We start from the raw sequence: 57671 nt of genomic DNA, 5'->3' as shown, positions 1-57671 counted from the left end.
GATAAAAAATAAACCTGCGTTTTAAGTACTTTTTTTACAATATCCATTCTCCTTATAAAAATTTTTAACCTCTAATTTCGGGAGGTTTTCAAAATTGTTTACTTGGAAGTTCAAGTATAGTTTCGCGTTAAAATACTATTAGTTCCCTTATGAAGGGTTTTTAGGGCAAAGTGCAATGAATTTATTAATTCGATGCAAATGCCATCAAAATAATCAGGCAGGACTTGGAGTTGTATTGGAAAAGTTAAATTCGATTAAGGTAACACATAGTTTAGAACAGACCTTTTTTGATCCAATTTTTATAAGATTCCTTTATTTGAACTAGATTAAAATATGCTAAGTTAGTTAGTAATTACGTTTTATTTTACGTAATTTTAGAAGCAAAAGTAAAATTACGGGTTTCAGGGTAGGGATTTACTAAAAAAATTAGAACATGCTGAGCACAAATTTAAAATATCTTCGCAAGCGTTTAGGCATTACCCAGGCGCAGATGGCGGAAAAAATAAGCATAAAACGTTCGTTAATAGGGGCTTATGAAGAAGGAAGGGCTGAACCAAAGTTGTCTACGCTGGTCAGTATTTCCCGACTTTTCGGCATTTCGCTCGATTCCCTGATCACGCAGGACCATAGCCAACTGGTACCTTCCTTAGATCAGGAAGAAGCAAATAAGCAGGAAGGAAAACTGCGGGTACTAGCCATTACGGTAGATCAGGATCATAACGAAAATATAGAGCTGGTACCACAACGCGCCAGTGCCGGTTACCTGAACGGGTATGCTGATCCAGAATTTATGGAAGATCTGCCAAAATTCAGATTGCCTATGCTTGCCGGAACCGGTACGTACCGGGCATTTGAAATTGCCGGTGATTCTATGCTGCCGCTGGTAAGCGGAACGGTGATTGTAGGCCGCTTTGTAGAAGACTGGAATTATATAAAAGATGGTACTCCGTGCATAATTGTGAGCCAGCGCGAAGGCGTGGTATTTAAGCGGTTATTTAATAAGGTGAAAACCGGGGCTTATATGGCGCTGCATTCCGATAACCCTGTATATCCGCCATACGAAGTACCGGTAAACGATATTCTGGAAATCTGGGAAGCTAAAGCTTATATCAGTAGTTCATTCCCGATGGCAGATCTTTCGCTCAGCAAATTATCTTCTATTGTGCTTGACCTGCAGCATGAAGTAATGAAGCTGAAAAAGGCAATCTGAGAGTAACTAAAAAGTATAAAATTAATGGAAAGGGTTAGCTAAATTTAGTTAACCCTTTTAACTTCCCGCAATATTTGCCGTACTAACCACAGTTTACCAAGGCATACGCTAACTCTGATACTTACATAAATAGAACTATGGTTCAACTGATAAAATCTGCTGAGCGCCACCACGCTTCTCATGGCTGGCTGAATTCTTATTTCCTGTTTTCTTTTGCTGATTATTACGACCCTTCGAATATGCAATTCGGGCCTTTACGGGTTTTTAATGACGATTATATAGCTCCAAAATCCGGATTTCCGATGCATCCGCATTCGGAAATGGAAATTATTACGATCGTACTGAAAGGCGAAATTTCGCATAAGGACAGCCTGGGCAATGAAAAAACCATTAAGGCCGGCGAAGTACAACGCATGACGGCCGGCACCGGCATTACGCACAGCGAGGAAAATAAAGCGGAAGAAGAATTGCACTTGTACCAACTGTGGTTTTTGCCTAACCGTAATGGTTTGCAGCCTTCTTACGAACAGAAAACCATTAATTTCCTGGAATCGGATAACGAGCTCATTCCCCTGGCAACCGGCCAGAAAGTACTCGACGATGTAATTTACATGAACACCAATTCTACGGTATATTACGCCAATCTGAAAGAAGACAAGGAAATAGACTACAAAACCTTCGAGATCCGGAAAGTGCTGATCTATGTGACTGAAGGGCACATGTTTGTAAACGGTATAGAATTAATGAGCAACGACCAGCTGCGGCTCGAAAAACAACAAATGGTTAAGATCAGCGCCTCTAAAAATTCTTCTTTTATCCTGATCGATCTGCCGGCAGTAGAAGCTAATTATTAAGTTATGTTTTTTCAGTTGAACCGCTTTTTTAACTTCTGACTTTTCAGGCCGGAACAGATAGCGTTTTTTCTGAATTCGATAAACTAAAAAGCCCCGGAATTATTCCGGGGCTTTTTTGATGTCTAGGTTTTTGAGTTTTTCAGGCTAAAACCATAGCGTTTTTACATGGTGTATTTCCGTCCTTTATTCTGTTTTTTAAGGTAATCCATAAGCGGTTCGAAATAAGCAACCATGGCGCGGGCACTCAGATCTTCGCCGGTTTTTTCTATGAGCATTTTACGCCAGTTGGCGCTTGCCCCCGGGTACATAATGCCTTTCAGAAATGCGCCTACTTCTCTGCTGCCGTAGTAATTAGTAGCGTGCGGATCCTGCTTCAGAATATTTTTGGCAATGTGGTCGTGCAACTGGAACAGGATCACGTACGAAAGCGCATAGTCGTAATATTGGGCCGGATCGTCGTTGATGTGGGTTTTGGTGGCTGCGTCGGTAAATTCCTCGCCGCGGGTATTGGGCGGCACAATTCCCTGGTAGTTTTTAACCAGTTCCCACCAGCGTTTGTTGAATTCATCGGTTGGCAGGTTCTGGGCGTAAAGATCATGCTCAAACTCGGTCATAACGCCGGAAGCAAACGGAATGAAAACCACGTAGTTCAGCGCTTCTTTCAGCAGTAATTGCATGTCGTCGGTTTTGGCTTTCGGATCGATCAGGTTCAGGCTGGCCAGGAACGGTTTCTGGCTGGCTGCCAGGCCCATTAAACTGCCGAGCGCTTCGTGGTAGGCCCGGTTGGCACCGGCCCGCAGCATAAGCGGCACATCCGGATTGGAATAGGTCATGTAATAGTAAATATGGCCGTACTCGTGATGCGTGGTTTCGTACCATTCAGCGTTCGGCTCAATACTCATCAGGCCGCGCACGTCTTTATCCAGATCCATGTGCCAGGCCGAAGCGTGGTTGTTTTTCTTATAATTAGCACCCTTCGGAAGCGGATATAGGTCCGATTTGGTCCAGAAGGTTTCCGGTAAAGCCGGGAAGCCCAGGCTCATGTAAAACTTTTCAGCTTGTTTGGCCTGCCATTCGACACTTTTCTTTTTAAGCTGGGCATCAAGGTTAAAGCCTTTTACGGTAACCATGCTGCTCCAGTCCTGGCCCCAACGGTTTGGTAACCAATGCGCCGGAATCTGGTCTGGAACCTGTTTTACGCCGTATTTTTTAGCCAGTTCGTAGCGGGCATAAGTGTGTAGTTCGCGGTAAAGCGGCAGCAATTCCTGGTTCAGTTTCCGGATCAGGTTCACCATTTCTTCGCGGGTCATACCGTATTCGGAAGCCTGGTAGCTGAAAAAATCTTCGTAGCCCAGGGCCTGCACGGTCTGGTTCCGAAGATCACGCAGATTCACAAGGCCATCTTTTAATTCCTTACCAACTTCTTTGCTCGTATTCCAGGCCTGCAAACGTTTGTTCAGGTTTTTCTCGTCTTTCAGAATATCGTCGAGCTGGTTAGTAGTAACCGATTTTCCGTTCAGTTTATAATCGTAGCCGTAAAGTTTTTCGGTTTGTTCGGTCTGGGCCTTTATGCGGGCATTTACCAGGTGCGGAACGATCTGGGGATTATTTGCGGCCTGAAACAAAATGGCTTCGAGCTGGAGGACCTGCAGATAGGTTAACTTATCTTTATGGGCCAGCAGTTCACGGGTTTTATTGATATTTGCCTCACTGCCGGTAAAACGCGCCATTTCTTCGTTGGCAGCCTGCGTACGTTTGGCATTGGTGCTATCGCCGGGAATTATTCTGGTGTTGGAGGCCCATTCTGCTTCCGAAGCTTTGTAGTAAAACTTCTGATAAGCCGCGGAATATTCCCTCAGGTATTTATCAGCTTCCCCCCGAAAATCGCGGGGAATGGCGGCTGGTTCGGGCGTTGGGGTTACAGCAGTTTCCGTTTTGGGAGTAGAAGGCACTTTAGACTGGCAGGAAAATAATAAGCCAGCGGCCAGGGCCGGTAAGATCAGTTTTTTCATAAGCAGTTTGGCAGGTTAAAAACCAAATATACAAATTCCGGCTTAGGAAATTAGACATTTGATTTCGCCTGAAATCGCTATGGGATTCAGCCTTAAAACTTAAATATTTTCCTGTTCGGAAAAAGAAATTAGTAAATCGCTATGGTTTGGAACCTGAAAAGTGGGCCTTAAAAAGGGTAGGGTTTTAAAGCAAAAAACCGGATAATTTGCTTATTCCGGTTTCATGGTTTTCAGTTCGGTATTATTTCATTATTTGTCTGCTCCGGCAAAGAGTTTCTTAGCAGATCCTGATCCAAGGTTTTGCTGGTTTTAGCGCCCAGTTTTTTCAGATTTTCAACGCGGCCGATCAGGTTTCCTTTTCCTTCCCAGAGTTTGTTCATGGCCAGGTTGTATTTCTGCTGACTGCGTTCCAGGTTTACGCCTACGTCTTTCAGATCTTCCATAAAGCCCACGAATTTATCGTAGAGTTTGCCGCTTTCCTGGGCAATTTGTAGCACGTTGCGTTTTTGGTTTTCCTGCTTCCAGACGCTGGCTACAGTTCTTAAAGTTGCCAGCAGGGTAGAGTTGGTTACAAAAACAATGTTGCGGTCCAGCGCTTCCACAAACATTTCGCGGTCGTGTTGCATGGCCAGGTTAAAGGCCGGCTCTATCGGAATGTACATGAGTACAAAATCGGGCGAATTAATGCCGTGCAGATGCTGGTAATTTTTGCGGCTTAGATCGGAATAATGCGTGCGCAACGAGTTTAAATGGCTCTTGAGTTGCAATTGCTGCAAGGCTTCGTCTTCGGCGCTGCAAAATGCTTCGTAAGCCACCAACGAGAGCTTGGAATCGATCACCAGGTGTTTGTCGTCAGGCAGTAAAATGATCACGTCGGGCCGGTAGATCTTTTGTTCATCGTTGCGCCGCACATCTTCGCGTTTATAATGAATACCGCGTTCCAGCCCCGATTTTTCGAGTAAACTTTCCAGCAGATATTCGCCCCAGTTGCCCTGCGTTTTGCGTTCGCCTTTTAATGCCTGGGTCAGGTTCAAGGCATCTTTGCTCATCTGTTGATTCAGGTTTACCAGCTGCGCGATCTGCTCTTTTAAGGTCGTATTCTCAATCAGGCTTTTTTCGTAGGTATTTTCTACCTTGGCTTCAAACTCTTTGATGCGCTCTTTCAGCGGTTCTAAAATGCGCTCAATATTTTCGGCGGAAGATTTTTTGAAATGCTCGGAATTGGTAACCAAAACCTGGTTGGAAACGGTATGGAATTGCTCTAAAAAAGTCTGACGCAGCGCTGCCAGTTCTTCGTGATTTTCAGAAAGTTTTTGCTTTAAATGGTAGAGGTCGGTTTCGGTTTTACTCAGTTCCGCGTGGAGCGTAATTACCTGGCGGTTTTCGTATTTAACCTGGTCCTGCAATTTTAAAATTTCCTGCTTTTTCTCTTCCACCTGCGTTTGCGCCATTTTCAAGGCCATTTCTGCAGCCTGCGTTTTTTGCGCCAACGCATTGATGTGGCTTTTCAGCAACAAATAAACCAGCCCACTGGCGGGCAAAGCACCGGCCGCTACAGATAACCATTCCATAATTTAAATTTACGCCAAAATCACCCCCGGAACAAGTACCGGAAATGATTAGTGCCGAACCCAATTCAATTAATATAAAAACGCTATGATTTAGACACAAAAAAGTCCGGCCTTGCCAAAGCAAAACCGGACTTTACTATTAGTAGTATTGGTAAATTATTATCGAGATTTAAATCATATCCAAATCTTAAGATCTGAAATTACTCTGCTTCCAGTTCCATGGTAGAACCATCCGGGGCTTTCAGATCTAATTCGTCATCATCTAACTTGGTAACTTCAAAAGACATGGAAGTGGTAGAGCCGTTTGGCGTTAACATCAAAGATCTGCCGGACTGGTCGTAGCGGTACGTGCCCGACATGGTTTGCAGATTAGAATTCATGGAGAAATTGCCGTTAGAGAAAAATTGCAAAACCGTATTTTCATCTTCGGAAGTTTGTTTTACTTTATCACCGCCCGCGTTTCGTTCTTTATCGGTAGTCCAGCGTTTGCTGTCGGAGCCGTATAAATTAGCAGTTCCGCCGGCTTCGTTTTTCTTGCTACAACCAACCGCAAAAATTAGCGCAAATACATAGAAGGCCAGGAAAAGGTGTTTCACTTTCATTTCTTTCATAGTTATATAGGTTTGGGTTTTCGTTCCGAACAACATTTTCTGCTGCCGGAAACTGGAATAGGATACGGAAGCGTAGTGGTTTGGTTCTGCCTTGGCTAAAGATTTGAAAGCAAGCCTGCCTGAAAAACAAAAAATGCAGCGGGGCGTATGCCAATAAAGTATACATGCATGAAAAAATACCGGTTTTACAGGCCTGATTTTTTCTCTAAACTAAAATAAAACTATGGGACTATTTGATTTTTTAAAAAAAGGCGAACAAAAGCCGGTTGAACAACCCAAAACCGGCGCAGCCAAAGATTCTACCGGTGGCTTTTTTAATCAGGGAGCAGCCGGCCAGCCGGCCGCAGGAGCTACCGCGGGTATGGATACCTACACCGTAAAATCCGGCGATTCGCTTTCTAAAATTGCCAAGAATTTCTACGGAGATGCACAGCAATGGAAAAAGATCCACGAAGCGAATAAAGACCAGATCTCCAATCCGGATCTGATCCAGCCAGGCTGGGTGTTAAAGATTCCGAAAGCGTAATTGAATTTACGATTTTTGATTTACGCGTATCGATTAAAAAAGACCTCCCAGTTTTTAAAACTTGGGAGGTCTTTTGTTTTCTAACGCGCACAAATTCCGCGGTAAGGACAATACTGGCAAACTTCAATATCGTGGGTTTTACGAATTGGCTCCTCTGGATCAAGCATTTGCTGGATGAATTTGTGCAGGTATTTCTCAGATTCCGCCAGGAACATTTCGGTGCTTTCAAAACCATCGTCCGTGAAATTCAGTTGCGCTTTCATTAAGCCTTTATCCAGATTCCGGAACGATAAAATGCTGGCTTCGATCTCAGTTTTTTCGGGTAATTCCATACCGTTTTCGGCAGCTAAAACCGGAATGTTCGCCAGGCTTTTTTCCATTAAATACCGATAAAGCCAAAGCTGCCGCACTTTCTCATATTTCTTATTCGAAAGAAAATGCGTTTCCAGATCTTCGGTTTTAAGCTTCAAATCTGTCGGGCTTACAAAGCCCGTTTTGTAATCGATCACGCGAATTTTATTCCCGGTTTTATCGATTCTATCGGCTTTACCAGCCAGCTTTACTTCTACCAATTCATCGCCAACCGGCACTTGCAAAATCGTTTCCAGAGATTGCTCCAACTTCAAAACTTTCAGCGGATACGCTCCGGATTTTATTTCCAGTTCCAGGTATTTTTGAAGAATTTTTAAAGCTACTTTGTAAAGCAAATAATTCATGCCCTGCTCCGGTAACGCTTCTAAGGTGCCGCGTTTAAATTCCTGTTTCACTTTTTCGGGCAATTTTCCTAGCATTTTTTCCAAGTCTGAAACCAGAACGGATTTACCTCCCAGCATAAACGGCTGGTAAAAATCTTCCAGCACTTTGTGCACGATATTACCGAACTGGTCGGTGCCGATCTGCTCATCCATTTCGTTCGTTTCGCGCAGGCCGGCAACTTTGGTGAAATAGTATTGCAGATTGCAACGCACCCACATATTCAAATGCGAAGGGAAAAGCCCTTTTTTCAGGTTCGCTTTCAGCTTGGTTAAAACCGCATCGTCCTTTTCTATTACAATGTCGTGGTTATACGTTTTTTTCTTTTCAGTCTGCACCACGATTCCGGTTTGTTCCGAGTATTTTATCTTCGGATTTAGTGGCGCCAGGTGGTTAGCTAATTGCAGAATGAAGCGGCTTTTTTCAGCGGCGCCAAAAGTATCTGAAGGCTGTACGTACAGCAGGCTTACGGTTTTAGCCCGCTGCAGCAAACGGTAAAAATGGTAGGCGGTAATACTTTCCTGTTCCGAATACGTGGGTAATCCGAATTCGCGGAGCACGTCGTAAGGCATCAGGGAAGAATGTTTTTTCGGAGCCGGCAGTGTATTTTCGTTTACCGAAAGAATGATCAGGTTTTCAAAATCCAGCGCGCGCGTTTCGAGCATACCCATTACCTGAATTTCGGAGATCGGTTCGCCTTCGAACGGTAAACGGGTCTGACTTATTTGCTCGTAGAGAAATTTCTTGAAACTGCGCACCGAGATCTTTTGCTGGCGGCAATCGAAGATGGAATCGAGGCGTTTTACGATCGTGAAAAGGTGGTACAGGTATTCGGTTTCTACCGGGTTGATGAGTTCATTCCGGTAAATGTTCTTTAACAAATCGATGATCTCGAAAATGGCAGCAATAATGTCGTCGCAGTTTTTCCAGGGGCGGAAAAGCGCCTGATAGATCGGATGTTCTTTGCCAAGTTCAATTAATTGCTGCGCCGAAAGTAAGATCCGGTTTTCAGTCAGGATTTTATCGATTACGGTTTGAACCAGGTTTTCGTGTTCCGGAAAATTCTCGTTTAAATAATGCTCGTAGCGGCGGATGAACGGGTGACTCAGCAATTTATTTACCGCGAGGTAATGGTAATGCTGCACCGCGTATCCCGTTTGCCCCGGCTGAATAATGCCCGTTAAATGCACATCAAAAAGCAGATCGACGAGGTTGAAAAGGGACGTGCCTTTGAGCGTAAGACCCATCGTAACGTTGTAATCGGAAACCTTTTCGCCAATGGAATGCAGCACCGGCAGCAACATATTTTCGTCGGGAAGCACAATGGCTACTTCGGCGTTGGGTTGTTTACTGCGGATCTCATCTAATAACTGACCCGCTACACGACCCTGCATACTGGCATTCGCCACGCCGATCACGTTTATTTCTTTTTCGGAAGTTAAGAGTTCGTTGCCGCTGAAATTCCATTCCGGCAGGCTCCATTTTTTGCGGTACTGGCGCAGGAAATGGCCGGCCCGGTTTGGCGAATCGGGCGACAGATAATATTCATCGGCATCGAAAAAAACGTCGGCTTTATCGAGTTGCAAAAGCGTGCGCACGATCTTTTCTTCTGACCGGCTCAACGCATTCAGACCAATAAAAATGTAGCGGTGGCAGTTAGTTTTTTCGGTGATCTCCTTAACGTTTTCGGCTACGTAGCGAAAAGCCATTCCGGGGTACGACTGCTTTTTCTTGCGTAAATTCTGCCGCAGTTTCTGGTAGGTTTTCTGCAGGTTTTCCCAGAGTTTGAAGTAGTTGGCAACGGTGGCAGAAATGGGCTGTCCCAGCGCCTCCGGGTCCCAGCGTTCCAGGGCTTTGGCTTCGGAAAGGTATTCGAAAAGCTTTTCGGTTTCTACCAGGTTCTGGTCGATGCGGTTGAAATCTTCGAGCAAAGTACCGGCCCAGCTCACGTACTGGTCGAAATCGAGTTTCTGGTCGAATTCCTGGATGATGTCGTAAAGCTCGAGCTGCAGGCTGATGGGCTCCACAATTTCGGTTTTAGCCAGGTTGCACACAAAATCCTCCATCGAAGAAACTTCCGGGCTCCACATTCCACCCGGCGCAAGTTTCGCCAACGCATTTTTGAAATATAAACCCGCCCGGCGTGTGGGAACGATCACGCAAAGCTGGCTGATATTGTCGGGGTATTTCTGAAGTAAAGCAGCAGCAGTTTGATGGAGGAAGGTTTGCATTAAATTTATAAATGTAATTAGTATTAAACTGCTGCTGCTTTACTAAATGAAATTTTTATTCTTCAATTCTAGGTCTGGACCAATTACAGAATCTATGTGTTAGCCTTGCATTTTCAGGTATTGTTTTACCTCCAGTCCAATACTGTTCTATATGGTCAACAGCTGCATCATCAATATTTTGGATTTTATTACTGCAAATTGCACAGGTTGGATCAGCTATATATAATTCCTCTTTTAATTTATAGCTAAAACAACGTGGTTCTTTATTTGCTATTCCAATTATCTTTTGCAAAGTTAACCTCCATTTATCAAATCTTGTAGTAACTGCTCTTACACTACTAGTTGAAAGTTCAATTGAATCAATAAATTCTTGATCATTTGTCATTAGATTAATTAATGCCTCGCGAATCGAATCAAGGTTATTAAAAACCGAGTTTTTGTCCTCTTTCGCAAATGAATACATTAAGATGTCATAAATGGAAACGTTAAATTTCTTCTGTTCCCATCTTCCATTTTTATTAATATCATCTCCTTTATAGAAACGTTTAAAAGCATTTCTATCGAGCAAAGATCTAATAATGTGTAAAGTGTTTTTAAATGCTTGTTTAAGTTCTTTAGCATCATTGTCTGAAATATCTCTATACCGGTCCATTGTGTGGTTTAGAAACAATTTAATAGGTGCTTTGTATTTTAAATAAGTATTAAGATAAAAAGAAGCAAATCTTAGTACTAATTCTCTATCAACCATTCTTCTGTCTGAAGTTGATAATCCTAACAAATACCTAAAATCAGGCTCTTCAGATAAGTCTTTTAATAAATTATTGAATTTACCTCGATAAACACAATTTCTAAGTTCTTGATCATTTAAAGAAACTGAACCGGTATTTAACCTCTCAAATACTTCGAACTGTAAATCGCCATCAGATTCTTTTTTAAATTTTATTGTTCTAATGTTATAGTACCTGATTTTGTCCTGATATTCTTCTTTAAGCTGGCTATATCTCAAATTATTTAATTCAGTAAATACCTTTAAGCCGCCTAATTTAAAGTCTTGTCCATCAGGAAACTTTCCATCTAAGAATGAAAAAAAGGAAGTTAACCTTTGTTGGCCGTCAATTACATTTTCTTTACCATCTTGTTCCTCTGATAAATAAACCATTGGTAAAGGAATATCTAAAAGTGCAGATTCAATTAATCTGCTTGATTTTACTCTATCCCAAACAAATTGCCTTTGAAAGTCAGGTTGAATATTTAATCTGCCTCTTTTATACCGACTGTATAAAGAGTCTATTTCAGGATCACTTTGTTCAGTATAGATTCTCCGTTTTCCCGATAAATCATCTTCTTGAGTTTCCTCTTCCTCTAATATTATTTCGTCAAGTACTGCCTCTTCCATAATTATTATTAGTCTTTTTTTATTCTTTTCTTATTCAATTTAATTTTTCTAAAGTAGGTACTAGCTTAGTCAATTCCAATATTATTTAACATTATCTGTGATTTATTTCCTAAATCCCCAACTCAATCTGCTCCCCAGCTTTCGCCGGAACGAACTTCCATTTATGCACCCGTTCTTCTTCAAAATAGTAAAGCAGGCAGGTGATATCCGAATGCATTAATTCCGCGAAAAGCTGGGCGTAGGAATTCAGGTTTTCGATGTACTCGTTCTTTTCCGGCGGCAGTTTAAAATCGATTAAAGTAACGGCATTGCTCTTGGGGTCGAAGACGATGCGGTCGGGTTTGTAGCGGAGGGTGCGCACGTCCAGGATCTCTTTTTCGTTTTCGAAAACCACGTCGTTGCTGAAATAATGCTGCATTTGCGGATGCTGCACCACGGTCTGCAAACGTTCGGTAAATTCCGGCATTTCCCTTCTGCTGATAATGCCCTGGTTTTTGAGCGAATTCAATACCGTTTCCAGTTCGTCGGCTATCGTTAGGCGGGAGAGGGCGTAGTGCAAGCGGCGGCTCCATTTGCGTTGTTGCTGCTGCGTTTCGAAGTCGAAAATGTTGTTGGCGTTTTGCTTTAGTTTCAGGCGTTTTCCCCAATCGGTGGCGTGCAGTTGTTCGAGGTTGTAATGCCCGGAAACGGTAGCGTTTTTAGGCTGAAAAGTCGAGGAATCTTCAGCAAGCGTGAACACCGGTTTTGCGATGTCCCAAAGGCCTTTGTTTACGAGGTAGGCGTGCAGAAAATAGCTGATGTTTTTCATATTGCCTTCCTTCGTGAAATCCTGCTTTTTGGCAATGAGGTAAAGCCGGTGCTCGGGGCGGGTTAGCGCCACGTAAAGCATATTCAGGTTCTCGATAAACGTGCGTTCCAGTTCGGTCTGGTACTGGTCTTTGAGCGCGGTATTTTCCAGGCGGCTGCTCATTCCCACCACGGCAATGTCGAGCTTTTCGGCCGGCGTATTTTCGGCGGTAAGTTTGCCCCAGAGCAGCGACCGGTTCATCGGCACCACGCTCCAGTCGGCAAACGGCACGATCACCACGGGGTAGGCGAGGCCCTTGGCTTTGTGGATGCTGGTGATGGTAATGGCGTCGAGGTCTTTGGGCGTGTTGATGCTCAGTTTTTCCTTTTTCAGGTCCCAGTATTGCAGGAAATTTGCCAGGTTGTTGCTATTGTTCAGGCTGTATTCCATTACCAGGTCCAGGAAGCGGAACAGGTATTCGCATTCGTTGTTTTTGCCCAGCAGATCGAGAATTCTGATGAGCTTTTCGGTGAGTTCGTACAGCGATAAATTGCCGGTTTCTTTTTCCTTCAGGTCGAAGCCCAACCCCCGCACTTTGTTGAAGAAAATCTCGGAACGCGCATCATCGGCCACGGCGGCAATTTCTTCGGTTACGCGGCTGTTTATCTGTTCTTCCTTTACAATTTTGTAGATCAATCCCAACGCTTCGGCACGCGCTAACCCATCGTCCGGACGATTAAAAATGCGGAACAGCGCAATGAGCAAATTCACCACTTCGGCATTCTGCAACGAAAGCGAATCCTGGGAAATAATGGGGTAGCCTTTTTCCTTTAAAAAGGTAGCGATCTCGCGGCTGTTGGCATTTTTCCGGCTTAAGATCGCTATGTCTTTCAACGCATAACCATCTTGCAAAGCCTGCTTTACCAGTTGCAGCGTGATGTCGAAATTACTTTCGGAATAGGTTAGAACCTGTTCGTGTTCGTAGCCTTCGAAAAGCGTTTCAGTGCGGTCGCCGGTTTTCAGGTCAAGCTCATAATTCAGGTCTTCGTCGGAAGCAAAAATAACCTGCACCAGACCGCCTTTTTCGTTCTTGCCACCCGGAGCGATCTGCGGAAACGTATCGTCGTAAATGCCCTGCAAGGTTTCAAATTCGCGCCCTTTGTGATCAGCAATAAACCGGAAAAGTTCGTTGTTGAAATTGATGATCTGGGTATCGGAACGGTAGTTGGTGTTCAGATTTACCGGTCGCAAACTGTGGTCTACGGATTGGTAGCGTTCAGATAAAATTTCTTCGTTGCGGCGGTTTTCGTAGAGGTTTTGCGTTTGGCCTTTATACAAATGCAGGATCTGCTCCAGGTCGCCGCCGCGCCACCGGTAAATGGCCTGTTTCGCGTCCCCTACCACTAAATTGAAATGCCCGCCGGCCAGTGTATTGTCGATAAGCGGCAGCAGGTTGTTCCATTGCAAAGCAGAAGTGTCCTGGAATTCGTCGATTAGGATGTGGTGGTATTTTTCGCCGAGGCGTTCATAAATAAACGGAATGGGTTCGTGCAACACAATGTCCGTTATTTTCTTGTTGAACTCCGAAATGTGCACCAGGTTCTTATCTTTCTTGATCTCCTGCATACACTTTTCCAGCTCATTCAGCACGCTCAGCTTATACAGGTTCGGAATCATTTCCTTAATCAGCAGATACTCCTGAGAACGTTCTGATTTAATGGCTTCGATCCGGTTATAGCAATCAGTCAAGCCACCGCAAATCCCATCGATATTCGCTTTATCTAAGGTCGTAGCTTTTCCGCTGTAGAACTTCCCGCTGGCGAAGGTTTTATGCGCGTACGCGTATGGTTTTTCCAGATCCATTTCTTTCGCTAAACCTTCAAAATAAGCCGGAATGCCAAGTTTTCCGTTCGCAAATGTTTCCGATGGAATGCCGGCATTGCTAATCAGATTGGCGCCTTCTTTGGCTACGATTTGAATTTCGGCCTCAATGGATTTTTGTTTTTTGATTAATTCTGCCCGAATTTTCCGGAAGTCCTCGAGTTTGAGTTTCTGTAGAGATAGCACCGCTTCGTAAACCTGTTCATTCAGCAGGTTCACGCCGAATTCCGCCAGCTCGGTTGGTAAACTGTTCCAGCTTTTTCCTTCGGAGGCTTTTTCTTCGGCGTATTGTTCCAAGGTATTGGCCAGCAAATTTCCTTCACCGTCTTTTACCTGGTCCAGTAGCATCGCTACGGCGGTATTCAGCAACGTTGCCGCATCCAGGTCTACTTCGAAATTGAAAGGAATATTCAGCTCCCGCGTAAACGCCTGCACCACTTTGTTCACAAAACTATCGATGGTGCTTACCGCAAAATCGGCGTAGTGAAACAGGATCTGGGTGAAAACCTCTTTCGCCCGAATTCTTAACAGATCGGTGGTGTAATTATGTCCAGGATATTCCTGGTTCAGTTCTTCGGCGATGGAATTCAGTAAATCATCAGATTTAGTTTTTGCCTTCAAATCCATACCGTTTTCGGTTTGAAAATCCCGGAGGGCATGGAGGATGCGTTCCTTCATTTCTGCGGCAGCATCGTTGGTAAATGTTATGGCCAGAATGGTGCGGTAATAGGAGGGATCTGGGCTTTGCAGCGCCAGTTTCAGATATTCTTTGGTAAGCGTATAGGTTTTGCCGGATCCGGCGGAGGAGGAATAGACTTTTAAGACAGCAGGCATAGCGTTTACTTTCGGCGGAAATTCAGAGGGCGGAACAGAAAGCTAAGTTACCTAAAAATTGTCGATTGTTAATTGCTGATTGTTGATTGAAGCATGAAAAAAAACCTAGGAAGGGCAGTGTATAAATTTGTAGGGTAGGGTAAAACGCTATGCTTTTGGCATGAAAAAGTCAGATCCTAATTTTAAAAAACGCTATGATTTTAAGCGGAAAAAGTCTTTCCAGGCATTAGTTTTCCTGCCAAACGCAGATGAGGTTTTTCCGAGCTACGCTCGCAATCTTCGCGCTCCCGCGCTTAATTGTGCTCAGGATGCCAGGAAGGTTTACTATTAATTAATAATCAACCATTCAGCTATTCAGCAATCCAACCATTTAAAAATTAAAAAGGGATCCTGAATTACCAAAAGCCTATGTTTTGGCATTTCAGGACCAGTTGGAAAGTAGATTCATAAAACGAATAGAAAAGCCAGATCAGGCAGCCTCGACTTGTTGATTTTCGAATTTCAGGACGCGGCCCGGGTTAAAATCCTCCAGGGTTGTGTGGTACAGGATCTTAGCCAGTGTTAAAGAATAGTCGGTTAAAAGGCAGTTTTGCTGCTCCGAGTAAATAAGCGCTTTGCTTTGGTTCACGCTTGGTTTATTCAGCTCGAACAATTCGTCGAAATTGTTGCGCAATTGTTTTACCGCCCGGAAATACCGCTCATTGTAATACATGGCAATTACTTCGCACACCGCATAGCCATTATTCATGCGTTCCTGGCCTATTCTAAGGCAGAGCGCATTGTTCGTTTCTTTATCCAGATCCGAAACAATTGCAAAATAAACAGAATTTACGGCTGGGTCGGCTTTAAATAGCGGACTGGTAGCAATGGCATCGCAGAGAATGCTGGAGCTTTTGATCTTGAGGTTCTCAAATACGGGTTCTTTTAAAATCTTATTGTAAATTTTAAAAGCCAGAGCCCCGGAAGCCATCAGGTTAAATTCTTTACCATTGCGGAAAATTTTGGAAATGTGCAGCATAATCGAAGTTTTTTAGAAGTTTAAGGTCAGGTTTTAGTTACCGGTACCAGCCAAAAGAGGGCTTTCCGGTTAAAGTCTTTAAATAATATATTGGAATCTGAAACCAGCGTAACTGGTAATTGTTTTCTGGAAATAAGCTGTGTTGAGCATAATTATAAAATATAACTTTTTAATTCCCGTCTGGCGGTAAAAGCTATATCAGAAAGCAATAGGACGATAAATCGTCAGGTTTTTTTGAGATTGGAATTCAAGGGTTTATACGGTTTAGTCCAAAAAAATATACGATTATGTAAACTTTAAATGGTGAATGGCAAAATTCGGGCGGTTAGTAGCCGGATATTAACCGCCTCCTTCAAATTATGGGTAGAAAAGAAAGATATAGTATTTTTATAATTAATTTCTGGGTTAAAGGTAGAATTGTACCCGTTTTTATTACATCGCCTTTCCAGGCCTACAACAAACCCTGAAATATTAATTGCGTAAGTTGTAAATTATTTGTAGTATCTTTGCAGCTTGATGAAGGCGCAATATCTTATCCAATCAAATTCAGCCTTCCAACAAATCATTATATGAATAAAATTAAATTCGAAGAATTACCGTTAAGCGCTGAAATGCAGCGCGCCATTGCTGATATGGGTTTTGAAGAGGCATCCCCAATTCAAACCGAAGCAATACCGGTAATTATGGAGGGCCGCGACGTTATTGGTCAGGCTCAAACTGGTACCGGTAAAACCGCGGCGTTCGCCATTCCTGCCATTGAAGGAATCGATGAAAATGACAGAAACGTTCAGGTTTTAATTTTGTGCCCTACCCGCGAGCTGGCTATCCAGGTTTCGGAAGAAGTTGTAAAACTTATTAAATACAAACGCAACATCAGTGTTGTGCCTATTTTCGGTGGTCAGTCTTACGACCGTCAGTTAAAAGCTTTGCGTAGCGGCGTGCAGATCGTAATTGGTACGCCGGGCCGCGTGATGGACCACATCGAGCGCGGAACTTTAAAGCTGGATGGTATTAAAAAGATCATTCTGGATGAGGCCGACGAAATGCTGGACATGGGTTTCCGCGAAGACATTGAATTCGTACTGACCAAAGTTCCTGAATCGCGCCAGACCATTCTCTTCTCGGCTACCATGAGCAAGCCGATCATGGAGATCACCAAGAAATTCCAGAAGAACCCGCACATTGTAAAAGTAACGCACACCGAACTTACCGTTACCAATATAGAGCAGGTTTATTTCGAGGTACGCAACAACATGAAAATGGAAGTGCTTACGCGCTTGCTCGATATGTATAACGTGAAGATCGGGATCATTTTCTGTAATACCAAGCGCATGGTAGATGAGCTGGTAAGCAACCTGCAGGCCCGCGGCTACTTTGCCGATGCCTTGCACGGTGACCTGAACCAGACGCAGCGTTCTAACGTGATGGCGAAATTTAAAAGCGGCACGCTGGAATTACTCGTTGCTACTGATGTGGCTGCCCGTGGTATTGACGTAGAGAACGTGGAAGCGGTATTCAATTATGACCTTCCGCAGGACGAAGAAGCTTACGTACACCGTATCGGCCGTACGGGCCGTGCCGGTAAATCTGGTAAAGCCTTCTCGTTTGTTTCCGGCCGCGATGTTTATAAACTGAAAGACATTATGCGCTACACCAAGGCGAAGATCCTGCAGCAGCCGGTTCCTTCTTCCGAAGATGTTAGCGAGATCCGGACTACTTTGTTCCTGGAGCAGATTAAAGAAGTTATTGCCAAAGGTAATTTAGATAAAGCGGTTGCCAAAGTGGAGCGTTTACTGGCGCAGGATTTTACTTCGCTGGAAGTTGCAGCTGCGTTATTGAAAATGACCATGCGCGAATCTAAAGCCAAGGAAAAAAGCGCAGAAGTATCGAAAGGTATTGAAGGTCCGAAACCGGGCATGGAGCGTATTTTTGTTACCATGGGTAAGAAAGACCGTGTGCATCCAAAAGATATCATCGAAGCAATTACGGAGCATACCAGCATTCCTGCAAACAAAATTGGCGACATTGACCTGTACGACCGTTTCAGTTTTGTAGAAATTCCGTTGGCATTTGCCCAGGAAGTGCTGGACCAGATGGGCCGCGTTTCTATAAACGATATTCCGGTAACGTTCCAGAAAGCGCAGAAAAAAGATGCTTCGGCCGCAAATTCTGAAAGATCGGAACGCCGTGAATTTGGCGATGGCGGTGGCCGTGGCGAACGCCGCGAAGGTGGCCGTTCTGGTGGCGGTGGTTTCCGCGACAGAGACCGTGGCGACCGTGATGGCGGAGGTTTCCGTGGCCGTGATGGCGGCGATCGTGGTGGCCGGGGCGGCGACCGCGAAAGAAGCAGCGGCGGCGGTGGCAACTGGCGCGACGAAATGAAAAAAGGCGGCGGCCGTTTCAGCGGTGGCGGCAAGAAAAAAAGCTGGTAATATTGGCTTTGTAAAGTCCTGTAAATGAATGTGTTAATTAGTTTTCATTTCAGTCTTTTAAAGAAAATCAACCTGAATTTTAAATATTTGCAACCTTCTCATTAGAACCGGCGTAAAAACCCTTAGATGAAAGTTTAATTGCAACCATTGATAGCAAAAAGCCAGACCTTGAAAAAGTCTGGCTTTTTTGTTTTATGTCCTTTAACTTTTAATGCTGAAACCAAATCGTTATAATACAAAAAACCGGAACTTGTGAAAGCTCCGGTTTTTCCTTTAGAAGGGATAGCGTTTTTTATGAGTTGGCTTTTGCCTGGTCGCGTAGGTCGCGTACCTGGTCGTGGGTTTGTTTAACCTGCTGGTATTGTTGCTCTACAATCTGGTGAATATTTGGCGGAAGGTCCGCTTTTAATGCTTTTTGATAGGCCGCAACGGCATAATCTTCGCCGCGTTCACATTCTTCCAGAATTCTTTTGCGGTCTTTGCTGGCCAGCGCCGAAGAAAGATCGATCCAGGCGCGGTGTACTTTTCCTTCAATAGAGCCGCTTTCAGAATCAGATTTACCAATTTTATGCAATTCATCCTGCAACTGGGTGATCATGCCGTCGCGCTGCACAGAGAATTTCTTGAACATAGTCTTCAATTGCGGGTCGTCCACATCTTCGGCAGCCGTGAAAAAGCCCTTAGAACCATCTTTGCAACGGTCTATCAGGTGGTGCAGTACCGATACGATTTCCTTTTGGTTATTCATAGTTTTATAAGTTTTGAAGCGTTTTTGCCTTCTTGTACTTATAAATACCTGAAAATGTTATCGCAGGATGCGGACCTGAACTTATTGTTCCCTGCCCATGCTTTTACCTGCCAGAAAACCAGTGGTCCAGGCGGCCTGGAAATTAAAGCCGCCGGTTAAGCCATCAATATCAAGTACTTCGCCGGCAAAATAAAGGCCCTTTACATGGCGGCTTTCCATGGTTTGCATATTTACTTCCGAAAGGGCTACGCCGCCGCAGGTTACAAATTCTTCTTTAAACGTGGTTTTTCCTTTTACTTCAAAGGTGCCACGGAACAAGGTTTCGAGTAATTTGTTCAGGCTTTTATTAGAAATATCGAGCCAGCGCAAGTCAGCAGAAATACCCGCCTGATCGGTGAAAACTTTCCAAAGCCGCTGCGGCAAACCAAAGAACGGGTTGCTGCTGATGATCTTTTTGCCGTGCAGGGATTTATAGGAAAGCAATTCCGCGCGAAGCGTTTCCTCGGTAAAATCCGGAACCCAGTTTATGCTGATGTTGAAATGATAATTGAGCTCGTTTAATATCCGGGCTCCCCAGGCCGATAACCGCAAAACCGCCGGCCCGCTGAAACCCCAGTGCGTGATGAGTAAAGGCCCTTCGCTTTCGAGTTTCTGCCCGGAAATTTTTACAACCGCAAGCGGCACCGAAATGCCCATGAGTTCTTTTAAATAAGAATCCGGCACATTAAAAGTGAAAAGTGACGGAACCGGTTTTTCAATTTTATGACCTAAAGCTTTCAGCCATTCGTAGCTTTCGGGTTTGTTCTGACCACCGGTAGTTACCAAAATTTTGTTTACCTGCCAGGTTTTTCCTTTGGCGCTGCGCAGTTCAAAATCGTTGTTTTCCAGTTTCTTAATTTCGGCAATATCGGTGTGCGTCAGAATTTCTATCCCGGCATTCCGGGCTTCGCGGAGCAGACAGTTGGCAATGGTTTCAGAATTGTCTGTTACGGGAAACATGCGGCCGTCGGCTTCGGTTTTGAGTTTTACGCCACGTTTTTCGAACCAGTTTACCGTATCCAGCGCGCCGAATTCCTGGAAGGGCTTTTTGAGTTGTTTGCCGCCGCGCGGGTAAAACCTGGTAAGTTCTGCCGGGTTGAAGCAATGGTGCGTCACGTTGCAGCGGCCACCGCCGGAAACCAGTACTTTGGTGAGCAGTTTGCCGGTTTTTTCGAAGAGCAGGACGTTATTTTCCGGGTTTTGCTGCGCGCAGGTTATGGCTCCGAAAAAGCCGGCTGCGCCGCCGCCGATCACTGCAATTGTTTGGGCCATTTTAAGAGTTTTTGAGCTGAAAAAGGTGCCGTTTTAAAAATTTTAAAGCGCTTTAAGCGGATCCGGAAACAGGAAATCATAATGCAAAGCCGTTTTTAGCTTCTGATTGCTGATCAGTTTTCCGGGCTTTTTGCCTACCGTTTTGGCTTCGAAAGTTGGTAGTGGTAATTGCAATTTTCGCGCAGCTTCGGTATAGAAAACTTCGCGGCCGGGGTGTTCGTCGGCGCAGGCGTTAAACACTTCGTTCCATTTTTCTTGCTTTATTATTTCCTGTATGATCTGGGTGCAGTCCTGCAAATGAATAAGGTTTACGGGTGTTTCTGGATCGGGAAGATCGGTTTTACCAGCCAGGAAACGGCCCGGAGCACGCCCCGGACCAAACAAACCCGCGAAACGGATTATGGTGGTTTGCCAGGGATTTTCAGAGGCAGCAATAAACTTTTCTGCTTCGATCAGTTCCTTCGCGTTCTCATGATCAAGTGCGCTTTCTTCAGTAATTTCTTCTAAAGAAGGTTTGTAAACGCTGGTTGAACTTACGAATATTATTCTTGTGACTTTTGAATGCTGTAAAACACTTTGCAGATTTTGAATCTGGGCTGTATAATTATTACCGGAATTTCTTTTCGGAGGAACGTTCACGATCAGGATCTTGCTTTCAAAAAAAGCCTGATTAACCGGTAGTTTTTCTGGATTATTCAGGTCAATTAAATAAGGCTGTATTTGTTTTTCGGCGAGCAGGTTTAATTTTTCTGAAGTGGTAGTGGAGCCGTGGACTTCGTAGCCTTGCTGCACCAACGCTTCGGCCAATGGCAGGCCGAGCCACCCGCAACCTAAAATACTGATCTTTTTTGCTGTCATCTGAAATCGTGTGGGGCAAATTTACGCATTTATATTCCTTTGCGCCGCTTTAGATTTTCCAGACTTTTTACGTCCGAAAACCTACCGTTTTGGTAAAACATTTTTAACTTGAAAATACTTCTTACTAAAAAGCTAGCCATGCATTATACCGAACCGATGCTGCGTGAAAATGCGCTGCAAAATAAAGTGATCTTGATTACCGGCGGAGGCACCGGTCTGGGCCGTTCGATGGCGAAATATTTCCTGGAACTGGGAGCCAAAGTAATTATTGCCAGCCGGAAAATGGATGTTTTGGAAACTACAGCCAAAGAATTATCAGAAGAAACCAAAGGTGAAATTTTACCAATCGCCTGCGACGTGCGAAAGTACGTGGAGGTGGAAAAAATGCTGGAGGCTGCCGAAGCGAAATTCGGTTTGCCCGATGTGCTGGTAAACAATGCGGCCGGAAATTTCATCAGCCCCACGGAACGGTTAAGCGCGAAAGCCTTTGACATTATTACCGATATCGTTTTGAAGGGCTCTTATAATTGCACGCTTGCTATCGGTAAGAAATGGATCGAGAATAAAAAAGCCGGTTCGGTTTTGAACATCGTTACCACCTACGCCTGGACAGGTTCCGGGTACGTGGTTCCTTCGGCGTGTGCCAAGGCCGGGGTGCTGGCTTTGACGCGTTCCTTAGCTTCAGAATGGGCAAAATACGGGATCCGGATGAATGCCATTGCGCCGGGACCTTTCCCGACGGAAGGTGCCTGGAGCCGTTTGTTTCCGGCGGATGTGGCAGAAAAAGTGGACCCGGTTAAGCGCATTCCGGTAGGGAGGTTCGGGCATCATCAGGAACTTGCCAATTTAGCGGCTTACCTGGTTTCGGATTTTGCTGCTTTTGTGAACGGCGAAGTGGTTACGATAGATGGCGGTGAATGGCTTTACGGGGCAGGAGAGTTCAACGGTTTAGATCATATTCCTGCCGAAAACTGGGATGCTATTGAAAAAGCGGCGCGGGGGAAAAGTTAATGCAACGGATTTTGGTTGGGTGGAGTCATATATGTAAACCAACCAAATTTCCGATGATAAAAATTGTAAGTTCCTGTTTTCTTTTCCTGTTTGGGTTAACAATTTTCTCCAGCTGTAAACAGACTTCGCCTGTTCCAAACCAAAAGATAAATGCAGTGCTTGGAGATGTCAGTTTAATTGAAAAATATGGAGTTGTTCCGGATGATCTAAGCGAAAACGAGCGCATTCAAACGCATCTGATTTACGTGGAAAAAATGCTTCGGGAAAGAGCGACCACGCATTTATCCGAGCAATTGAAAGCTAGTCGTGCTGCTTTGTTAGATCAATTACACCAGTATATTGGTGCAGGAGTATTCCCAAAGAATTACGATTTTCCGGGAGAGAGACGGCCTTGTTTTATTGACCAGGATGGTAATATTTGCGCGGTAGGTTATTTGATCGAACAAACTGCCGGCCGCCCAATTGCCGAAAAAATAAATGCAGCCCATCAGTACGACCGGATCTTCGATATGGAAACGCCTGAGTTATTGGCCTGGGTAGAAAATTCGGGGTTGACCTTAGAGGAGTGTGCCATGATTCAGCCGGCATATGGGCCACCGCCAAGCTATAATTACAACTATATTTCTACCGGGTATGGTTTGCCCTCTGCTATTTTAGGCGGTACTAATTTATCGCTGAATGCCGTAAATTTGATCCAGATCGCACAAGGTTCAGAGAATAAGATTGTTCCGATATTGGGTTTGGCTTCGGGAGTAGGCGCGGTAATATTGGGTGCAGCCAATTTTGAAAAGGATTATAATTACGGCTATTCCATGTACCCAAATACCAATGAATCAAAAACAGCGCTTTCGATGCTGAATATCGGTTTGGGCACTTCGACGGTAATATTAAGTGCCTGGAATTTGCTCGCTGATAAAACGGTATCGGTTGAGGAGAAAAAAGTAAGCTGGAATGTCTACAGCTTTCCGACGGAAACGCAGGCAATGGGAGTTGGTTTTAGTTTGAAAAAGAAATTCTAAATGCTATTTAAAAGCAATAAAAAAATCGTGCCAGGTAACCCGGCACGACTTTTTTGGTTTGAAACGCTACCGTTTTTAAGCAGCTTTCAGTTTGGTTTTCTTTTTAACTTTTTTGTCTTTCTTCTTTTCAGATTTTTCGATCTTCATTTCCGGTTGCGGATCCACGTCGTTTTCGAGCATTGGCAGCGGCGTTACTTCGCGCACAATGTTCATTTCCTTGATTAAGTGGGTAGCGCCGGCAAATTTATCGATGATGAAAAGCATGTAATTGGTAGAAACGATGATGTTGCGCACCCGGTCCGGATCGTACATGATATCGCTCATGGTGCTTTCCCAGGCGCGGTCGAAGTTGGTTCCCATTAATTCACCGTTGGCGTTTATTACCGGGCTGCCGGAATTGCCGCCGGTGGTGTGGTTGGTAGCAATAAAAGCAACCGGCATTTCACCGTTTACGCCGTAATCGCCGTAGTCTTTGGCTTTATACAGGTCTACGAGTTTCTGAGGCACTACAAAGTCCGGGTTGCTCGGGTCGGCTTTTTCCATAATGCCTTCCAGCGTGGTGTAATACTTGTAACGGGCACCATCCATCGGTTCGTAACCAGAAACCTGGCCATAAGCCACACGCAGGGTAGAATTTGCATCCGGATAGAATTTCTTATCGGTTTGCATTTCGCGGAGGCCGGCTACAAATAAACGGTTGTTCAGCGTGTTGGCATCGGAAGCTGCAACGTAGGTAAGCATGATTTTGGCGCGATAGTTATCTAAAAATGCGCGGGCCAGTAAATATGCCGGATCTTTCTCGATCAGCTTGGTGTTGGTTGTCGAAATTTTAGGCAGCGCATTTTTAACTTTGTCCGCCGAAACCATGAAAGACTTCGCATAAACATCGTTCGCGAAATTCCTGAAGTTGCCTTTGTATTTTTTCTCAACCGTAGTGCGGAAATATTCCGGCTGGAATTTCGGCTCCACATTTTGGTAATACATCTGCATTAAGGCTGCAAACACTTCTTTATCGGCGGCTTGGTTGTAATTCTTAAAGAAGCCGGCGTAGTTACCCAGGTTTTTGAGTTGTTTTTCGATGTCGGCCTGCGGCGCTTTATTTTTGATGAGATCAACTAAAGCCACGTAATTCTGCGCGTAGCTGATCAGCTCAACGCCTAATGCGGCTTCAATAAAATAATCGCGGGAAAGCGTAATGCCGTTCAGGCTGTTGTAGTTTTTCTCGAATTCAGAAAGCACGGTGCCGTATTTGGCTTTTCTTTCCGGCGAAGCATTAACCCAGGCCGTGAATTGTTTTTCGAGTTCCTGTTTCTTTTCTACGGCGTTCAGTTTCTTTAAACCGCGGTTCTCGCCGATCCATTTTTTGTGGTAGTTGCTGATGCTCGCGTATTTTGCGGCGTACTGGATCCTTACTTCATCCGAAGCTTTCATGTGCTGGTCCAGGATGTTCAGTTTGGTTTCGCGGATCGCAATTTTGGCCGGATTCGAAACTTCGTAAATTTCTTTAACCGCGTAAGATGGCAGATATTCCGTAGTGCGGCCCGGGAAACCGAAAACCATGGTAAAATCGGATTCCTTGATCGGTTTCAGGGAAATTGGCAGGAAATGCTTTGGAACATAAGGTTTATTTTCAGCGGAATACCCGGCTGGTTTGTTATCCGGACCGGCATACACACGGAAAACCGAAAAATCGCCGGTATGGCGCGGCCACATCCAGTTATCGGTGTCGCCGCCAAATTTACCGATCGAGGATGGCGGCGCACCCACCAGACGCACATCGGTAAAGGTTTCGGTTACGAACATGTAATATTCGTTGCCATAGAAGTAAGGCTTGATCTGGGCTTTGTAATGCGTGCCTTCCACGGCTGCTTTTTCGATGCCCGCCATGTTGGCCTGCACTTTTTTCTCGCGTTCGGCTTCCGGTAAATTCGCTGGAATATCTTTTAAAACCTGCGCCGTTACGTCTTCCATTCTTACAATGAAAGTTGCGGTTAGGCCTGGGTTTGGTAATTCTTCGGAGCGGTTTTTAGCCCAGAAACCATCGGTTAAATAATCCTGTTTCACGGAACTGTGGCTCTGGATCTGGCTGTAGCCGCAGTGGTGATTGGTGAGCAAAAGTCCTTCGCCGGAGATCATTTCGCCGGTGCAGCCGCCGCCAAATAAAACAATGGCGTCTTTCAGACTGGTTTTGTTGATGCTGTAAATATCTTCGGCCGAAAGTTTCAGACCGCGTTTCTGCATGTCGCTTTCGTTCAGTTGTTTGAGCAGCAGCGGCAGCCACATGCCTTCGTCGGCGCGGCCGGTAAAGGGCGCCAGTAAAAGCAACGCCAGCAACCGGACCAGAATGGTTTTCTTTTTCATTCGTAATAATTAAGATTTAAAAGCCGAAGTTAAGCAAAATTGCCGAAGCTTGCCGGCTTAGAAACATATCCGCTCATTATGCGACTTTCCGGGCCCACAACCATAGCGTTTTTGGTTGAAAATTTATTGAAAACGCTTTAAGTTAAGGAAGGATTGAGATTTTAAAACCAGAGAAAAAATCAGGAATGGGCAAGTGAATTTCTGAAATATCGGTTAACTTGCTAAGCACTTTTTAACCCGAAAACCATACCGTTTTTACTATGAATAATCTGCAAAAACCAGCGCCAAGCGAATACCCGGCCTATTTCGAAACGTACCTGAAACGCCTTCCCGAAACCGATATTTTAGCTTTGCTCGAAACCCAATGCGAAGATCTGCTCCGTTTGTTTGGTAACCTGGAAGAAAGCGAAACAGAAAAAGGTTATGCTGAAGGAAAGTGGAGCCTGAAAGAATTGCTGCAGCACATGCTCGATACCGAACGGATCATGGCATACCGGGCTTTGTGCTTTGCCAGAAAAGAGCCGGTTATGTTGCCCGGTTTTGATGAAGATAATTACGCCGCCGCCTCGGATGCGAACCGCCGCAAAATTGCTGACCTAATTACCGAATACCGTTTGCAGCGCCAATCTACGATCATGCTTTTCAAAAGCTTCAGCCCGGAAATGATCGACCGGTTTGGGAAAGCCAATAATGCTACTTACAACGTTCGTTCTTTAGCCTGGGTAATTGCCGCGCACGAAAATCATCACCTGCACATTATTCAAACCCTTTATTTAAAACAGGAAGTTTCTTTATAAAATCGCTATGTCCCTGAAGCAAAAAAAGCAGCACCGGAAATTTCCGGCGCTGCTTTTTTTATTTACTTTAAAACGGTTCTGGTTTGAAAAATATGTTAAATAAGAATCTGTTTTCCTTTTCACATTTCCTCACTTTCAAATTTTCAAATTATAACAGCTCATTTGCCAGGTTTGCCAGATCGGAGCGTTCCCCTTTTTGCAGCGTAATGTGCGCGTAAAGCTTGTGGTTCTTCGCTTTATCGATCAGGTAGGAGAGGCCGTTGCTTTGCGTATCGAGGTAAGGTGTATCGATCTGGAAAATGTCGCCGGTGAAGATAATTTTGGTGTTTTCGCCGGCGCGGGAAATGATCGTTTTTACTTCGTGCGGCGTTAAATTCTGTGCTTCATCCACAATAAAGATCACGTTCGAAATACTCCGTCCGCGAATGTAGGCCAAAGGCACGATCATCAGTTTTTCCTGCTCCACCATTTCCTTCAGTTTGCTGGCCTCCTTGCTGTTCTCCGAATATTGGTTCTGAATGAATTTCAGGTTATCCCAGAGCGGCTCCATGTACGGGTTCAGCTTGCTTTTTATATCGCCGGGCAAATAACCAATATCTTTGTTGCTGAGCGGAACAATAGGCCGGGCCAGGTAGATCTGCCAGAAATTGCGGCGTTGTTCCAGGGCACCCGCCAAGGCCAGCAGCGTTTTTCCGGTACCGGCAATGCCCTGAATGGTAACCAGTTTTACGGCCGGATTCATAATGGCATGCATGGCAAACGTTTGCTCGGCGTTGCGCGGTTTTATGCCGTATGCCATCATTTTATCTACCCGTTCAATTCGTTTTTGTTCAGGGTTAAAATAGGCCAGAATGGAACTGTTGGCTCCGCGTAAAATAAAATAATGATTGTCTTTAGGCGGATTTTCGATGATCCGGGTGCAATCGCAGCTGCCTTTTTCGTAGAGTTCTGCAATGGCTTCGTCGCTTACGTTTTGCAGTTCATCTATGCCGGTATAAAGCGACGAAACATTCTGCACTTTCCCGGTTTCGTAATCTTCGGCAATTAAATTAAGCGAACGGGCTTTTAGGCGAAGATTTATATCTTTCGAAACCAGCACTACCAGAAATTTCGGATTTTCCTGTTGCAGTTGCAGCGCGGAATTCAGGATCTTATGGTCGGCTTTTTGTTCACCAAAAACCTTTTCGGCATCAATCTCCGATTCGTGGCTCATGAGCACCCGGAAACGACCTTTGTCTTTGCCTCCCAGCGGGATCCATTCCTGCAAACGGCTGGAAGAAGAAAGATCATCGATGTACCGGATAAATTCGCGGGCTTCAAAATTCTTGATGTCGTTCCCTTTTTTGAAATTGTCGAGCTCTTCCAGTACGGTAATCGGAATGGCTACATCGTGCGGCCCAAAATGTTCTACGGCGCTATGGTCGTACAAGATCACAGAAGTATCGAGCACGAACATTTTTTTCTGTTTGGCTTTCTGTTTTTCGGTCATAAAAGGAGTGTGTTTTCATGCTTAGAGCCTGGATGCTAATTTTATTTAGCGGAAGTTTGTGGAGTTCAAGCTTAGTTTCTTGTACGCGTAAAGACAAAAACTGAATATAAAAAACGCTATATTTTTAAAACTTAAAACGGATTTTATAACTAACTTTCTGAAAAAGAAAGCATTAATTTTCAGCTGAAAACCATGAAATTTGCACTACTTTTTCCGGGCAAAACCATAGCGTTTTTTATGCGTTTAAAGGAAGCCGCGCGGGGTAGAATTAAAAGAATTTGCCAATCTTATTCGGGTTTCGGCAATAATTTATTTACTTTGGCAGTTGATCTTAAAACAGAACTTCTACTTTAACTTTAAAAATAATGGCTAAAGCACAAGACGCCCGCAAAGAAGAGAAAAAGAAACCAGCTAAAACCGACAAGGAGAAGAAAGCTGCAAAACTCGAAAAGAAAAATTCTAAAAAACACGACTAATATTCCTTCCCGGAATATCGGAAACCATTAAATTTTCTGCAAAACGCTATGGTTTTATGACCTCAAACCATAGCGTTTTTTACAAGCAAGTCCCGGAAAGCTCTTCCGGGACTTGCTTGTTTTATACTGGCCTTAAACTTTTAAAAAGAGCGACTTTTCCGGGTCAGGCTAACGTATAATAATCTTCGGGTTCTGCTTGGTGAAGTCGAATGGCGCCCGCTAAAACCATCCGGATTAAAATACGGTAAGCGCGGGGGTGCGAAATATTCACCAGTTTCATAAATTGTTTTTGGGTGATCCGGCGGTTCGCTTTCAGAAAATCCATTAAAGCAATTTCCTGGCTGTCAAGTGGCAGCGGCGCTTTTTGGGTTAATTCATTTTTCAGGATCTTCCCGGCCATGTTGCTGCTTAGCACGGTTTCGTCTTTCACCCGCACATAGCTGCGCCAGTCGCCTTCCTTAACTTTCACCAGGTGAGGCTTTTCAACGCTTTCGGGAATAATAACTTTAAGCACGGTTTTGCCATCTTCATTTTCCAGTTCTTTGAAAAAGATGTTTACTGGAGGTTCACAGTAATAATCGGCAGCCTGTTGCAGCGTATAAATTTCTTCTTCCGGGTCAATGCCGGTAACTTCACCGTTATCCATTACCCCAACCAGGATAATTCCGCCGCGGGTATTGGCAAACGAAGCCAGGGTGCGGGCAATCCGGTCTGGTTGCTGGATACGCTTTTTAAAATCGAGCGTATCGCTTTCGCCTCCGGAAATAAGTAGCTGTAGTTCATTCATGTGCTGGTTTGCCCAAACAGAGCAGTATTGGGGCTTTTAAGCTTGAAAACCGGTTTGTTTTTCGGTTTGGGTCCATAAACGTCTGGCAATTGCCGGATTGTAACTTTGGCCCGAAGAGCGTACCGCTTTTTTATTTTTGTAATACAGGCCGCTTACGCCGGTTAAAGTTGGTGAGGTAGCCAAAAATAAGGTAGTTTCCGCACCTTTTTCCGCAGATCGCATAAAAGGCCGCCCCAGCATAAACAAATATTTCATGGCGGTGTGGGCTTGCCCGGTAACGTTCGTTGCCACTACGCCCGGGTGCAGGCAATTAGCCGTAATGCCGGTTAGCTCGAGGCGGCGGGCCAGTTCATAGGTAAACATGATGGTAGCCAGTTTGCTGTCGGCATAAGCGGTTATGGAACTGTACTTGCCGGGTTTGTGCATATCCTGCAAATTGATCTGTCCCAGCCGGTGTACTTCCGAAGAAACATTGATGATCCGGGCCGATTCGGCAGCCATTAGTTTATCGAGCAGCAGGTTGGTTAGCAGAAAAACCGAAAGGTAATTGGTAGCCCAGGAAAGCTCAAATCCTTCAGAAGTAACTGTCCTTTTTCCAGGCATCATACCGGCATTGTTTATTAAAATATCCAGCCGGGGAAATTTATCGTTTATTTCTTTTGCAACCCGGCGGACTTCGCGCATTAAACTCAGATCGGCCTGAAAAAGCATTACGTTTTGATTACCGGTTTTCGCCATAATTTCCTGCCGGGCTGATTCACCTTTTTCCGGATTGCGGCAGATCATGAGCACCTGCGCCCCGAGCCTGGCCAGTTCCCGCGCCGTTATTTTACCAATGCCTGAACTGGCCCCGGTAACTACCGCAATTTTATTGGCTAAGCTTTGCGAAGTAAGTTTTTCCGGATCGAACATGATTTGGCGTAGCAGCGATTTTAAAGGGTTATTTCAGCTAATTATTACCGGGTTGTATTGGTACCGAACGGAAGATAAAATGGTAGGGTTTTAGTTATAAGAAGTATTAACTGCTACTGCAAATTAGTTACTTCTTAATTAAAATTTAGGTTCCGAACCGACCTGCCCGTTTTACGTTCAAATGGTAGAATAACCGGCCTTTATTTATGAAAAAACGAAATCCGTATTACGTTACCGGAATTGCCGGATTAATAATTAATTTGCTGCTTTACTTCGTTTTGTTTTTTACCGTAGATCCATATTTCGCTTCCATTGTCACGGCTTTTTTTCCGGTCTGGATCATCATTTTAGTGGTGGGTTACCGCAAAGAACACCCGCGCCGTTAAACAAAAAATGCGGACCTTGCAGCCCGCATTTTTAAAATATATGTTGGTATTCGTTTAGAAAGGCAGGTCGTTGTCTGCTTCGTCCATTGCAAAAGTAGAGGCGGCTGCCTGTGGAGCTGCTGCACGCGACTGTCCACCCGCCTGCGGAGCACCGGCCGGCTCAATGCGCCACGCACCTAAATTCGTGAAATACATGGTTGTGCCGTTTTTGGTGAAAGGCTTACCGGAAAGGTTAAAAGCAACTTTTACTTCATCGCCAACTTTAAACTGGTCGATCAGGCTGCATTTATCCTGGGTTAATTGGAATTTGATATGATTCGTATAAGCACCATCCGGAATCTCCAGCACAAATTCGCGCTTTTTGAATTTTTCACTTACCTGCTGTTCGTCGAAAATCTCGTGTAATTTACCTTGGGCGTCGTAAGCCATAATACTCTCTTTAATAATTTTTCTTTATATATTACTTACACAAATATACGTAAAAACGGCCTGAATAATTCCATGAATGGGCGGCAAAAATGCCAGTTTCTGCTATTTTTTTCTTAAAAGTTTCAGCCTGAAATTCTTACGTTCTTGAATGGGTGAACAACATGTTATCTGACCAGCCGGTAATTCCGACGTACTTCTGCCACCTTCTGGCCCGTTTCGCGTAAGCCCAGAAACCATATGGTTTTACTCTTAAAAACTGCTTATGAATACTTTTGCCCTTGCTTTGCACGGCGGCGCCGGCACCATTACCCGCCAGCTAATGTCTGTCGAGGATGAGAAACGTTATCTCCACGAACTGGAAAATGCTTTACAGACCGGCCGGGCCTTGCTGGCAGCCGGCCATTCTGCCTTAGATGCCGTGGAGGCTACCGTGATGTGCCTCGAAAACTGCGAATTGTTCAACGCCGGCAAAGGGTCGGTTTTTACCAAGGCCGGCAAGCACGAAATGGATGCTTCGATCATGAGCGGAGTTGATCTGAAGGCGGGTGCAGTAAGCGGGGTACGAAATGTGAAAAATCCTATTAAACTTGCGCATTGCGTTATGAAGCATTCCGACCATGTACTATTAAGTTATCCGGGGGCCGAAGATTTTGCCCGGCAACTCAAACTTGAATTTGAGCCGGAAACCTATTTTTTTAACCAGTTGCGCTACGATCAGTGGCAACAGATCCGCGACACCGATACCTACCAGCTTGATCATTCCGAATCACCTGCACCGGAAACGAACAGGCAAACGCCCGAACATCCCGATAAGAAATTCGGTACCGTAGGCGCGGTGGCTTTAGATCTGGCCGGAAACCTGGCAGCCGCAACCTCTACCGGCGGCATGACCAACAAGAACTATAACCGCATCGGCGATACGCCTATAATCGGGGCCGGAACCTATGCGAACAACGCAACCTGCGCTATTTCCTGCACCGGCCACGGCGAATTTTTCATGCGGGCCGTAGTAGCCCACGATATTTCCTGCCTGATGGAATACCGCGGGCTTGCCCTGCAGGAAGCCTGCAAACTGGTAGTGAACGATAAGCTGGTGAAATTTGGTGGGGAAGGGGGCTTAATTGCTATCGACCGGCACGGTAATATTGCGCTGCCATTCAATTCGGAAGGCATGTACCGGGCTTCCTGCAAAAATAACGAGCCTGCTTTTGTAGCTATTTATAAAGACTGATCACAAACGGTCTTCGGGCGGGGCCTGGTATACTTCAGTTGCGGTCGCATCTGCGGGTTTTTCCAGCAATTGCGCCTTTTTCCATTCCAGGTGCTTTTCGTAATCGTAATAGAATTCACGGGTATTAATGTCGTACACGTTCCCTTTGGCCAGCACGTGCAGCTCAATGTTTTCGATGGAAAGCGGCGTGCCTTTATCGGCGGTAGGAGCGTTGTTGTGTTCAATATTGTGCCCGTCTATGATCACTACCAGGTTTGAGCCAATAGTTTCAATAAAGTGGCCTTTGGTGATCAGTACGCCCGTGTCTTCGCCTAACCCGATCCCGATCAGTTTATTGTGCAGCGCAACCGCTTCAATTAACCTTCCGAACCGGCCGCGTTTTACAAAATGTGAATCGATGATCACATTGTTCTGCAAGCCCAGGCCTTCGCCGATTTTTACCGAGCCTTTCATTAAAGAATTCGGCACGCTGCCACCCCGGATCATGATTCTGGACATTGCCATAGCTCCGGCGCTTGTTCCCCCGATCACAAAATTCTCTTCGTTATTATAGCGTTGTTTCAGCGTTTCCAGAAATTTCGTACCCTGAAACATTTGCGTGATCCTGGACTGGTCGCCGCCGCTGAACAGGATACCGTGCGCAGCCTTTAAACGTTCCAGATATTCTGGTTCGTGGGCTTCTTCTTCCGAGCCAATATGCATTAAACCTACATTCTCGCAGTTCAGCAACGAAAAAGCGCTCAGATACCGTTCGCCTACTTCCTCCGGGATCATGGATGCTGTAGTAATGACTTCAATGCGCGGACAATCGTTGTGCATTTCGAGCAGAAAGCGTTTCAGGATGCCCAGTTCAAAGAAGTTCAGTTTGTAAAAACGTTTGGCGCGCGGATTGGGGTAAGAGCCTTTGTCTTCGTTACCGCCAATCGCGATCAGTTTGCCTTTGGGAAATAAAGTCATGCGCAGAAATGAATTTGAACCTATATACGCAAAACAAAAAATGAGTTTTATGAAAATGCCACTTTCCGGAAAGAGTAAGAATGTTTGGGCTGATTAGCTGCATAAAACAAAAAAAACAGGACCGGCTCGAAGAGCGGGTAAAACGCTATGCTTTTATACAAAAAACCGGCTGACAAAGGCCCGCCGGTTTTATAAAATAGGAGATTGTAACAAATGCTATTATTTTTCCTTTAGAAGTTCATCGAGGGTGCTGGTTGCTACTGCGTGATAATTCGGGCGGGCTTTGGCATAGATGGCCCGGGCTTTATCCTTGCCATCCGGCGAAGCAATTAAAGCTTTGTAAAGCGGGATCAGGAATTTACGGCGGCCTACATTTACCAGGAAGTTTTCCAGGGCTTTACTGGCCGGCTCGTACTGGTTTTTAACCGCGATTTCGAGCCAGGCAGCCAGAATTTCGGAATTCCCGGAATTGGTGAACCGGAAAGTTTTGTCGAGTTCTTCCATTTGCGTTGCTGAAAGTTGTTCCGGTAAAGCGCGCAGGAAATGCAGCCATTCGTGGCTCGACCATTCTTTGGTTGCAATGGCAGAAGCAGGTTGCCCTTTTTTCCAGTCTGTAGCCGCTTTTTCTACTTTCTCAAACCGCGCCGAATTTACCTGTATCGCATTTTTCGGAATTCCAGGTTTAAAGATCCAGGCTTCGTAGTTTATTTTCTGCGCCAGTTCCGGGTCGTGTTTTATCAGCTCCGCTTCCAGGTATTTGATAAAGGCATCGGTAGTCATGGTTTGAAAAGCGAATTTCCGGAAATAGCCATTCAGGAACTGATCGAATTTTTCGCGGCCTACAGCATTTTCAATATTGAGTAAGAAGTAATTGCCTTTTTCGTATGCAATATCGGTTAAGCCATCGTCCGGGTCGCGGCCTTCCAGGTTCAGTTTCAGGCGGGTGTCCGGATTATCGGAGCCAAGTTCTTCCAGCGTGCGTTTCAAATCCTGCATGCCCAGAACTTTCAGCATGTCGGCATAATCTTTTCCGTACATGGCTTCCATAATGCGGCGCTCAAAATAAACCGTAAAGCCTTCGTTCAGCCAGAAATCGTTCCAGGTAGCATTGGTCACCAAATTTCCGGACCAGGAATGCGCCAGTTCATGTGCTACCAGACTGGTGAGCGAACGGTCTTTGGCAATAATGGTAGGGGTCAGGAAGGTTATGCGCGGATTTTCCATGCCACCGAACGGGAAACTTGGCGGCAGCAAAAGCAGATCGTAACGGTCCCAGCGGTATTTTCCGTAAAGTTTTTCGGCAGTAACCAGCATGTTCTCCAGTTCCGCAAACTCATAAGCCGCAGCTTCCAAAGAAACCGGTTCGGCATAAATACCGGTGCGGTCGCCCAAGGTTTTAAACGCCAGATCGCCCACCGATAAAGCCATTAAATACGATGGAATGGACTGGTCCATTTTAAAAGTATAAACGCCATCCGCTGATTTTTGTACCGGGTTTTCGGCACTCATCAGCGCCAGCATTTCCTTCGGCACTTTTACTTTGGCATTGTAAGTAAATCGCACGCCGGGGCTATCCTGGCACGGGATCCAGGTACGCGCTAAAATAGCCTGCGACTGCGTAAACATAAACGGATAAACTTTACCCGCAGTCTGCTGCGGATCGAGCCATTGCAAAGCGGCAGCTTCCGGCGAGGTTTCGTATTGGATCGCTACGCTTTTGGTTTCTGGTTTCAGGGTAATTTGGAGCGGCTGTCCGAATACCTCCTTATTTTCTCCCAGTTTAAATTGCAGTTCAGCGCCGCTGCCGCCATCGGTTATTTTTGTGATCTTCAGGCCGCGGGCATCCAGTACCAATTTATCGGTTTGCTGTTTCCGGTTCAGATCCAGTTTGGCTGTGCCGCGCAAAATTTTCTGATCGAAAAGTACTTCAATATCCAGGTCTAAATGCGAAACGGCTACCGCCTGCGGATTAGAATAGCTATGGGAGTCGTGGTTCGCTTGTGCGACCTGATTTTCGGTTTGGGTTATCATAGTTTCGGTTTTAGATTTTTTGGAATTACATCCGCCCGCCTGTAAAAGGGCCACAGCTGCTAAAAGCACGAGGGAAGTGCGGTAAGTCATACGGTAAGATTCTGGTTTCACGGCAATATATTTAAAAAAATGCTTCCGGAATAATGCATCCCGCGAAAAGGAGTTTCCGGCTCTTTTTCAAACTTGGCTTAAATCGATAAAACGCTATGGTTTTTCTGGTAAAAAGTAAGGCCAAAATCAGAAACATAATGCATTACCGGAAAGAGCCGAACATTTTTGATGATAAGGAAGTAATAATTAGAAAATAACTATACTTCATAACGCCGCTCTTAACCGCAACTATATCACCGAAAATAAACTTCAACCATCTGCAAACACTTATGAATTACCTCAGTAGAGTAAGGTTTATCCTGCTTTTTAACATTATACTTTTCTCGAGTTTCGCCTGTAACAAGAAGTCTGGCCAGGTTTCTGAATCTGGCGAACAACAGCAAACCAACACTTCCGGATCTTCTGCTCAGCTTACCCAACTGGATAGTGTGCAGGTGATAGATTATGTAAAAAAGCACCCGGAATTTAAAGAGCACGAAAAGCTGGTACGCGTGTTTTACCGCGACCGTGACTGGAAACTGGGTTGGTTTAAAAAAGGGCAATTGGTACCCCAGGCCAACAGCCTGGTGGAATTTATTGGCCGGGCCGAAGAAGAAGCTTTGAACCCGAAAGATTACCAGTTCATGGATTATCCGAAAATGTTCAAGGATTATGAAAACACCCGCGACGAAGCCGAACGTTTAAAAAAACAACAGGAGATTGACGTCGCTCTTACGGCCTCTTACTTTAATTATGGCTCTGATTTTTACCGGGGCATCGTTAATCCGCGCAAAACGAAAGGCATAAGCTGGCGGGTAAAAAGAAATAAAATAAAGCTGAACAAAGCCCTGCAAACCATTCTGAAAGAACGCGAGAGCCGCTACCCCTATTACGAATTTGCTCCGCTGCACGAAGATTATAAACGTTTGAGAACGGCACTTAAAAAGTACCGCGACATGCAGGCTAAAGGTCCTTGGCCGGAAATACCGGAAGTAAAAAGCCTGAAGCTTGGCGATAATTCTCCGGTAGTAAATACAGTTCGGAAACGATTATTATTAGAATACGATCCGGCCAAAGCCAGTAGTTTTTCAGCTAAAACCGATACCGTTTTCGATGAAAGTTTAGATCAGCTGGTTCGTAAGTTCCAGGAAATAAACGGCCTTGCGGTAGATGGCGTGGTAGGAGGGCAAACCCTCAAGGCCATGAACGTCAGCATCGACGACCGCATCGAGCAGATCGTAATAAATATGGAACGCTGGCGCTGGATACCGAAGCGATTTGGAGATAAATATATCCTGGTAAATATTCCGGAATACATGCTTCGGGTTTATGAAAACGAAAAGGAAGCCCTGGATATGAAAGTTGTGGTTGGTAAAACCCTGAACTCAACTCCGATCTTTAGCGATAAACTGGAATACGTGGTTTTTTCGCCTTACTGGAATGTTCCAGCCTCGATTCTGGAGAACGAAGTAAAACCTGCAATGCTGCGGAATTCGAATTTTATTGCCAGCCAGGATATGGAAATTGTAAGCGGCAACGGCAAGAACCTGAAGCGCATTTCCCCTTCGTCTATCGATTGGGCTAACGTAAACGGCAAAAACTTTAAATACCTGGTCCGGCAGCGGCCGGGACCTAAAAACTCTTTGGGGCTGGTTAAATTCATGTTCCCGAACGAGTATAATGTATATTTGCACGACACCCCGTTTGATAAACTATTCAGCCAGACCGAGCGCGGTTTCAGTCACGGTTGTATCCGGCTGGAGCAACCCGCCAAGCTGGCAAACTATCTGCTGAAGGATAAACCCGGCTGGAACGAATCTAAAATTGCCGATGCCATGAACGCCGGAGAAGAGCAGTGGGTAAACCTGAAAGAGAAGATCCCGGTTTATATTGTGTATTTCACCAGCTGGGCCGATGCCGATGGCAACGTTCATTTCCGGAAAGACCTGTATGGACACGACAATGATCTAAAAAACGAATATTTTAACTAGCATCCTGAATTGTAATTTTAAAAGCCTGACCTGCTGTATTGCAGGTCAGGCTTTTTTGTTTTATTATTTGTGCGAATAAATTTCAGATATATAACAGTATTTATAGTTCTTAGTGATTAAACTAGGTATATTTCAAATTTCGCCTGATCAATTTTAATTTATCTTAAGCTGGTACTGGAAATACCTGCGTATTGGTGCAAGCATATTTTTAGGTTTCTGCCAACGAGAAAAGCTTAAGCGCTTTTTCTAGATTCTAAAATTAATTGATCCTGATTTATTCCTTTAGCCCAGGAAAAATAACAATCTGCTTTTAACTCAACCGACTGACAAACTGTCTATAGGCCTGAATAGTAGCTGGCATTTTCTCTGATGGTCAATAAGTGGTGTGCACTCACCTTGAAATTAAGTTTGGTTGCATCATTTCCAGGTTTACAATTGTAATACAAATGTAAATAGTAATTTACATTTGTATTACAATTGTAAATAGCATGTGGTATATTAAATCTAAGTGTTTATACCATGCTCATAATGAGCATTTAAAACTACCTTATATGAAGGTTAAAATGAATGAAGGCTTTATTTTGTTTTAAGCTGCATTTTTCTATTCCTGAACTTTTGTTTATCTTCAGGTTTACAATCAGTAATATTAAAAGCTTAAGTTTTTGACCGACCGTCTGCGTAAAATTGCTACCTTTTTTAATTTAAGCCCGGCTGACTTTGCTGATCTGGTAGGTGTTTCCAGGCCTGTAATTAGTCATATTTTTTCGGAACGTAATAAGCCCAGCCTGGAAGTAGTACAAAAGATTGGAGCGGCCTTTCCGGACCTTAACCTAGAGTGGCTTTTATTTGGAAACGGCGAAATGCTAAAATCAATAGCAGCGAAGCAGCCTGAAAATGTATTGGCAGCAGAGGTTAAATCGCAAGCGCAGGATGAGGAACTCGTAGTTGCTGAAGCTCCAATAACCCGGAATACTTCTAATAATGTTCAGCCTGAACCCTTGGCTTTACCACAATTAACCAATTCCCAAAAAGTTATTCGGATTGTTTTCTTTTACGCAGATAATACATTCAGCGAATTCTGTCCTTCTGAAAAAGGATAGGATTATTTTGTGGTCTATTTTATTCAATGTTAAAATTGGACTGTTATTCAACCCGGTTCATAGTATATCCGCTCCTTAGTTTTTTCATCTAATTCTATACCGTTTTTAATAAGCGCACCAAGTTTTAAAATCTCCAAACTGAAAGATATCCTGGTTCTGACCTTCCTTAAAGAGCCTTGCCGGGATTCCGGTCTTTACAAAAAAAAATGTGCCAGCTTCCAGGTTTATTAGTTATAAATGCATAAGATTTTTGTTGATAATAGATCCTATATTAAATATGCACATGTTCTATATTTAAATATGCATGAGATGTTAAAAATGAAATGTGATTTTATGAATGGAAAATGGCAGGGAAAATATAGGATGGAAGGTTCAGTGTTATTATTCTAATATAATTTTTCTGATCAAGTGAATAGATTGTTTAATAGATAATGCTATATTGCATTAAGTATATTGAAACTCTTAAGCAAAAATCGAAGGAATACCTGATCGCTTTGGCTTTATAAAACTTGTGGTCGCTTCATTTGCCGGCTACCTGTTTTTGGCTGAATAGGGTATCAGAGAATTAGAGTTGTAACAACTTTACCAGAAGCAGTTTAGGCTGCCGGAGAAGTTGTTAGGAATTTATAAAGGTCTAGGAACCTAAATTTGTTTATTCCGTTAATTTTAATCCGGAATATTCGGCTCTTTTTTAAATTAATGTATTTTAATCAAGTATGTCAAGTAGCGTTGTGCAGGCCGATATTTTAACTTTTCTCACGAGCATTCAGGATGATATTCAGGATATGGATGGGTTGCTGGAGGCTATACGGCAGGAAAATCAGCGGGCAGAAATATATGGTCGGCAAAATATTGCTGAACTCATGGAGATCAGCGCATATCAGTGGCAGCTCGAACAGGTAGAAATGAAGCTGAAAGCGCCTTCGCTCATTAAAATTACCTTTATACCGGAAGGAGAGAAGGTTCAGACCCCCAAAACGGAAGAAGAGAAAATAGAAGCGATCCTGCTAACCCTGATCATGCGGATAATCCGTTATAATGGTTTGCGGGAAAAAGAAATAAAATAACAGCTTTTCGGCTAAATTACCTGCCATACTACCAGTACTTGTTTTAGCTATTATTTTTAGTAAACCATTCGAAAGCGGCATTTGAATCCGGACAATAGCTAAATTGATAGGGCAGATCCTGGCCTTTAAGCACACTGGAAATAAAGCTTGAGATGTAGGTTTCGTTCTCAAAATTGCCACTGGCCAGACGAGCCACCTTTCGTAAAGGGCAATTCAATACTTTCTTTCTGAAATATTCGTAGGTCCAGCTGCTTTCTCCCAACTCCATAAAATCAACGTCGCGGGCATCGATCAGCCAATTTTTGGTTTGATATTCAATAGCAAGTTTAAGCATCTCATCCAGCATATGCATGTACATGTCGCTGTTTACGTGGCCGTACCAGCTTAACTGCAAAGTACTAAACTTGTCGTAGTATTCAATTTCATGCCTATCTTTCTGGTATACCAGCTGTGGCAAGCAGGATATGAGATACATAAGGTCGTTTTTAGCGTTTTACCAAAGATGCATTCTTAAATTTAAAAATCAAAAAATTTGTTAAAACATTGTGCTAACTGCACCAGCGTTGCTGAAAGGCAATATACGAGGAATACAATAAAAGAGATTTAACCAATAAAAAAAGCCCTTCAACATTTGCTGAAGGGCTTTCTTGCGGTCCGGACGGGACTCGAACCCGCGACCTCCGCCGTGACAGGGCGGCATTCTAACCAACTGAACTACCGGACCAATACTTTTTAACTTTCAAACCGTAGCGTTTTAAAGCGCTTTATTCCGTTTTGATGATGCAAATGTAGAAGGTTAATTTTAATTATGCAATATTCAGGAAGAAATATTTTTGTAAAAATGGTTAATGCCTGATAATGAGCCCGAAAAAAAATGCGGTGGTTTCCGGATTGGATTTAATCAGCCCCGAAAACTCAGCTTTGGCAACCCTGACACCTGAGATTTTTAAAATGGCAGCAGGCTGGAGCGAACTTTAAGAGGCGAAATATTTTTTTATAAGAGTTTTTAAGCGATAAAAGATACCGTTTGTATTTCCGGCAAATGCTGCTGTAACGCTATAAAACGAAAAAGGTCCCGAATTGCTTCGGGACCTTTTTGCGGTCCGGACGGGACTCGAACCCGCGACCTCCGCCGTGACAGGGCGGCATTCTAACCAACTGAACTACCGGACCAATACTTTTTAACTTTCAAACCGTAGCGTTTTAAAGCGCTTTATTCCGTTTTGATGATGCAAATGTAGAAGGCAGAAATTTACGGTGCAATATTTTTCCGGAAGTTTTTTTTAAGCGGTTCATTTCCAGCGGAATTATTTTCAGACCCAAAGGAATTTTACGTAAAAATACCGTTCGCTACGCGGAATCTTTTACTTTTGCAATACTAAAACGGAGAAAACCCTATGCTCTTAGATTTTGAACAACCCATAGCTGCCCTTGAAGGCAAATTGCAGGAAATGAAAAAACTGGCCGAAGAAAGTCAGGTTGACGTTTCGGAAGCTGTAAAAGCGCTGGAAGATAAAATTAAAACCCTTAAAAAAGAAACATACGCCAACCTTACCCGTTGGCAGCGGGTGCAGCTTTCGCGCCACCCGGACCGACCATATACCTTAGATTACATTCAGGGTATGGCCGAGAAATTTATTGAACTGCACGGCGACCGGAACGTGAGCGACGATAAAGCCATGGTGGGTGGTTTTGGCGAGCTGGATGGCCGCACGGTCATGTTTATCGGGCAGCAGAAAGGACGTAATACCAAACAGCGCCAGCTTCGTAATTTCGGGATGGCCAACCCGGAAGGTTACCGGAAAGCGCTGCGTTTAATGCGTATGGCCGAAAAATTCGGTAAACCGATCGTTACACTGATCGATACGCCGGGCGCATTTCCTGGTTTAGAAGCCGAAGAACGTGGACAAGGTGAAGCGATTGCCCGCAATCTGAAGGAAATGTTCAGCCTTACCGTACCGGTAATTTGTATCGTGATTGGTGAAGGTGCTTCGGGTGGTGCGTTGGGTATTGCCATTGGCGACCGGGTTTTAATGCTGGAAAACAGCTGGTATTCGGTAATTTCTCCCGAAAACTGCTCTACTATTCTATGGCGCACCTGGGCTTATAAGGAACAAGCAGCAGAGGCTCTTAAATTAACGGCTACCGATATGTTGAAGCATAAGCTCGTAGATGGCATCATTAAAGAACCGCTCGGCGGCGCGCACACTGATCCGGAAAAAATGATCAAGACGCTGAAAAAGAAAATCCTGGAAACCATTGACGAGCTGGAAGCAATAGATCCGGAGGAACGTATTTCGCAGCGCATCGATAAATTCTCGAACATGGGCGTGGTAAACGAACTGGCCGGCGGCATCGAGAATAATTATACCATTATCTAATTCCCGGCAAAATTCCCCTTTAAAACTTGCTGAAGGGGAATTTTGTTGTTTTATTACAGGAGACGAGGTCCAAAAATGGTATGGTTTTCCGGCGAAAAAGTCGAAAGACCGAACCTCGAAAATACGAAGAACCGAACAAATGAATCTGCACGTAATAGATACCGGATTTTTTAAGCTGGATGGCGGGGCCATGTTTGGCGTAGTGCCGAAAACCTTGTGGCAGCGTACCAACCCGGCCGACGAAAATAATTTATGCACCTGGGCCATGCGCTGTTTACTGATCGAAGACGGCAACCGGCTGATCCTGATCGATAACGGTATTGGCACCAAGCAAGACGCTAAATTTTTCAGCCATTATTACCTGCACGGCAATGCTACGCTTGATAGTTCGTTAAAGAAAGCCGGTTTTTCGCCGGAAGATATCACCGATGTTTTCCTGACGCATTTGCATTTTGACCATTGCGGCGGCGGCGTGAAAAATAACCAAAGCGGCGGCCTGGAATTAACATTTCCGAATGCCACGTATTGGAGCAACGAAGATCACTGGAAATGGGCTACCATTCCGAATGCACGCGAAAAAGCTTCATTCCTGAAAGAGAATATTCTGCCCATGCAGGAAAGCGGCCACTTGAAATTTATTGACCGGGGCGAACGTTCGCCGTTCAGCCAGTTCGATATTCTGTATATGGATGGGCACACCGATAAAATGATGCTGCCCATTATTCCATATAAAAACGAGCACCTGGTTTTCATGGCCGATTTGCTGCCATCGGTAGGGCATTTGCCAATTCCTTACGTAATGGGCTACGATACGCGCCCCTTGCTGACTTTAGCCGAAAAAGAAGATTTCCTGACCAAAGCGGCAGCCGATAAGTACGTACTTTTTTTTGAACACGATGCGGTAAACGAATGCGCCACCGTAACCCAAACCGAAAAAGGCGTAAGGCTGGAAAATACCTTCAAATTAACTGAGCTTTGATTCCAAAACAACGGCGGGTAGGCGTAACGTTTTCGGGCGGCGCGGCGCGGGGTATTTCACACCTGGGCGTTTTGCAGGCGCTCCGGGAAATGCATATTCCGGTGGAAGTACTTTCCGGCACCAGTTCCGGCGCTATTACCAGCGCGTTTTACGGTGCCGGATACGACCCCAAGGAAATTCTGAAGATCATTCAGCAAACCAACGTAGGCAGGCTCATGCGGCCGGCTTTCAGTCGTTTCGGCTTGATGAACCTGGACGAAGTGGAAAAAGTGCTGCTGAAATACCTGGGCGATATCAGTTTTGAGAATCTGAAATATGAAGTTGTAATTACGGCAACGGATATTGACCAGGGCGTAGTGGTATATTTTTCGGAAGGAAAACTCATGAAACCGCTTCTGGCTTCGTGTTCGGTTCCGTTGCTTTACCAGCCGGTAGTTTACCAGGGAAGGCAGTTGTTAGACGGTGGTTTGCTGAATAATATGCCGGTAGAATGCCTGACCAATCGTTGCGATTTTGTGATAGGCGTGCACTGCAATCCGTTGAACCACCAGGCGCGCGTTACCACGTTAAAAAGCATGATCGAACGCACGTTTCACCTGGCCATAAACAACAATGTGCAGGCCCGTTATAAATTCTGCGATCTGTTAATTGAAGCGCCGGAACTGAAAGGATATAACCTGCTCAATTACAGCAAAGGCCAGGAACTTTTCGACATTGGCTACCAATACACCCTTTCTTTGCAAGACAAGCTTAAACCTTTAGCGGCTTACTAAAAATTTGTATCTTCGCTTTCAGACTTTTTCTACCTAAAAACATACCGTTTTTCTAGCGCTTAATACATTATGGCAATTACAATTACCGACATTTCTAAGAAAGGCAAAACGCCTACCGGTACCGAACTGAACACCAAAGGCTGGGTGCAGGAAGCTGCCTTACGCATGCTCTACAATAACCTCGATCCGGATGTGGCTGAACGGCCGGAAGACCTGGTTGTTTATGGCGGAACCGGCAAAGCAGCCCGCAACTGGGAAGCCTTCGACTTAATTGTGAAAGCGCTCAAAGACCTGGAAGAAGATGAAACGCTATTGGTACAGAGCGGAAAACCGGTAGGCATTTTACCTACGCATAAAGATGCGCCGCGCGTACTGATCTCTAATTCCATGCTGGTGCCGCACTGGGCCAACTGGAAAAAATTCCGCGAACTGGAAGCCAAAGGATTGACCATGTACGGCCAGATGACGGCTGGCTCCTGGATCTACATCGGTTCGCAGGGCATTGTGCAGGGAACTTATGAAACGTACGCTGAAGTGGCCCGCCAGCATTTTGGTGGAAGTTTAAAAGGTACCTTGAACGTAACGGCCGGTTTAGGCGGAATGGGTGGCGCGCAACCGTTAGCTATTACCATGAACGAAGGCGTTTGCCTGGCCGCTGAAATGGAAGAATGGCGCATTCGGAAACGTCTGGAAACGCGCTACCTCGATAAAATGACCAATTCCATTGAAGAAGGCATTAGCTGGGCATTGGAAGCCAAAGCCAACGGCGAAGCTATTTCGATTGGGGTAGTTTGCAACGCCGTAGATCTTCTGCAGGCTTTGCTTGACAGGAATATTACTCCGGATACGCTAACCGACCAGACTTCGGCGCACGATGCTTTGGTAGGTTATTTCCCGGAAAACATGAGCGTGGAAGAAGCCAACGTTTTGCGCCAGCAGAACCCAGAATTGTACGTTGAAAAATCGTTAGATACCATGGCCCGCCACGTAAAGCAAATGCTGGAACTTCAGAAACGCGGCGCGGTAACGTTCGATTACGGCAATAACCTGCGCGGACAAGCCCACGATCTGCGTGGCGTTGAAAATGCGTTTGATTTCCCGGGTTTTGTACCGGCTTATATCCGTCCGTTATTCTGCGAAGGCAAAGGTCCTTTCCGTTGGGTGGCTTTGAGCGGCGATCCGGAAGATATTCGGGTTACCGATGAGGTTTTACTGGAGCTTTTCCCGGAAAATAAATCGTTGGCCCGCTGGATAAAAATGGCGCAGGAACGCATTGCCTTCCAGGGTTTACCGGCCCGGATCTGCTGGTTAGGCCAGGGCGAACGCGAAATTGCCGGTTTGGCTTTCAATAAACTGGTGCGCGAAGGAAAAGTAAAAGCCCCGATCGTTATTGGCCGCGACCACTTAGATACCGGTTCCGTAGCTTCGCCAAACCGCGAAACCGAAGCCATGAAAGATGGTTCTGATGCCATTGCCGACTGGCCGGTACTGAACGCGATGATCAATACCGCCGGCGGCGCGAGTTGGGTTTCCCTGCACCATGGCGGTGGCGTAGGCATTGGTTATTCCATTCACGCGGGTATGGTAATTGTTGCCGATGGTACCGAAGATGCCGAGATCCGTTTAAAGCGCGTATTGCACAACGACCCGGCCATGGGCGTACTGCGTCACCTCGATGCCGGTTACGACATTGCCGCAGATACTGCGCGTAAGCACCGGCTGGATATTAAAGAACGCCTGAAATAGTTTTTGTTCCTGAATTTTTAAAAAGCCGTTGCTTTAAAAAGCAGCGGCTTTTTTCATTTATAAATATTGTTTTTTTTTACACTGAACACAAGTGAGCGAGAGAGAGGATAAAGGTTGCAAGTGCAGCGCTGAAAAACTTGATCTGCTTTCAGAAACAAGGTATTGCCAATCACTGATAAGTATTTTAATTAACATTCAACATGAACAGTTTTTTAAGATTTGTTTTATCTATTCATTACTAATCATTAATTAAAAAACGCTATGCTTTCAGGCTTTAAAACTGTCTTAAAAAAATATATAGCAAATCTTTAATAGAACTTCGCCCTGAATTAAGGAAACGCGTATAAGGAAGTAAAAAAACAAAACCTCAATACTTCTAATTACCCTTTTATGCGCAGATTACTTACGCTGGCTTTTTTCCTCGCTTTTAGTTTTGCCGCTTTTGCCCAGCAAAACACAAGTTCTCTTATCAGTGCCAAGATCAAAGACGGCTCTATTATGGTGGGCGGCAACCTGGGTGCTTCGTACCAGAAATTTTCCCGCGACAACCTGAACACCGGTAAAAAAGAAACCGGCGACCTGATCGAAGTGCGATTTGCCACTAAAACCGGTTATTTCTTCCTGCCCGACTTTGCCGTGGGATTGAATGCCGCGGTAGAACATACCAGCATCAACATCGATTCTACCCGTTTCGGCTCTAAAAACACCTATTTACTGGCCGGGCCGTTTGTGCGTTATTACCTTAATAATGGCTTATTCGGCGAATTGAACGTGAATGCCGGAGTAAATACAGTAAAAAATGGAAATAAAACGGATATAAAAAGTGCAGCCTTGGGTGTGGGTTATGCCTACTTCCTGAACGAACGGATCGCGATTGAACCTTTGCTGAGTTTCACCTATGTGCAGGGGCGGGTAGATAACCCGGATGTGAATACAAAAGACAGTCAGTTTGGCCCGGTTCTCAATGTTGGTATTCAGGCGTATTTGTGGGTACCAACGCGGGTTTTACCTACCAAATAGAAATGGTATCGGAAACGAACCAAAAAGTCAGGCCTGTAAGCCTGACTTTTTTTGTATCGCGCTGTAGCATTATTTCCTAACTTTGTTTTCTATTCTCATAATACCATGTTCGGAAAGTTTTTAGCAAAAATTATATTTAAAGCAGCCGGTTGGAAACAAGTGGGCAACGTGCCGCCGGAAGTAAAAAAATGCATCATGGTGGCCGCGCCACATACCAGCAACTGGGATTTTATCTTCGCCCGCGGCGCGTTTTATTTAATGGATCTGCCGGTAAAATTTACCATAAAAAGCGAAGCCATGGTTGGGCCGCTGGGCTGGCTTTTAGATAAAATGGGCGCCTTGCCGGTAAACCGCAAAAAGAACAACAGCCTGGTAAATGCCATGATCGATTTGTTTAATGAACGCGAACAACTGGTAATTTTAGTTACGCCCGAAGGCACCCGCAAATACCAGCCGCGCTGGCGCAAAGGTTTCTACCACGCTGCTTTCGGAGCAGGTGTGCCCATTGCCTTAGGCTACCTCGATTACAAGAAAAAGGAAGCCGGCGTGGGTCCTTTATTTTACCCGACCGGCGACGTGGATGGCGATATCGAAAAGATTAAAGACTTCTACCGGACAGTTACAGCGAAGTATCCTGAGAATGGAGTAAGATAGTTTTGAGGTGGAAAGGATAGCGTTTTTGTAGTTCAGTAAAAAAGAATTTGCTTAAAGCACATTTAAATCACCAACCATAGCTTTGAAAAACGCTATGGTTTTAAGCTCATAAATTACACCGCAAATATTACAACTTATAATAATAGGAGATGATAAGTAAAGTTTATTTAATCGATGATGACGAAATTTGTCTGCTTTCGTCGGAATATATTTTTACGGAAAGTCATTACTCCAATGGTTGTTCTATTTTTAATGATCCGCGGAAAGCACTTACTACTTTAATGCAGGATCTGGAGACAGACAACTTGCCGGAGATCATCGTTTTAGACATGCATATTCCGGCTATGAGTGGTTGGGAGTTTTTGGAAAAACTGAAACCGTATGAAGCGCAGCTCAGAAACAAGTGCTTTATTTACATGCTTACTTCCTCGGTAAACGAATCGGATCTGGTGCGGGCGCAAAGCTGCAATCTTGTTTTTGAACTGATCAGGAAACCTTTTACGCTTGATAAATTAAACCAGATCGTGCGGGATATTGTAATTATGAAGAATAAATACGCATAGGTTTTGGTATTCTGATGGCAATATTTTTCCTGCCGTAATTTTCAGTAAAATGCACAAGCTATAATTCCCTCGGAAACGAGATAATAAACTTCGCACCTTCGTTCGGTTTACTTTCTACATTTATTTGGCCGCCTAAATTGGTAACGTGGCTATGTACTAAATAAAGGCCGATGCCTTTGCTATCGGATTGGTCATGAAATTTCTGATGCAGCCCGAAGATCCTGTCGTTTACTTTTTCCAGGTCAAAACCCTGCCCATTATCGGCTACCACTAAATTTTTGATACCGTTTACCTGCTCCGAATAGATAGAAATTTCCGGCAACAGATCGGGCCGGGCGTATTTAATAGCATTGGTAATTAAATTCAGAAAAATGCTTTTCAGGTAAACTTTATTGAACCGGATGGCAGGCGCTTCGGCAAAGTTTACGTGAATGGTGGCTTTGGAAGATTGTACAAGGGAACTGATAGATTGAAGCACTTCCTGCAAATTTTCCTTTAGGTCAATTTCTTCCACGTTGGCCTGAACATTGTGCTTTTCGATCAAGACATCCACATAATTGTCCATGGTTTGCCGTAACTGATCGCCGGCTAATTTCAGGGTCTCTACAAACATTGCCGTTTTCTGATCACCGATCCGGGAAACATCGATCAGGCTGAAAATTGAAAGTAGATTATTGACCGGCGAACGCAGATCGTGGGAAGTGGTATAGGTAAATTGCTTCAGCTCTTTATTTATCTTGGTAAGATCGGCCAATAATGAATTCCTTTCCGCTTCCTGCTTTTTTTTATGGGTAATATTTTTTGCGATGGCAAAAATCACTTTTTCGCTTTCTACCGGTTGGGAAGTCCAGGAAAGCCATACAATTTCCCCGGATTTGGTTACGTAGCGGTTTTCAAAATTGCGAAGGGGTTTGGCTTTGGTTAATTCTTTCCGGACCGATGCGGTAGTTAATTTATCTTCCTCATACACAAAATCGTTGATGGGCCGGGAATACAATTCTTCCAGCGAATAACCAAGCAGTTTCGGAACGGCGGCGTTTATCTTTTTGAAATAGCCATCGTAACCAGCAATGCACAACAGATCAGGCGATAACTCAAAAAATAGTTCGTATTTAAAATTTGCATCGATCATCGGAAAATAAGGCTGGAGATTTAATAAGTCGAAAGTAAGGAATCTCGCAGGAATTTTCTTGTGTTTAAATTTATTATCTTCGAAGTCTTTATTTAACTAGCGATATCGAAAAGATCAAAGAATTTTACCGGACTGTTACGACGAAGTATCCGGAGAATAGGGTAAGGTAGTTTTTGGGGTGGAAGGGATAGCGTTTTGTAACCAGAGTAAATCAAAAAAATTAGACTATAAACCAAAATATGAAAAATAAGACCTACAAAATATTACTATTATTTTTAATCCTTAGTATTGAATTTTCAAATGCGCAAACTTTAATTGTTGGAAGAGTATTAAATAAAAATACCCAAAAACCGATCGGTGACGCTACTATTTTTTCAGAAAAAACTAAACAAGAAATTAAGCCTAATATTATGGGGTTTTTCCAAATCCCAAATGATACAAGCGATTATATTATAATTAAAGCTTTGGGGTATCTTGATGAGAAGTTAAAAGTTCCCATTGGTAATTTTCAAATTCATTTAGATGAAAACATAACTCCGGATTATAAGGGCGGACTTACGGAGTTTTATAAAAATTTCACTTTAAATATCCATTACCCAGCCAGGGCATTGTCTTCAAAAATTCAGCGAAAAGTATTTGTTCAATTCGAGTTAGACAGTGTGAACGGAATCCAGAATATTAATATTATTAATGATCCTGAAAATATTTTTGGTCCTGAAATAATTAAAGTTTTACTCTCAAGTCAGAAAAACTGGGTGCTTAAATCCAAAAACTCGCTTATCGTTTTACCTGTTTCTTTTCATATTAAAGGAAAAAAAACAGGTACAAACGAATCACAAATCCCTATTCCTAAAGGTATATTACTTGGTGAAATGTTTGTTACAGCTTCAATAAGGTATTAAGTTAATAATTTGAAATTGTAATAACCCATCCGAATAAAAAAGCCGTTTCAAATAATTTGAAACGGCTTTTTTAATAATAAACAAACAATTTATTTAAGCCAACTGCCTCAAATCCACCGGAATCAAACTACTCACCCCAGGTTCCTTCATCGTCACCCCGTACATCACATCCGTAGAAGCCATGGTGCGTTTGTTGTGGGTTACTACTATGAACTGCGAGCTGTCGGAGAATTTCCGGATGATGTTGTTGAACTTGTCGATGTTGGCGTCGTCGAGCGGGGCATCTACCTCGTCGAAGATACAGAACGGTGCCGGCTTGAGCAGGTAAATGGCAAAGAGCAGGGAAATAGCCGTTAAGGTTTTTTCGCCTCCGGAAAGCTGGTTGATCGTGAGCGGACGTTTACCTTTCGGGCGCGCCATAATCTCGATCTTCGATTCCGTCGGGTTGCTCGGGTCTACAAGCACCAGGTCGCAGCTGTCGTCTTCGGAGAACAGGCTGCGGAACACGCGGTTAAAGTTCTCCTTGATCTCCAGGAACGAGTTCATAAATTTATCCTTCGCCACCGTATCGATCTCCTCAATGGTTTTCACCAGAATTTCCTTCGCGTTCAGCAAATCCTGGCGCTGGGTCCGGATGAAGTTGTTGCGTTCGTCAATTTCCTGGTAAGCTTCCGCCGCCATCGGGTTTACCGGACCAATATTGTCAAGTTGTTGTTTCACCGTCTGGATGTTCTTGCTCAGTTCTTCGGTTTCAATTTCGAGCGGTTCCACGGAGTTTTGCAGGTCTTCCGGCGTTAAATTGAATTCGGCGGAAAGACGTTCCAGCACAGCTACCAGTTTCAGTTTGGTTTCGTTGATGGTGTTCTGCATCTGCATCATCAGGTCGTTGCCGAGCTGCTGGTTGCGCTGCATTTCCCGCAGTTGTTTTTCCTTCAGGTCAATTTCGCCGCGCAGGGTAAAGTACTGTTTTTCAACTTCTTCCTGTTGCTTGGCAGCCACATCTTTTTCCGCCATCAAACCGATCAAAGCATCCGAATTTTCTTCCACGAAACTTTCCGAGTTCTCAATTTCGATCTCGGCGCGTTCCAGTTCTTCCTGTTGGGTCTGAATGCGAAGCGTGCTGTTTTCGAGGTTTTTCTGCTTGTAAATAATTTCCTGCTGCAAACTGCTCAGGCGGTTTTTCAGCTGGTGATAGGTAATATTTTCCTGGTTGAAAACAGCGTTCAAATTCCCGATAACTTCGTTCTGCTTGTTGATCTGGTCGGTTAAATTCCCGATGTTTTCTTCCAGCAATTCCAGTTCTTCTTTGCCGGCTTCCGCTTCCGGACGCATTTCCTGGAACTTGTAGCGCAGGTCGTTTAACCGTTCCTGCATTTCTTCCTTCTGATCCAGCTGGTTTTTACGGTTCAAAAGGTACTGTTCCTGCCGGATGCGCACGCCCATCAGTTCCTGCTGCATTTCAGCCACTTTTTTCTCCATTTCGCGTACTGTTTGCGGCACCAACGCAGCTTTCAGGTTTTGCAAAACGAGTTGTTTGGTATTTACCAGGCTTTTCTGAAGCTCGGTTTTCTGCTGCAGTTCGGTCAGTTCTTCGGCAAGTTTTTCCAGGTTCTGCGCCCGGCCAATCCTATTCCCATCGAACAAACCAACCGAACCACCGGAAACGGAAAGCGGTTTTTTAATGATCGAGCCGTCGTTCAGAATATATGTTCTGCCGTCACCGGAGAAGAAACTCGCGTCGCTTACGTTACTGATGAAAACTTCGTTGAGCATATAACGCAGCAGTTCGTCGTATTTCAGATCCGCCGAAACCACTTCGTAAGCCGCCACCAGTTTGCCTTCCGAAACCGTTGGCTCCAGCTCCATATCGGCAATTTCCGAAAGGATAATGAAGTTGGCGCGACCTTTATTCTGGTTGTTCAAAAGCGTGATCGCCTGCAACGCATCTTCCGGCGTATCTACCACGAAGAAGTTCATATAAGGCTCCAGATAACTCTCGATCAGGGCTTTATATTCCTGCTGACAAACAATAAGGTCGGAGAGGAGCGGTGCCGGATTATTCCAGTCCTTTGATTTCACCAGGAATTTAATGGCATCCGGGAAACCTTCCAGGTTATCGACCAGCGATTTGGTAAGCTTGTATTGGTTATTTTTCGAGTCGGTTTTACGGCTTAATTCCGCCAGTTCCGTTTTCTCAGTCTGAATTTCGATTTCCAGGTTGTTGATGTCGGTGCGGATCTGTTCCTGCTCGGCAATGAATTTTTCCAGTTCCGAATTTTTCTCCGAAAGCTCAAATTGCAGGTCCGCTAAATTCTCTTCAAACTGGCGCGCCACGTCTTCTTCCGACCCCGAAAGCTGCTCTAGTTTCTCGATCTCGTTCTGCAAATGCACGATCTGCACCTGCGCAATTTCCAGGTCCTTGTTCAGGTTGAAAACAGTTTGTTGCTTGGTTTTATAACGCGCCGAAACTTCCTGGAACTGGTTCTGTAGGGTATTTTTATAAGTCGAAGCTTCGTTAATGTGCACACGTTGCGCCTGCGTTTGTTCTTCCGCTGCCAGGAAATTTTCCTGAACCGCTTCCACTTCGCCTTCCAGTTGCTCGATCGAGCTTTGCGTCTGAGTGAGGTTCACTTTGTCCTGCGCCAGTTGCTGCTGCAAATTCAGAACGCGTTCTTTCAGGTAGCCGCAACGTTCACTTTTCAGCTTAATATCGGCTTCCAGTTGACGAATTCTGTAGGTCTGGTCATTAATATTTTTCTGGCTCGCGCTCAGGTTTTGCTGGGTTTCGTCGAGCTGATTTTTGAGTTGCTGTAATTGGTCTTCGGTCTGGTTCAGGAGTTCCGAAATATCGGTTTTCTGCGTGCTTTCCTTTTCCAGTTCCTTCTCCAAACGCTCCAAGGTGCTCTGGTGCTGCTCCATTGAACGGCGCGCATATTCCAGGCTGTATTTTTTGTAATCTTCCTTAAGCTTGAAATATTTGTCGCTGATCTTCGCCTGACGTTCCAGGCTTTTCAGGTTTTTACTAATCTCGAACAACACGTCTTCCACGCGCTCCAGGTCGGCATCAGTTTCTTCCAGCTTCTTCAGGGTCTGCTTTTTCCGAACCTTGAACTTGGAAATACCAGCCGCTTCTTCAAACAACGTGCGGCGCGAATTTTCCTTATCGTTCAGGATCTCATCCACCATTTTCAGCTCGATGATGGCATAAGAATCGGAGCCGATACCGGTGTCGAGGAAGAGGTCGTTGATGTCTTTGAGGCGGCAGGTAACGCCGTTGAGCATATATTCTGAATCGCCGGAGCGGTGGTAGCGACGCGTAACCGTTACCTGCGAATATTCGCTTGGTAGAATGCCTTTGTCGTTGTCGAAGGTGAGGGAAACCTCCGCCATTTGCACCGGCTTGCGGTTTTTGGAGCCGTTAAAGATCACGTTCTCCATTTTATCGGAGCGCAAATTCCGGGTTTTCTGTTCACCCAGCACCCACCGGATCGCGTCCACAATGTTGGATTTTCCGCAACCATTCGGCCCCACAATTCCGGTAATCCCGTCGTTGAAGTTTAAGGTAACCTTATCGCCGAAGCTTTTAAATCCTTTAATTTCTAATTTCGATACTTGCATTCCTATTCGCTACAATTCTTGTTTTTGCTGAAGCACTTTTTTAGGGTTTTTCCTACCGTTTTTTTGTCATTTAAAATTTTTGCGTCATCCCGAGCTTGCCGAGGGAACTAACGCGTACCGGACCCACACGAAAGGTAATCTCAAGACCATAGGCAAGAAATTTATCTCTTCGCGCAAATTCCATAGTAGTATCCGTTAGTTCCCTCGGCAAGCTCGGGATGACCTAAAACGCGTTTTCAGCAAAACACATCAACCTACAAATTTAAGGCTTTTTCGGGAGAAATAATTCAGAAATTGGTTCATAAGGAGCATAAATCGCGTAAAAAACGGTATCTTTTGGGAGCAAAAAAGTATAGCGGTTTATGGAAGGAATTCAGTTAATTATTTTCGGGCTGGTAGCGGTGGTTTGGCTGGCGATCTGGATTATCCGGATGTTTTCGAAAGCGTTTGATCAGCCCGCAGCAACAAATAAAAAACCATTCGTCCCGAAACCCAATACGTCGCTGGAAGAAATGCTGCGACAACACCGGCCTAAACCGGAACCCGAAATTCTGGAACGCTCAGAGCCGCGGGTTGCCAGAACGCTGGAAGTGCAGGAACCCAGAAGGAAATCATTGGAAACCCAGGTGCCAATGGGAAGATCGCAGGAAAGCGTTTTAGGCGAATTTACCGGGCAACGCGAAGATATTGTACGCCGGCGACAGGAAAGAACGGTTTTTCAGAAACGAGAACCGCGGCCGGTTTCCGTGTTTGCGCAAATGCTCCGGAATCCGGAAGGCGCTCGGAATGCAGTGGTTTTAGCGGAGATTTTGAAGCGGAAGTTTTAAAGAATTGAATTTAAATTATGCAAAAGCTCAATAATCTTTTAGGTTATTTTCAACTAATTGGATTTTCGATAATTTTGATAATTTTCTCGGTTTACAAAATTTCAGAAGGTATAGAAGAAGCGATCTATACCTTACCTTTTGGTATGGTTTTACTTTTGCCGTTTATTTTAATAGCGTTCATTGCACTTAGAAAGAAAGGTGATGTTAGGAAAAACCTTGATTTTTATTTGAATGTGTTTTGGGCATTTATCGCATTAACAGGATTATTGCTAATGTTATATTGGAGTTATAGGATTAATTACGGTATATTGATCTTACTAATAATTCCAGTCTGTTTAATTTTCCTAAGTAGGGCTGATCTTAAACTATTGCTGATTTATTTACTTGGCTGCTCTTTTCTTATATTTATTTGTGCATTGGTTTTTATTAGATACCTACAATTCTCACTTTAATAAAAATAGTATCGTCAACGAATACTTTAAAATTCAGATAGTTAATACTGCGTTAGCGCAAAATTCATAATATTAGCACCCATCTTCAAAGCGGCTTCTTGTTGTTTTTTAATAAAAAAACCTCACCAGTTTTCACCAGTGAGGTTTTTTTTATTAAAAAGCTTCATGCTATAAACAGCACATTAGCACATTAAAAAATTAGCACATTAAATTAACGCATTTCACTTAGCACGCTTTCTACCCAGCCATGGCCCCAGTTTTCCATTTCTTCTTCGGTCCAGATTTCAGGGTAAAAAATGCGTTTCTGGAATCTTGGAGGCAGGTACTTTTGCCAGTTCGTGCCGCCGGTGGCCGCAATTGCGTTGTTCGGATCGGTCTTTAAATAACGTACGGCGCTCTTATAATGCATCAGCGGCCAGTTTACGTTCACGTTGCTATCCAGCATTTTTAACTGCTTGATCAGCTTTTCGTTATGGCGGTCGGCTTCAGGTAAACGGTTAACTACGGCCCACACGTTTTTATCTTTGTATTCGTGGGCGAACTTGATCAGGAAGTCGGTATATTTTTCTTCGAACTGCAGCAGCGTTAGGGTTTTTACGCCGGTTTCGGCCATGGTGGCTCCGGCTTTCCAGTAAATGCAGCCCATCATTTCGTCGTGGGTGGAGTTCAGACCTAAAGCAGCCCGTTTGTCTTTATCGGTCAGGTTACGCAGGTCGGTAGAGGCAATTTCGATCATGCGGTACTGCGCGCTCTGAAAACCGGAAGCCGGCATTAAAGCCATCCGGAAGGTCAGGAATTGCTCGCGGTCCATGCCATCTACCATCACATCGAAGGAGTCGGTCAGGTTTTCGAAGTAGCGGTTTATGCGATTTAGACGCATGATAATTTCCTCTACTTTAATATCTGACTTATTGCCGATCTGTTCGTATTCGTTCAGGCAAAGCTTGAAATAAAGCTCCGTGATCTGATGATACATGATGAAGATCTTTTCGTCCGGAATGTTCGATTTCGGATTCTGCAGGCTTAGCAGCGTATCGAGGTGAATATAATCCCAGTAGGTCAGGTACTCGGTATGGTACAAACCTTCCAGGTAACCGGCCAGGTCCTGCCCGTCGGCGGTATATTTTTCTTCCAGGCGCTTAAGTTGTTTCAGCACCTCGGGGCTAAATTCGTGGTTCATTTTGGCACTATAATCGTGAATGCAAACGCGGTGCAAATAAACTAAAAAGTATTGGTAAGCAGAATATTCTTACAAAAGAAACTACGTGTTTCGCTCAAAATACCCTGATCTTCCGTTTTTCATTCTCCTATTCAGCACTTTTTAACCCTGAAAGTATACCGTTTTTAAGGGAATAACGGGAAATGAAAGGTGAAAGAAGTGTCCGGTTTTGAGACAGAAAACTGTACCGTTTCAGAACACGAAGGCTATAATGATTCAAAACGGGGAGCAGAATTTTCTGACAAAGAAGAACAAACTACGGCTTAATTGCTAAATTTGATTTTTGGAATATAATTCTTACCCATTTACCTGTTATGGCTGAAAAAAGCAGCATTTTCGATATGATCGGTCCGGTTATGATTGGCCCATCCAGTTCGCATACGGCGGGCGTCGTACGCATTGCCCGCGCTGCCAACCGCATTCTGGGGTGTTTGCCCGAAGAAGCCATCATCACGTTCTATAATTCGTTTGCCCGCACCTACGAAGGCCACGGTTCCGATAAAGCGATCCTGGCCGGGCTGCTCGATTTCAAAACCGACGACAAACGGATCAAAGATGCTTTTGAACTTGCTCATGAAAAAGGGTTGAAATATACCTTCCGCTCTATTGGCAATGCTTCTACCATGCACCCGAATACCATAAAGCTGAACCTGAAAGGTTGCGGTCGCGAAGTGGAAGTGATTGGTCAGAGCCGGGGCGGCGGCGTGATCCGGATCGTGGAAGCAGATGGCTTTTCAGCGGATTTTTCAGCTAGTCTGCACACTTTAATTATAGATGCCGACGATGTAAAAGGCAGCATCGCCTTTATTGCCGACGTAATTGCCCACGACGATTGCAACATTGCCACCATGAACGTTTCCCGCAAAGGAAAAAACGAAATGGCCCGGCAATTTATTGAAATGGACAGCGGCATAAGCCCGGTTGCGCTGGAATATCTGCGGCATTTGAAGTGGGTAAAAAATGTAACCTATATTCCCAATATCGATTAATATGTTTCGGATATCGAAGAAAAGGATTTTAATAGCGGCCCTGGTACTGGCCGGTTATTTCCCGGCCAGCGCCCAAAGTGAAACCGGAACGCGCTGGACCTTACAAAAAGCTATAGATCATGCGCTGCAGCATAATTTACAGGTAAAGTTAAGTGCTCTAAACACGGAAGTAAGCCAGTTAAATTTAAAAGATTCCCGGGCCAGCCTGCTGCCCGAACTGAATGCGAATGCCTCCGAAAACTTCCGTTCCGGCCGCTCCATCGATCCGTTTACCAATAACTTCGTGAACCAGAATATCTGGTCTACCAGCCTTGGGTTGAACGGAAGTGTGGTGTTGTTTTCGGGTTTGCAGTTAAAAAACAGTTTGCGCCGTTCCCAGATAGACGAAAAAGCAAGCCAGGCCGATCTGGCCAAAGCAAAAAACGACATGATCCTTAATATCGTGACGGCTTACATGCAAGTGCTTTTTAACGATGAATTACTAACTACGGCTAAACTCAATTTAAGCTCTTCGCAAAGCCAGGCCTTGCGAACGGAGAAACTTTTTAAAGCCGGTAGTGTGGCCGAAACCAATCTGCTCGAAATAAACGCACAGGTAGCCGCCGACGAACTGAACGTGATAAACGCGCAGAACAACAAAGACATTGCCGAGCTGAATTTAATGCAGCTGCTGGATCTGCAGGATAAAACGAATTTCGAGGTCGAAAAACCGGTTATTCCGGAACCTGACCAGAGTGTGATCGGCTTTAATGCGCAGCAGGTTTATGAAACGGCCCAGCAGACCCAACCCGAAATCAATGCTGCCGACCTGCGGGTTCGTAGCGCTATGAAAGGAGTGGATGTTGCGCGCGGGGCTTTTTATCCCCGGTTATCACTTATCGGATCAGTTTCTACCGGTTATTCGAGCGGGCGGCAGGCAACTACGGTTTCCGGCGTGCGCTACGATCAGTTCGTCTTTTTTCAGAATCCGGATGGCACTTCGCCTTCGGTGGTGTATACGCCTACGCCCAATTTTATCGTGAATGATTACCTTTTTGCCGATCAGTTCAACGATAATATCAGCAAAAATATAAGCCTGAACCTGAACATTCCGATCTTCAACCGTTTTCAGGCGCGTTATGGCGTGCAGCGTTCGCAGGTAGCGGTACGGAATGCGGAACTGAATCTGCAGCTCGAGAAAAACAATCTTCGTCAGAAAGTGGAACAGGCTTATGCCGATGCTACAGCTGCGCAGAAAAAATATGTAGCT

At 44.6% G+C, this 57671-nt stretch carries 44 protein-coding genes and 2 tRNA genes (1 of these 46 only partly in view); 23 read left to right on the top strand and 23 right to left on the bottom strand.

Translation table 11 applies throughout. From position 1 onward, the window contains the following. Positions 1 to 433: 433 nt before the first annotated feature. Positions 434 to 1210, top strand: a complete 777-nt coding sequence (locus I5M27_RS09065; protein ID WP_200505867.1) for an XRE family transcriptional regulator — start codon at positions 434 to 436, stop codon at positions 1208 to 1210. 137 nt (positions 1211 to 1347) lie between these two features. Further along, positions 1348 to 2064 carry a pirin family protein gene (locus I5M27_RS09060; protein ID WP_200505866.1) on the top strand — a complete coding sequence of 239 codons (717 nt, stop codon included), beginning with the start codon at positions 1348 to 1350 and terminating at the stop codon, positions 2062 to 2064. A gap of 161 nt (positions 2065 to 2225) precedes the next feature. Here the strand turns inward: I5M27_RS09060 and I5M27_RS09055 are convergent, their stop codons facing one another. The 3 genes from I5M27_RS09055 to I5M27_RS09045 all read right to left on the bottom strand — a co-directional run bounded on the left by I5M27_RS09055 (position 2226) and on the right by I5M27_RS09045 (position 6258). Then, positions 2226 to 4076: a M2 family metallopeptidase gene (locus I5M27_RS09055; protein WP_200505865.1), complete on the bottom strand. Its 1851-nt coding sequence runs from the start codon at positions 4074 to 4076 to the stop codon at positions 2226 to 2228. 230 nt (positions 4077 to 4306) lie between these two features. Beyond that, complete coding sequence (locus tag I5M27_RS09050) at positions 4307 to 5647, bottom strand: DNA recombination protein RmuC (protein WP_200505864.1); 1341 nt, start codon at positions 5645 to 5647, stop codon at positions 4307 to 4309. A gap of 200 nt (positions 5648 to 5847) precedes the next feature. Further along, the gene (locus I5M27_RS09045; RefSeq protein WP_200505863.1) at positions 5848 to 6258 is read right to left on the bottom strand and encodes a hypothetical protein; all 411 of its coding nucleotides are present in this window, start codon (positions 6256 to 6258) and stop codon (positions 5848 to 5850) included. A gap of 223 nt (positions 6259 to 6481) precedes the next feature. Between I5M27_RS09045 and I5M27_RS09040 the strand changes: the two genes are divergently transcribed. Then, complete coding sequence (locus I5M27_RS09040; protein ID WP_200505862.1) at positions 6482 to 6784, top strand: LysM peptidoglycan-binding domain-containing protein; 303 nt, start codon at positions 6482 to 6484, stop codon at positions 6782 to 6784. A gap of 80 nt (positions 6785 to 6864) precedes the next feature. Here I5M27_RS09040 and I5M27_RS09035 read toward each other — a convergent pair whose 3' ends face one another. The 4 genes from I5M27_RS09035 to I5M27_RS09020 form a co-directional block, all read right to left on the bottom strand. Beyond that, a complete protein-coding gene (locus I5M27_RS09035) occupies positions 6865 to 9768 on the bottom strand; it encodes a PD-(D/E)XK nuclease family protein (RefSeq protein ID WP_200505861.1) in 2904 nt (967 codons plus the stop codon). Between the two features lie 55 nt (positions 9769 to 9823). Next, entirely contained in the window at positions 9824 to 11164 is a 1341-nt protein-coding gene (locus I5M27_RS09030; protein ID WP_200505860.1) for a GmrSD restriction endonuclease domain-containing protein, read from the bottom strand. A 109-nt stretch (positions 11165 to 11273) separates the two neighbouring features. Continuing rightward, positions 11274 to 14666 (bottom strand): UvrD-helicase domain-containing protein, encoded by a 3393-nt coding sequence (locus tag I5M27_RS09025; RefSeq protein ID WP_200505859.1) that lies wholly within the window; start codon positions 14664 to 14666, stop codon positions 11274 to 11276. 469 nt (positions 14667 to 15135) lie between these two features. After that, the gene (locus I5M27_RS09020; RefSeq protein ID WP_200505858.1) at positions 15136 to 15684 is read right to left on the bottom strand and encodes a hypothetical protein; all 549 of its coding nucleotides are present in this window, start codon (positions 15682 to 15684) and stop codon (positions 15136 to 15138) included. A gap of 569 nt (positions 15685 to 16253) precedes the next feature. On the opposite strand from I5M27_RS09020, the gene I5M27_RS09015 reads away from it, so the two are divergent. Next, on the top strand, positions 16254 to 18116 hold the full coding sequence (locus I5M27_RS09015; protein ID WP_200505857.1) for a DEAD/DEAH box helicase: 1863 nt from the start codon (positions 16254 to 16256) through the stop codon (positions 18114 to 18116). A 292-nt stretch (positions 18117 to 18408) separates the two neighbouring features. On the opposite strand, the gene I5M27_RS09010 is transcribed toward I5M27_RS09015, so the two are convergent. The 3 genes from I5M27_RS09010 to I5M27_RS09000 form a co-directional block, all read right to left on the bottom strand. Continuing rightward, entirely contained in the window at positions 18409 to 18864 is a 456-nt protein-coding gene (locus I5M27_RS09010) for a ferritin-like domain-containing protein (protein WP_200505856.1), read from the bottom strand. An 81-nt stretch (positions 18865 to 18945) separates the two neighbouring features. After that, positions 18946 to 20175: a BaiN/RdsA family NAD(P)/FAD-dependent oxidoreductase gene (locus I5M27_RS09005; RefSeq protein WP_200505855.1), complete on the bottom strand. Its 1230-nt coding sequence runs from the start codon at positions 20173 to 20175 to the stop codon at positions 18946 to 18948. A 42-nt stretch (positions 20176 to 20217) separates the two neighbouring features. Continuing rightward, on the bottom strand, positions 20218 to 21033 hold the full coding sequence (locus tag I5M27_RS09000) for an SDR family oxidoreductase (RefSeq protein ID WP_200505854.1): 816 nt from the start codon (positions 21031 to 21033) through the stop codon (positions 20218 to 20220). A 138-nt stretch (positions 21034 to 21171) separates the two neighbouring features. Between I5M27_RS09000 and I5M27_RS08995 the strand changes: the two genes are divergently transcribed. Together I5M27_RS08995 and I5M27_RS08990 are read left to right on the top strand one after the other, a co-directional pair. Beyond that, complete coding sequence (locus I5M27_RS08995) at positions 21172 to 22044, top strand: SDR family oxidoreductase (RefSeq protein ID WP_200505853.1); 873 nt, start codon at positions 21172 to 21174, stop codon at positions 22042 to 22044. 53 nt (positions 22045 to 22097) lie between these two features. After that, positions 22098 to 23063, top strand: a complete 966-nt coding sequence (locus I5M27_RS08990; protein ID WP_200505852.1) for a hypothetical protein — start codon at positions 22098 to 22100, stop codon at positions 23061 to 23063. A gap of 75 nt (positions 23064 to 23138) precedes the next feature. Here the strand turns inward: I5M27_RS08990 and I5M27_RS08985 are convergent, their stop codons facing one another. Further along, complete coding sequence (locus I5M27_RS08985) at positions 23139 to 25424, bottom strand: S46 family peptidase (RefSeq protein ID WP_200505851.1); 2286 nt, start codon at positions 25422 to 25424, stop codon at positions 23139 to 23141. Between the two features lie 260 nt (positions 25425 to 25684). On the opposite strand from I5M27_RS08985, the gene I5M27_RS08980 reads away from it, so the two are divergent. Further along, the gene (locus tag I5M27_RS08980; protein ID WP_200505850.1) at positions 25685 to 26221 is read left to right on the top strand and encodes a DinB family protein; all 537 of its coding nucleotides are present in this window, start codon (positions 25685 to 25687) and stop codon (positions 26219 to 26221) included. Between the two features lie 148 nt (positions 26222 to 26369). On the opposite strand, the gene I5M27_RS08975 is transcribed toward I5M27_RS08980, so the two are convergent. The 3 genes from I5M27_RS08975 to I5M27_RS08965 form a co-directional block, all read right to left on the bottom strand. Further along, positions 26370 to 27710: a PhoH family protein gene (locus I5M27_RS08975; protein ID WP_200505849.1), complete on the bottom strand. Its 1341-nt coding sequence runs from the start codon at positions 27708 to 27710 to the stop codon at positions 26370 to 26372. A 639-nt stretch (positions 27711 to 28349) separates the two neighbouring features. Continuing rightward, positions 28350 to 28973, bottom strand: a complete 624-nt coding sequence (locus I5M27_RS08970) for an RNA-binding domain-containing protein (protein ID WP_200505848.1) — start codon at positions 28971 to 28973, stop codon at positions 28350 to 28352. Between the two features lie 36 nt (positions 28974 to 29009). Next, positions 29010 to 29885, bottom strand: coding sequence for an SDR family oxidoreductase (locus I5M27_RS08965; protein ID WP_200505847.1), 876 nt, complete (start codon positions 29883 to 29885; stop codon positions 29010 to 29012). A 206-nt stretch (positions 29886 to 30091) separates the two neighbouring features. Here I5M27_RS08965 and I5M27_RS08960 point away from each other — a divergent pair, with 206 nt between their 5' ends. Then, positions 30092 to 30271 carry a hypothetical protein gene (locus I5M27_RS08960; protein ID WP_200505846.1) on the top strand — a complete coding sequence of 60 codons (180 nt, stop codon included), beginning with the start codon at positions 30092 to 30094 and terminating at the stop codon, positions 30269 to 30271. 54 nt (positions 30272 to 30325) lie between these two features. Here the strand turns inward: I5M27_RS08960 and I5M27_RS08955 are convergent, their stop codons facing one another. Further along, complete coding sequence (locus tag I5M27_RS08955; RefSeq protein WP_200505845.1) at positions 30326 to 30700, bottom strand: DUF3127 domain-containing protein; 375 nt, start codon at positions 30698 to 30700, stop codon at positions 30326 to 30328. A gap of 262 nt (positions 30701 to 30962) precedes the next feature. Between I5M27_RS08955 and I5M27_RS08950 the strand changes: the two genes are divergently transcribed. Further along, positions 30963 to 31931, top strand: a complete 969-nt coding sequence (locus tag I5M27_RS08950; RefSeq protein WP_200505844.1) for an isoaspartyl peptidase/L-asparaginase family protein — start codon at positions 30963 to 30965, stop codon at positions 31929 to 31931. Here I5M27_RS08950 and I5M27_RS08945 read toward each other — a convergent pair whose 3' ends face one another. After that, a complete protein-coding gene (locus I5M27_RS08945) occupies positions 31932 to 32888 on the bottom strand; it encodes a cyanophycinase (RefSeq protein WP_200505843.1) in 957 nt (318 codons plus the stop codon). A gap of 219 nt (positions 32889 to 33107) precedes the next feature. Then, positions 33108 to 35030 (bottom strand): M1 family metallopeptidase, encoded by a 1923-nt coding sequence (locus I5M27_RS08940; RefSeq protein WP_317193573.1) that lies wholly within the window; start codon positions 35028 to 35030, stop codon positions 33108 to 33110. 269 nt (positions 35031 to 35299) lie between these two features. Between I5M27_RS08940 and I5M27_RS08935 the strand changes: the two genes are divergently transcribed. From I5M27_RS08935 to I5M27_RS08925, 3 genes are all read left to right on the top strand, one after another. Further along, a complete protein-coding gene (locus tag I5M27_RS08935; protein ID WP_200505842.1) occupies positions 35300 to 37000 on the top strand; it encodes a L,D-transpeptidase family protein in 1701 nt (566 codons plus the stop codon). Between the two features lie 662 nt (positions 37001 to 37662). Next, positions 37663 to 38100, top strand: a complete 438-nt coding sequence (locus I5M27_RS08930) for a helix-turn-helix transcriptional regulator (RefSeq protein ID WP_200505841.1) — start codon at positions 37663 to 37665, stop codon at positions 38098 to 38100. 716 nt (positions 38101 to 38816) lie between these two features. Next, positions 38817 to 39167, top strand: a complete 351-nt coding sequence (locus I5M27_RS08925) for a hypothetical protein (RefSeq protein WP_200505840.1) — start codon at positions 38817 to 38819, stop codon at positions 39165 to 39167. A 43-nt stretch (positions 39168 to 39210) separates the two neighbouring features. On the opposite strand, the gene I5M27_RS08920 is transcribed toward I5M27_RS08925, so the two are convergent. From I5M27_RS08920 to I5M27_RS08910, 3 genes are all read right to left on the bottom strand, one after another. Further along, entirely contained in the window at positions 39211 to 39642 is a 432-nt protein-coding gene (locus tag I5M27_RS08920; protein WP_200505839.1) for a hypothetical protein, read from the bottom strand. 175 nt (positions 39643 to 39817) lie between these two features. Continuing rightward, positions 39818 to 39891 (bottom strand) — tRNA-Asp (locus I5M27_RS08915). A gap of 375 nt (positions 39892 to 40266) precedes the next feature. Beyond that, a tRNA-Asp gene (locus tag I5M27_RS08910) sits at positions 40267 to 40340 on the bottom strand. 224 nt (positions 40341 to 40564) lie between these two features. Between I5M27_RS08910 and I5M27_RS08905 the strand changes: the two genes are divergently transcribed. The 7 genes from I5M27_RS08905 (at position 40565) to I5M27_RS08875 (ending at position 47283) form a co-directional block, all read left to right on the top strand. Beyond that, complete coding sequence (locus I5M27_RS08905; RefSeq protein ID WP_200505838.1) at positions 40565 to 41548, top strand: acetyl-CoA carboxylase carboxyltransferase subunit alpha; 984 nt, start codon at positions 40565 to 40567, stop codon at positions 41546 to 41548. Between the two features lie 139 nt (positions 41549 to 41687). Continuing rightward, complete coding sequence (locus I5M27_RS08900) at positions 41688 to 42527, top strand: MBL fold metallo-hydrolase (protein ID WP_200505837.1); 840 nt, start codon at positions 41688 to 41690, stop codon at positions 42525 to 42527. Then, positions 42524 to 43300 (top strand): patatin-like phospholipase family protein, encoded by a 777-nt coding sequence (locus tag I5M27_RS08895; RefSeq protein WP_234462454.1) that lies wholly within the window; start codon positions 42524 to 42526, stop codon positions 43298 to 43300. The genes I5M27_RS08900 and I5M27_RS08895 overlap by 4 nt, the downstream gene beginning before the upstream one ends. A gap of 69 nt (positions 43301 to 43369) precedes the next feature. Further along, the gene (hutU, locus tag I5M27_RS08890; protein WP_200505836.1) at positions 43370 to 45046 is read left to right on the top strand and encodes a urocanate hydratase; all 1677 of its coding nucleotides are present in this window, start codon (positions 43370 to 43372) and stop codon (positions 45044 to 45046) included. A gap of 390 nt (positions 45047 to 45436) precedes the next feature. Continuing rightward, positions 45437 to 46066, top strand: a complete 630-nt coding sequence (locus I5M27_RS08885) for an outer membrane beta-barrel protein (protein ID WP_200505835.1) — start codon at positions 45437 to 45439, stop codon at positions 46064 to 46066. 105 nt (positions 46067 to 46171) lie between these two features. Beyond that, positions 46172 to 46720 (top strand): 1-acyl-sn-glycerol-3-phosphate acyltransferase, encoded by a 549-nt coding sequence (locus tag I5M27_RS08880; RefSeq protein ID WP_200505834.1) that lies wholly within the window; start codon positions 46172 to 46174, stop codon positions 46718 to 46720. 149 nt (positions 46721 to 46869) lie between these two features. Then, entirely contained in the window at positions 46870 to 47283 is a 414-nt protein-coding gene (locus tag I5M27_RS08875) for a response regulator (RefSeq protein ID WP_200505833.1), read from the top strand. Between the two features lie 58 nt (positions 47284 to 47341). On the opposite strand, the gene I5M27_RS08870 is transcribed toward I5M27_RS08875, so the two are convergent. Next, positions 47342 to 48415: a PAS domain-containing sensor histidine kinase gene (locus tag I5M27_RS08870; RefSeq protein WP_200505832.1), complete on the bottom strand. Its 1074-nt coding sequence runs from the start codon at positions 48413 to 48415 to the stop codon at positions 47342 to 47344. Positions 48416 to 48654: 239 nt separating this feature from the next. Here I5M27_RS08870 and I5M27_RS08865 point away from each other — a divergent pair, with 239 nt between their 5' ends. Further along, positions 48655 to 49317: a hypothetical protein gene (locus tag I5M27_RS08865; protein ID WP_200505831.1), complete on the top strand. Its 663-nt coding sequence runs from the start codon at positions 48655 to 48657 to the stop codon at positions 49315 to 49317. A 93-nt stretch (positions 49318 to 49410) separates the two neighbouring features. Here the strand turns inward: I5M27_RS08865 and smc are convergent, their stop codons facing one another. Then, entirely contained in the window at positions 49411 to 52935 is a 3525-nt protein-coding gene (gene smc / locus I5M27_RS08860) for a chromosome segregation protein SMC (protein WP_200505830.1), read from the bottom strand. Positions 52936 to 53297: 362 nt separating this feature from the next. Between smc and I5M27_RS08855 the strand changes: the two genes are divergently transcribed. After that, positions 53298 to 53762, top strand: a complete 465-nt coding sequence (locus I5M27_RS08855; RefSeq protein WP_200505829.1) for a hypothetical protein — start codon at positions 53298 to 53300, stop codon at positions 53760 to 53762. Positions 53763 to 54425: 663 nt separating this feature from the next. On the opposite strand, the gene I5M27_RS08850 is transcribed toward I5M27_RS08855, so the two are convergent. Beyond that, positions 54426 to 55394, bottom strand: coding sequence for a tryptophan 2,3-dioxygenase family protein (locus I5M27_RS08850; protein ID WP_200505828.1), 969 nt, complete (start codon positions 55392 to 55394; stop codon positions 54426 to 54428). Positions 55395 to 55747: 353 nt separating this feature from the next. On the opposite strand from I5M27_RS08850, the gene sdaAB reads away from it, so the two are divergent. Beyond that, complete coding sequence (sdaAB, locus tag I5M27_RS08845; protein WP_200505827.1) at positions 55748 to 56422, top strand: L-serine ammonia-lyase, iron-sulfur-dependent subunit beta; 675 nt, start codon at positions 55748 to 55750, stop codon at positions 56420 to 56422. A gap of 1 nt (position 56423) precedes the next feature. Beyond that, on the top strand, positions 56424 to 57671 hold the 5' portion of the coding sequence (locus I5M27_RS08840; protein ID WP_200505826.1) for a TolC family protein. 204 nt of this gene lie beyond the right edge of the window; 1248 of the gene's 1452 nt are visible here — the first part of the coding sequence; the start codon lies at positions 56424 to 56426; its stop codon lies off the right edge, out of view.

The sequence above is a fragment of the Adhaeribacter terrigena genome (assembly GCF_016623615.1).
GTDB classification, from domain to species: Bacteria; Bacteroidota; Bacteroidia; order Cytophagales; family Hymenobacteraceae; genus Adhaeribacter_A; species Adhaeribacter_A terrigena.
This window is presented reverse-complemented; position numbering and strand designations above follow the sequence as displayed.

Coding starts and splice junctions, on each gene's coding strand:
- I5M27_RS09045 (WP_200505863.1), bottom strand. CDS start 6,258: ATGAAAGAAATGAAAGTGAAACACCTTTTCCTGGCCTTCTATGTATTT.
- I5M27_RS09020 (WP_200505858.1), bottom strand. CDS start 15,684: ATGCTGCACATTTCCAAAATTTTCCGCAATGGTAAAGAATTTAACCTG.
- I5M27_RS08980 (WP_200505850.1), top strand. CDS start 25,685: ATGAATAATCTGCAAAAACCAGCGCCAAGCGAATACCCGGCCTATTTC.
- I5M27_RS09010 (WP_200505856.1), bottom strand. CDS start 18,864: ATGAATAACCAAAAGGAAATCGTATCGGTACTGCACCACCTGATAGAC.
- I5M27_RS08855 (WP_200505829.1), top strand. CDS start 53,298: ATGGAAGGAATTCAGTTAATTATTTTCGGGCTGGTAGCGGTGGTTTGG.
- sdaAB (WP_200505827.1), top strand. CDS start 55,748: ATGGCTGAAAAAAGCAGCATTTTCGATATGATCGGTCCGGTTATGATT.
- I5M27_RS09065 (WP_200505867.1), top strand. CDS start 434: ATGCTGAGCACAAATTTAAAATATCTTCGCAAGCGTTTAGGCATTACC.
- I5M27_RS08935 (WP_200505842.1), top strand. CDS start 35,300: ATGAATTACCTCAGTAGAGTAAGGTTTATCCTGCTTTTTAACATTATA.
- I5M27_RS08920 (WP_200505839.1), bottom strand. CDS start 39,642: ATGTATCTCATATCCTGCTTGCCACAGCTGGTATACCAGAAAGATAGG.
- I5M27_RS08900 (WP_200505837.1), top strand. CDS start 41,688: ATGAATCTGCACGTAATAGATACCGGATTTTTTAAGCTGGATGGCGGG.
- smc (WP_200505830.1), bottom strand. CDS start 52,935: ATGCAAGTATCGAAATTAGAAATTAAAGGATTTAAAAGCTTCGGCGAT.
- I5M27_RS08960 (WP_200505846.1), top strand. CDS start 30,092: ATGAAAAAACGAAATCCGTATTACGTTACCGGAATTGCCGGATTAATA.
- I5M27_RS08850 (WP_200505828.1), bottom strand. CDS start 55,394: ATGAACCACGAATTTAGCCCCGAGGTGCTGAAACAACTTAAGCGCCTG.
- I5M27_RS08875 (WP_200505833.1), top strand. CDS start 46,870: ATGATAAGTAAAGTTTATTTAATCGATGATGACGAAATTTGTCTGCTT.
- I5M27_RS09005 (WP_200505855.1), bottom strand. CDS start 20,175: ATGGCCCAAACAATTGCAGTGATCGGCGGCGGCGCAGCCGGCTTTTTC.
- hutU (WP_200505836.1), top strand. CDS start 43,370: ATGGCAATTACAATTACCGACATTTCTAAGAAAGGCAAAACGCCTACC.
- I5M27_RS08950 (WP_200505844.1), top strand. CDS start 30,963: ATGAATACTTTTGCCCTTGCTTTGCACGGCGGCGCCGGCACCATTACC.
- I5M27_RS08965 (WP_200505847.1), bottom strand. CDS start 29,885: ATGTTCGATCCGGAAAAACTTACTTCGCAAAGCTTAGCCAATAAAATT.
- I5M27_RS09015 (WP_200505857.1), top strand. CDS start 16,254: ATGAATAAAATTAAATTCGAAGAATTACCGTTAAGCGCTGAAATGCAG.
- I5M27_RS09050 (WP_200505864.1), bottom strand. CDS start 5,647: ATGGAATGGTTATCTGTAGCGGCCGGTGCTTTGCCCGCCAGTGGGCTG.
- I5M27_RS08905 (WP_200505838.1), top strand. CDS start 40,565: ATGCTCTTAGATTTTGAACAACCCATAGCTGCCCTTGAAGGCAAATTG.
- I5M27_RS08885 (WP_200505835.1), top strand. CDS start 45,437: ATGCGCAGATTACTTACGCTGGCTTTTTTCCTCGCTTTTAGTTTTGCC.
- I5M27_RS09030 (WP_200505860.1), bottom strand. CDS start 11,164: ATGGAAGAGGCAGTACTTGACGAAATAATATTAGAGGAAGAGGAAACT.
- I5M27_RS08975 (WP_200505849.1), bottom strand. CDS start 27,710: ATGACCGAAAAACAGAAAGCCAAACAGAAAAAAATGTTCGTGCTCGAT.
- I5M27_RS09035 (WP_200505861.1), bottom strand. CDS start 9,768: ATGCAAACCTTCCTCCATCAAACTGCTGCTGCTTTACTTCAGAAATAC.
- I5M27_RS08990 (WP_200505852.1), top strand. CDS start 22,098: ATGATAAAAATTGTAAGTTCCTGTTTTCTTTTCCTGTTTGGGTTAACA.
- I5M27_RS08985 (WP_200505851.1), bottom strand. CDS start 25,424: ATGAAAAAGAAAACCATTCTGGTCCGGTTGCTGGCGTTGCTTTTACTG.
- I5M27_RS09040 (WP_200505862.1), top strand. CDS start 6,482: ATGGGACTATTTGATTTTTTAAAAAAAGGCGAACAAAAGCCGGTTGAA.
- I5M27_RS08970 (WP_200505848.1), bottom strand. CDS start 28,973: ATGAATGAACTACAGCTACTTATTTCCGGAGGCGAAAGCGATACGCTC.
- I5M27_RS08880 (WP_200505834.1), top strand. CDS start 46,172: ATGTTCGGAAAGTTTTTAGCAAAAATTATATTTAAAGCAGCCGGTTGG.
- I5M27_RS09025 (WP_200505859.1), bottom strand. CDS start 14,666: ATGCCTGCTGTCTTAAAAGTCTATTCCTCCTCCGCCGGATCCGGCAAA.
- I5M27_RS09055 (WP_200505865.1), bottom strand. CDS start 4,076: ATGAAAAAACTGATCTTACCGGCCCTGGCCGCTGGCTTATTATTTTCC.
- I5M27_RS08865 (WP_200505831.1), top strand. CDS start 48,655: ATGAAAAATAAGACCTACAAAATATTACTATTATTTTTAATCCTTAGT.
- I5M27_RS08870 (WP_200505832.1), bottom strand. CDS start 48,415: ATGATCGATGCAAATTTTAAATACGAACTATTTTTTGAGTTATCGCCT.
- I5M27_RS09000 (WP_200505854.1), bottom strand. CDS start 21,033: ATGACAGCAAAAAAGATCAGTATTTTAGGTTGCGGGTGGCTCGGCCTG.
- I5M27_RS08995 (WP_200505853.1), top strand. CDS start 21,172: ATGCATTATACCGAACCGATGCTGCGTGAAAATGCGCTGCAAAATAAA.
- I5M27_RS08955 (WP_200505845.1), bottom strand. CDS start 30,700: ATGGCTTACGACGCCCAAGGTAAATTACACGAGATTTTCGACGAACAG.
- I5M27_RS08945 (WP_200505843.1), bottom strand. CDS start 32,888: ATGACTTTATTTCCCAAAGGCAAACTGATCGCGATTGGCGGTAACGAA.
- I5M27_RS09060 (WP_200505866.1), top strand. CDS start 1,348: ATGGTTCAACTGATAAAATCTGCTGAGCGCCACCACGCTTCTCATGGC.
- I5M27_RS08925 (WP_200505840.1), top strand. CDS start 38,817: ATGTCAAGTAGCGTTGTGCAGGCCGATATTTTAACTTTTCTCACGAGC.